Source organism: Pseudomonas sp. efr-133-TYG-103a, from assembly GCF_030209235.1.
Classification (GTDB): domain Bacteria; phylum Pseudomonadota; class Gammaproteobacteria; order Pseudomonadales; family Pseudomonadaceae; genus Aquipseudomonas.
The window spans coordinates 288,358-346,028 of the sequence record NZ_JARVSK010000001.1; the positions used below are offsets into that span (position 1 = coordinate 288,358).

The 57,671-nt window shown below is 59.6% G+C and carries 54 protein-coding genes and 1 tRNA gene (2 of these 55 only partly in view); 19 read left to right on the plus strand and 36 right to left on the minus strand.

Annotated features, from left to right (window positions below):
* The 6 genes from QRN36_RS01330 to queA form a co-directional block, all read right to left on the minus strand.
* On the minus strand, positions 1-259 hold the 5' portion of the coding sequence (locus QRN36_RS01330) for a glycine zipper 2TM domain-containing protein (protein ID WP_093462975.1). The gene continues 287 nt to the left of window position 1, outside the view; 259 of the gene's 546 nt are visible here — the first part of the coding sequence; the start codon lies at positions 257-259; its stop codon lies beyond the left edge, outside the window.
* Between the two features lie 115 nt (positions 260-374).
* The gene (gene secF, locus QRN36_RS01335) at positions 375-1,286 is read right to left on the minus strand and encodes a protein translocase subunit SecF (protein ID WP_093462973.1); all 912 of its coding nucleotides are present in this window, start codon (positions 1,284-1,286) and stop codon (positions 375-377) included.
* 9 nt (positions 1,287-1,295) lie between these two features.
* On the minus strand, positions 1,296-3,164 hold the full coding sequence (secD, locus tag QRN36_RS01340; RefSeq protein ID WP_285422484.1) for a protein translocase subunit SecD: 1,869 nt from the start codon (positions 3,162-3,164) through the stop codon (positions 1,296-1,298).
* 62 nt (positions 3,165-3,226) lie between these two features.
* Positions 3,227-3,562 (minus strand): preprotein translocase subunit YajC, encoded by a 336-nt coding sequence (yajC, locus tag QRN36_RS01345; protein WP_002552468.1) that lies wholly within the window; start codon positions 3,560-3,562, stop codon positions 3,227-3,229.
* Positions 3,563-3,617: 55 nt separating this feature from the next.
* Complete coding sequence (gene tgt / locus QRN36_RS01350; RefSeq protein WP_285422584.1) at positions 3,618-4,733, minus strand: tRNA guanosine(34) transglycosylase Tgt; 1,116 nt, start codon at positions 4,731-4,733, stop codon at positions 3,618-3,620.
* 14 nt (positions 4,734-4,747) lie between these two features.
* Positions 4,748-5,827: a tRNA preQ1(34) S-adenosylmethionine ribosyltransferase-isomerase QueA gene (queA, locus tag QRN36_RS01355; RefSeq protein WP_285422485.1), complete on the minus strand. Its 1,080-nt coding sequence runs from the start codon at positions 5,825-5,827 to the stop codon at positions 4,748-4,750.
* A 108-nt stretch (positions 5,828-5,935) separates the two neighbouring features.
* Here queA and QRN36_RS01360 point away from each other — a divergent pair.
* Positions 5,936-6,020, plus strand: a tRNA-Leu gene (locus QRN36_RS01360).
* A gap of 298 nt (positions 6,021-6,318) precedes the next feature.
* Here QRN36_RS01360 and QRN36_RS01365 read toward each other — a convergent pair.
* The 3 genes from QRN36_RS01365 to QRN36_RS01375 form a co-directional block, all read right to left on the minus strand.
* On the minus strand, positions 6,319-6,714 hold the full coding sequence (locus QRN36_RS01365; RefSeq protein WP_285422486.1) for a hypothetical protein: 396 nt from the start codon (positions 6,712-6,714) through the stop codon (positions 6,319-6,321).
* Between the two features lie 7 nt (positions 6,715-6,721).
* Positions 6,722-7,567 (minus strand): RNase A-like domain-containing protein, encoded by an 846-nt coding sequence (locus tag QRN36_RS01370; RefSeq protein WP_285422487.1) that lies wholly within the window; start codon positions 7,565-7,567, stop codon positions 6,722-6,724.
* Between the two features lie 493 nt (positions 7,568-8,060).
* Positions 8,061-8,804 (minus strand): SDR family oxidoreductase, encoded by a 744-nt coding sequence (locus QRN36_RS01375; protein ID WP_285422488.1) that lies wholly within the window; start codon positions 8,802-8,804, stop codon positions 8,061-8,063.
* A gap of 168 nt (positions 8,805-8,972) precedes the next feature.
* On the opposite strand from QRN36_RS01375, the gene QRN36_RS01380 reads away from it, so the two are divergent.
* From QRN36_RS01380 to QRN36_RS01410, 7 genes are all read left to right on the plus strand, one after another.
* Positions 8,973-9,869, plus strand: coding sequence for a LysR family transcriptional regulator (locus QRN36_RS01380; protein ID WP_285422489.1), 897 nt, complete (start codon positions 8,973-8,975; stop codon positions 9,867-9,869).
* A 221-nt stretch (positions 9,870-10,090) separates the two neighbouring features.
* The gene (locus QRN36_RS01385) at positions 10,091-11,536 is read left to right on the plus strand and encodes an OmpA family protein (RefSeq protein ID WP_285422490.1); all 1,446 of its coding nucleotides are present in this window, start codon (positions 10,091-10,093) and stop codon (positions 11,534-11,536) included.
* A gap of 39 nt (positions 11,537-11,575) precedes the next feature.
* Positions 11,576-13,180: a hypothetical protein gene (locus tag QRN36_RS01390; protein ID WP_285422491.1), complete on the plus strand. Its 1,605-nt coding sequence runs from the start codon at positions 11,576-11,578 to the stop codon at positions 13,178-13,180.
* 1 nt (position 13,181) lies between these two features.
* The gene (locus QRN36_RS01395) at positions 13,182-14,018 is read left to right on the plus strand and encodes a hypothetical protein (RefSeq protein WP_285422492.1); all 837 of its coding nucleotides are present in this window, start codon (positions 13,182-13,184) and stop codon (positions 14,016-14,018) included.
* Between the two features lie 170 nt (positions 14,019-14,188).
* Complete coding sequence (locus tag QRN36_RS01400) at positions 14,189-14,851, plus strand: hypothetical protein (protein ID WP_285422493.1); 663 nt, start codon at positions 14,189-14,191, stop codon at positions 14,849-14,851.
* Between the two features lie 138 nt (positions 14,852-14,989).
* Positions 14,990-15,580, plus strand: a complete 591-nt coding sequence (locus QRN36_RS01405; protein ID WP_285422494.1) for a DedA family protein — start codon at positions 14,990-14,992, stop codon at positions 15,578-15,580.
* An 82-nt stretch (positions 15,581-15,662) separates the two neighbouring features.
* Positions 15,663-16,652, plus strand: coding sequence for an ATPase (locus QRN36_RS01410; protein ID WP_285422495.1), 990 nt, complete (start codon positions 15,663-15,665; stop codon positions 16,650-16,652).
* Between the two features lie 132 nt (positions 16,653-16,784).
* Here the strand turns inward: QRN36_RS01410 and cyoE are convergent, their stop codons facing one another.
* The 7 genes from cyoE to hmpA form a co-directional block, all read right to left on the minus strand.
* Complete coding sequence (gene cyoE, locus QRN36_RS01415) at positions 16,785-17,675, minus strand: heme o synthase (protein ID WP_285422496.1); 891 nt, start codon at positions 17,673-17,675, stop codon at positions 16,785-16,787.
* Between the two features lie 10 nt (positions 17,676-17,685).
* A complete protein-coding gene (gene cyoD, locus QRN36_RS01420; protein ID WP_093462937.1) occupies positions 17,686-18,018 on the minus strand; it encodes a cytochrome o ubiquinol oxidase subunit IV in 333 nt (110 codons plus the stop codon).
* Complete coding sequence (locus QRN36_RS01425) at positions 18,019-18,651, minus strand: cytochrome o ubiquinol oxidase subunit III (protein WP_285422497.1); 633 nt, start codon at positions 18,649-18,651, stop codon at positions 18,019-18,021.
* 3 nt (positions 18,652-18,654) lie between these two features.
* Positions 18,655-20,673 (minus strand): cytochrome o ubiquinol oxidase subunit I, encoded by a 2,019-nt coding sequence (gene cyoB / locus QRN36_RS01430; RefSeq protein ID WP_285422498.1) that lies wholly within the window; start codon positions 20,671-20,673, stop codon positions 18,655-18,657.
* Between the two features lie 3 nt (positions 20,674-20,676).
* The gene (gene cyoA, locus QRN36_RS01435) at positions 20,677-21,612 is read right to left on the minus strand and encodes a ubiquinol oxidase subunit II (protein ID WP_093462928.1); all 936 of its coding nucleotides are present in this window, start codon (positions 21,610-21,612) and stop codon (positions 20,677-20,679) included.
* A 469-nt stretch (positions 21,613-22,081) separates the two neighbouring features.
* The gene (locus QRN36_RS01440; RefSeq protein WP_285422499.1) at positions 22,082-22,591 is read right to left on the minus strand and encodes a disulfide bond formation protein B; all 510 of its coding nucleotides are present in this window, start codon (positions 22,589-22,591) and stop codon (positions 22,082-22,084) included.
* A gap of 427 nt (positions 22,592-23,018) precedes the next feature.
* Positions 23,019-24,200 carry an NO-inducible flavohemoprotein gene (gene hmpA / locus QRN36_RS01445; protein WP_285422500.1) on the minus strand — a complete coding sequence of 394 codons (1,182 nt, stop codon included), beginning with the start codon at positions 24,198-24,200 and terminating at the stop codon, positions 23,019-23,021.
* 290 nt (positions 24,201-24,490) lie between these two features.
* Between hmpA and QRN36_RS01450 the strand changes: the two genes are divergently transcribed.
* The 5 genes from QRN36_RS01450 (at position 24,491) to QRN36_RS01470 (ending at position 28,107) form a co-directional block, all read left to right on the plus strand.
* Positions 24,491-25,387 carry a chemotaxis protein CheV gene (locus QRN36_RS01450; protein ID WP_285422501.1) on the plus strand — a complete coding sequence of 299 codons (897 nt, stop codon included), beginning with the start codon at positions 24,491-24,493 and terminating at the stop codon, positions 25,385-25,387.
* A 41-nt stretch (positions 25,388-25,428) separates the two neighbouring features.
* Complete coding sequence (locus QRN36_RS01455; RefSeq protein WP_285422502.1) at positions 25,429-25,890, plus strand: GNAT family N-acetyltransferase; 462 nt, start codon at positions 25,429-25,431, stop codon at positions 25,888-25,890.
* Positions 25,891-25,936: 46 nt separating this feature from the next.
* Positions 25,937-26,263 carry a hypothetical protein gene (locus QRN36_RS01460; RefSeq protein ID WP_285422503.1) on the plus strand — a complete coding sequence of 109 codons (327 nt, stop codon included), beginning with the start codon at positions 25,937-25,939 and terminating at the stop codon, positions 26,261-26,263.
* A 122-nt stretch (positions 26,264-26,385) separates the two neighbouring features.
* On the plus strand, positions 26,386-27,135 hold the full coding sequence (locus QRN36_RS01465) for a YkgJ family cysteine cluster protein (RefSeq protein ID WP_285422504.1): 750 nt from the start codon (positions 26,386-26,388) through the stop codon (positions 27,133-27,135).
* Between the two features lie 9 nt (positions 27,136-27,144).
* Positions 27,145-28,107 (plus strand): GlxA family transcriptional regulator, encoded by a 963-nt coding sequence (locus QRN36_RS01470; protein ID WP_373568683.1) that lies wholly within the window; start codon positions 27,145-27,147, stop codon positions 28,105-28,107.
* 15 nt (positions 28,108-28,122) lie between these two features.
* On the opposite strand, the gene QRN36_RS01475 is transcribed toward QRN36_RS01470, so the two are convergent.
* From QRN36_RS01475 to QRN36_RS01505, 7 genes are all read right to left on the minus strand, one after another.
* Positions 28,123-28,359, minus strand: a complete 237-nt coding sequence (locus QRN36_RS01475; protein WP_285422506.1) for a hypothetical protein — start codon at positions 28,357-28,359, stop codon at positions 28,123-28,125.
* 113 nt (positions 28,360-28,472) lie between these two features.
* Entirely contained in the window at positions 28,473-29,456 is a 984-nt protein-coding gene (locus QRN36_RS01480) for a fimbrial protein (RefSeq protein ID WP_285422507.1), read from the minus strand.
* 2 nt (positions 29,457-29,458) lie between these two features.
* Positions 29,459-30,214, minus strand: a complete 756-nt coding sequence (locus QRN36_RS01485) for a molecular chaperone (RefSeq protein WP_285422508.1) — start codon at positions 30,212-30,214, stop codon at positions 29,459-29,461.
* Complete coding sequence (locus QRN36_RS01490) at positions 30,211-32,676, minus strand: fimbria/pilus outer membrane usher protein (protein WP_373568684.1); 2,466 nt, start codon at positions 32,674-32,676, stop codon at positions 30,211-30,213. The genes QRN36_RS01485 and QRN36_RS01490 overlap by 4 nt, the downstream gene beginning before the upstream one ends.
* A 245-nt stretch (positions 32,677-32,921) precedes the next feature.
* A complete protein-coding gene (locus QRN36_RS01495) occupies positions 32,922-33,665 on the minus strand; it encodes a molecular chaperone (protein WP_285422509.1) in 744 nt (247 codons plus the stop codon).
* A gap of 61 nt (positions 33,666-33,726) precedes the next feature.
* Positions 33,727-34,311, minus strand: a complete 585-nt coding sequence (locus QRN36_RS01500) for a fimbrial protein (protein ID WP_285422510.1) — start codon at positions 34,309-34,311, stop codon at positions 33,727-33,729.
* Between the two features lie 334 nt (positions 34,312-34,645).
* On the minus strand, positions 34,646-34,975 hold the full coding sequence (locus QRN36_RS01505; protein WP_285422511.1) for a hypothetical protein: 330 nt from the start codon (positions 34,973-34,975) through the stop codon (positions 34,646-34,648).
* Between the two features lie 300 nt (positions 34,976-35,275).
* Between QRN36_RS01505 and QRN36_RS01510 the strand changes: the two genes are divergently transcribed.
* From QRN36_RS01510 to QRN36_RS01525, 4 genes are read left to right on the plus strand one after another with little or no spacing between them, the layout of a single operon-like run.
* On the plus strand, positions 35,276-36,436 hold the full coding sequence (locus QRN36_RS01510) for an efflux RND transporter periplasmic adaptor subunit (RefSeq protein WP_285422512.1): 1,161 nt from the start codon (positions 35,276-35,278) through the stop codon (positions 36,434-36,436).
* A complete protein-coding gene (locus QRN36_RS01515) occupies positions 36,433-39,561 on the plus strand; it encodes a multidrug efflux RND transporter permease subunit (protein WP_285422513.1) in 3,129 nt (1,042 codons plus the stop codon). The genes QRN36_RS01510 and QRN36_RS01515 overlap by 4 nt, the downstream gene beginning before the upstream one ends.
* Positions 39,562-39,586: 25 nt before the next feature.
* Positions 39,587-40,264, plus strand: coding sequence for a heavy metal response regulator transcription factor (locus tag QRN36_RS01520; RefSeq protein ID WP_093462886.1), 678 nt, complete (start codon positions 39,587-39,589; stop codon positions 40,262-40,264).
* Positions 40,254-41,618: a heavy metal sensor histidine kinase gene (locus QRN36_RS01525; protein WP_285422514.1), complete on the plus strand. Its 1,365-nt coding sequence runs from the start codon at positions 40,254-40,256 to the stop codon at positions 41,616-41,618. Before QRN36_RS01520 ends, QRN36_RS01525 begins: the two co-directional genes overlap by 11 nt.
* Before the next feature lie 150 nt (positions 41,619-41,768).
* On the opposite strand, the gene QRN36_RS01530 is transcribed toward QRN36_RS01525, so the two are convergent.
* Together QRN36_RS01530 and QRN36_RS01535 are read right to left on the minus strand one after the other, a co-directional pair.
* The gene (locus QRN36_RS01530) at positions 41,769-42,194 is read right to left on the minus strand and encodes a hypothetical protein (protein ID WP_285422515.1); all 426 of its coding nucleotides are present in this window, start codon (positions 42,192-42,194) and stop codon (positions 41,769-41,771) included.
* Between the two features lie 376 nt (positions 42,195-42,570).
* On the minus strand, positions 42,571-42,909 hold the full coding sequence (locus QRN36_RS01535) for a zinc ribbon domain-containing protein YjdM (protein ID WP_285422586.1): 339 nt from the start codon (positions 42,907-42,909) through the stop codon (positions 42,571-42,573).
* A gap of 144 nt (positions 42,910-43,053) precedes the next feature.
* Here QRN36_RS01535 and QRN36_RS01540 point away from each other — a divergent pair, with 144 nt between their 5' ends.
* On the plus strand, positions 43,054-43,482 hold the full coding sequence (locus QRN36_RS01540; RefSeq protein WP_285422516.1) for a DUF1810 domain-containing protein: 429 nt from the start codon (positions 43,054-43,056) through the stop codon (positions 43,480-43,482).
* A 57-nt stretch (positions 43,483-43,539) separates the two neighbouring features.
* On the opposite strand, the gene QRN36_RS01545 is transcribed toward QRN36_RS01540, so the two are convergent.
* From QRN36_RS01545 to pmbA, 6 genes are all read right to left on the minus strand, one after another.
* Complete coding sequence (locus QRN36_RS01545) at positions 43,540-44,427, minus strand: ZIP family metal transporter (RefSeq protein ID WP_093462876.1); 888 nt, start codon at positions 44,425-44,427, stop codon at positions 43,540-43,542.
* A gap of 26 nt (positions 44,428-44,453) precedes the next feature.
* Positions 44,454-45,065 carry a superoxide dismutase gene (locus tag QRN36_RS01550; protein ID WP_285422517.1) on the minus strand — a complete coding sequence of 204 codons (612 nt, stop codon included), beginning with the start codon at positions 45,063-45,065 and terminating at the stop codon, positions 44,454-44,456.
* 1 nt (position 45,066) lies between these two features.
* Positions 45,067-45,528 (minus strand): hypothetical protein, encoded by a 462-nt coding sequence (locus QRN36_RS01555; protein ID WP_285422518.1) that lies wholly within the window; start codon positions 45,526-45,528, stop codon positions 45,067-45,069.
* Between the two features lie 41 nt (positions 45,529-45,569).
* Positions 45,570-46,946: a lyase family protein gene (locus QRN36_RS01560; RefSeq protein WP_285422519.1), complete on the minus strand. Its 1,377-nt coding sequence runs from the start codon at positions 46,944-46,946 to the stop codon at positions 45,570-45,572.
* A complete protein-coding gene (locus tag QRN36_RS01565; RefSeq protein ID WP_285422520.1) occupies positions 46,939-47,334 on the minus strand; it encodes a FagA protein in 396 nt (131 codons plus the stop codon). The genes QRN36_RS01560 and QRN36_RS01565 overlap by 8 nt, the downstream gene beginning before the upstream one ends.
* A 234-nt stretch (positions 47,335-47,568) precedes the next feature.
* Positions 47,569-48,915 carry a metalloprotease PmbA gene (pmbA, locus tag QRN36_RS01570; protein ID WP_285422521.1) on the minus strand — a complete coding sequence of 449 codons (1,347 nt, stop codon included), beginning with the start codon at positions 48,913-48,915 and terminating at the stop codon, positions 47,569-47,571.
* A gap of 107 nt (positions 48,916-49,022) precedes the next feature.
* Here pmbA and yjgA point away from each other — a divergent pair, with 107 nt between their 5' ends.
* Positions 49,023-49,544 (plus strand): ribosome biogenesis factor YjgA, encoded by a 522-nt coding sequence (gene yjgA / locus QRN36_RS01575; protein WP_093462861.1) that lies wholly within the window; start codon positions 49,023-49,025, stop codon positions 49,542-49,544.
* Positions 49,545-49,646: 102 nt separating this feature from the next.
* On the opposite strand, the gene tldD is transcribed toward yjgA, so the two are convergent.
* The 5 genes from tldD to QRN36_RS01600 all read right to left on the minus strand — a co-directional run.
* Positions 49,647-51,086, minus strand: a complete 1,440-nt coding sequence (gene tldD / locus QRN36_RS01580; protein WP_093462859.1) for a metalloprotease TldD — start codon at positions 51,084-51,086, stop codon at positions 49,647-49,649.
* A 2-nt stretch (positions 51,087-51,088) separates the two neighbouring features.
* Positions 51,089-51,940 carry a carbon-nitrogen hydrolase family protein gene (locus QRN36_RS01585; RefSeq protein WP_285422522.1) on the minus strand — a complete coding sequence of 284 codons (852 nt, stop codon included), beginning with the start codon at positions 51,938-51,940 and terminating at the stop codon, positions 51,089-51,091.
* A 172-nt stretch (positions 51,941-52,112) separates the two neighbouring features.
* Positions 52,113-55,928 (minus strand): YhdP family protein, encoded by a 3,816-nt coding sequence (locus tag QRN36_RS01590; protein ID WP_285422523.1) that lies wholly within the window; start codon positions 55,926-55,928, stop codon positions 52,113-52,115.
* Between the two features lie 199 nt (positions 55,929-56,127).
* The gene (gene rng / locus QRN36_RS01595) at positions 56,128-57,585 is read right to left on the minus strand and encodes a ribonuclease G (protein WP_285422524.1); all 1,458 of its coding nucleotides are present in this window, start codon (positions 57,583-57,585) and stop codon (positions 56,128-56,130) included.
* Positions 57,582-57,671 carry the final stretch of a nucleoside triphosphate pyrophosphatase gene (locus tag QRN36_RS01600; protein WP_285422525.1) on the minus strand. It continues 522 nt past the right edge of the window, so 90 of the gene's 612 nt are visible here — the last part of the coding sequence; its start codon lies off the right edge, out of view; it ends in the stop codon at positions 57,582-57,584. Before QRN36_RS01600 ends, rng begins: the two co-directional genes overlap by 4 nt.

The following is a 57,671-nucleotide window of genomic DNA, read 5'->3' on the forward strand; positions in this document are numbered from 1 at the left end:
TACCGAGCAGGCCACCCGCTACGGCTCCGATAACGCTGCCCACAATCTGATGCTCATCCTTGACCGGAGCGCGATGGGTGACCGCGACGTCCTTGCACACCTGACGAGGGGTTTTGATTTGTTCTTTAACAGGCTCGACGGCGAGTACATCGGCATACTCGGGACCGCTTTGTTTTACGAGGCTATAGGTGGCCAAAGCACCACCGGCAGTCACACCGACAGCACCCAATACTGCACCAACTAGCAACGACTTGTTCACGTGAACCTCCTGACCATATTCAGCGCAATTGCTCGCGCTACTCCCAGCCTTGGAGCGCAAAAAAAAGCGCGAGTTCACACTCGCGCTTTTTTAAGGGATGACCGGTCAGCCATCGTCAGGGACGATCGTCGACCTTCTCGGTCGTCACTGGTGGCAGCAGGTCTTCAGTGCTCAGGTTGAGCCAGATCAGTACCACGTTGGCGATGTAGATCGACGAGTAGGTACCGGCCAGAACGCCAATGAACAGCGCGACCGAGAAACCGTGCAGGCTGTCGCCACCGAAGATCCACAGCGCCACGATGGCCAGCAGCGTGGAGATCGAAGTCGCCATGGTCCGCAGCAGCGTCTGGGTGGTCGAAATGTTGATGTTTTCGATCAGCGACGCTTTGCGCAGCAGGCGGAAGTTCTCGCGGACACGGTCGAATACCACGATCGTATCGTTGAGTGAGTAACCGATGATCGCCAGCACGGCGGCCAGCACGGTCAGGTCGAACGTCACCTGGAAGAACGACAGAATACCCATCGTCACCACCACGTCGTGGATCAGGGAAACGATGGCGCCGACCGCGAATTTCCACTGGAAGCGGAATGCCAGATAGATCAGCACGCCACCCAGCGCGAGCAGCATGCCGATGCCGCCCTGATCGCGCAGCTCTTCGCCCACTTGAGGGCCGACGAACTCGACGCGCTTGACCGTTACCGGGTTATCAGCGCCGGTGCGACGCAGCGCCTCGGCCACCTGAGCGCCCAGCTGCGGGTCTTCACCCGGCATACGCACGAGCAGGTCGGTGGTCGCGCCAAAACTCTGCACGATGGCTTCGTGATAACCCGAAGACACCAGCTCCTCGCGCACCTTGCCCAGATCGGCAGGACGCTCGTAGGTCAGCTCGATCAGCGTACCGCCGGTGAAGTCCAGACCGAAGTTGAGCCCTTTATGGAACCAGCTGAACAACGCCAGTACGGTGAGGAGCATGGTGATGGCGAACGCAACGTTGCGAACGCCCATGAAGTTGATGGTACGTTTCATGGCAGCCCCTTAAATCCACAACTTCTTGAAGTCACGACCGCCATAGATCAGGTTGACGATTGCACGCGTCACCATGATGGCTGTGAACATCGAGGTAAAGATCCCGAGCGACATGGTCACGGCGAAACCTTTGACCGGGCCTGTGCCCATGGCATACAGAATGCCGCCGACCAACAGCGAGGTCAGGTTGGCGTCGAGAATCGCGGTGTAGGCGCGGTCAAAACCTTCGTTGATCGCACGCTGCACGCTCATGCCGTTTGCCAGCTCCTCACGAATACGCGAGAAGATCAGCACGTTGGCATCGACCGCCATACCCATCGTCAACACGATACCGGCGATACCCGGCAGGGTCAGCGTTGCGCCCAGCAGCGACATCAGTGCCAGCAGCATGACCATGTTGAAGGCCAGCGCAACCGTCGCGATCAGACCGAAGAAACGGTAGATGGCGAGGATGAACAGCGAGACGAACAGCATGCCCCACAGGGATGCATGCACACCCTTGGTGATGTTGTCGGCACCCAGGCTCGGGCCAATGGTACGTTCTTCGGCGAAGTACATCGGTGCCGCCAGACCGCCGGCACGCAGCAGCAACGCAAGTTCTGACGACTCACCCTGACCGTTCAGGCCGGTGATGCGGAATTGCGCGCCCAGCGGCGACTGAATGGTCGCCAGGCTGATGATCTTCTTCTCTTCCTTGAACGTCTGAACCGGCACGTCCTTCTCGACGCCGTCCACAACCTGCCTGGTGTAGGTGGTGGTCGGTTTCTGCTCGATGAAGATCACGGCCATGCTGCGACCGACGTTGGCGCGCGTCGCGCGGCTCATCAGATCACCGCCATGACCGTCCAGCTTGATGTTCACCTGCGGACGACCGTGCTCGTCGAAGCCTGCCTTGGCATCGGTCACCTGGTCACCGGTGATGATCAAACCACGCTCGACCGCTGCTGCAGGGCGACCGCCCTCGCGGAACTCGAACATCTCAGTGGTGGCCTTGGTGTCATCCGGGCCTGCGCCCAGACGGAACTCAAGGTTGGCCGTCTTGCCGAGAATACGCTTGGCTTCGGCGGTGTCCTGCACACCCGGCAGCTCAACCACGATACGGTTGGCGCCCTGACGCTGAACCAGCGGCTCGGCCACACCGAGTTCGTTGACACGGTTACGGACGGTGGTCAGGTTTTGCTTGATCGAATATTCGCGGATCTCGGCGACCTTGGCCTGCGTCATGGCCAGGCGCAGGATCGGCATCTCGCCACGATCGCTCATGGTGATATCGAAATCGCTGTAATCCTTGCGGATCAGAGCACGGGCCTGCTCGCGGGAATCCGCGTCACTGAAGCCCAGCTGAATGGCGCCATTGTCCTGAGGCAGGCTGCGATAGCGCAGTTTTTCCTTGCGCAGCAGGCTCTTCACTTCGCCTTCGTAGACATTCAGACGAGCGCTGAGCGCCTTGTCCATGTCGACTTCAAGCAGGAAGTGCACGCCGCCGGACAAGTCCAGACCCAGTTTCATCGGCGTAGCGCCGATGCTGCGCAACCATTTTGGCGTGGTTTGCGCCAGGTTCAATGCAACGACGTAGTCGTCGCCCAGCGCCTTGCGCGCGACATCTTTGGCTGGCAGCTGGTCTTCCTGCTTGGTCAGACGCAACAAACCGCCCTTGCCATTCTCGGCCAGAGACGCGCCCTTGACCGCGATGCCAGCATCGGTAAGCGCCTTGCTTACGCGATCCAGATCAGCCTGATTGACCTGCAGCGCAGTGCTTGCGCCGCTGACCTGAATAGCCGGGTCATCAGGGTAGAGATTGGGTGCGGAATAAATAAAGCCGATCACCAGCACTGCCAGGATCAGGATGTATTTCCACAGAGGGTATTTGTTCAACATCACGCCGCCTGCTTAGAACGCGGGGCGCCTTGCGCGCCCCGTCGATTGGTAAAAGACTGGAATCAGATGGCTTTCAGAGTGCCCTTGGGCAGGGTGGCAGCGATGGCGCCCTTCTGGATCTTCAGCTCAACGGTGTCGGACACTTCGATAACCACGAAGTCGTCGGTCACTTTGTTGATCTTGCCGGCAATACCACCGGAAGTGACGACTTCATCGCCTTTCTGCAAGTTGCCCAGCAGGTTCTTCTGTTCTTTGGCACGCTTGGCCTGTGGACGCCAGATCATCAGATAGAAGATGACCAGAAAGCCGACCAGGAAAATCCACTCGAAGCCCGAACCTGCGGGGCCTGCAGCAGGTGCTGCTGCATCCGCGAAAGCGGGAGAGATGAAAAAGCTCATTTAACACTCCAGTTGCATAATTTTAATAATAGGAAGCGGTAAGACCGGATGTCGCTCAGTCCAACGGCGGCGTGGCAAGCCCGCGTTTGGCATAGAACGTGTCGACAAAGGCGGCCAATGTACCCTGTTGAATAGCCTCGCGCAAACCAGCCATAAGCAGCTGGTAATGCCGCAAATTGTGGATCGTATTGAGCATGCTCCCCAGCATTTCTCCGCACTTGTCCAGGTGATGCAGATAAGCGCGAGAGAAGTTCTTGCAGGTGTAGCAATCGCAGGTCGGATCCAGCGGCGAGTCATCGGGACGATGAAACGCATTACGAATCTTCAGGACACCGGTGTCGATGAACAGATGACCGTTGCGGGCATTGCGCGTAGGCATGACGCAGTCGAACATGTCGACTCCGCGACGCACACCTTCAACCAGGTCTTCAGGCTTGCCTACACCCATAAGGTAACGAGGTTTGTCAGCCGGCATGCGTCCTGGCAGGTAATCCAGAACCTTGATCATTTCGTGCTTGGGCTCGCCCACCGAGAGGCCGCCGATGGCCAGGCCGTCGAAGTTGAGTTCGTTCAGACCGTCCAGCGAGCGCATGCGCAGATTCTCGTGCATGCCGCCCTGCACGATGCCGAACAGCGCGGCAGTGTTTTCGCCATGGGCGATCTTCGAACGCTTGGCCCAGCGCAGCGACAGTTCCATGGAAGTACGCGCGACGTCTTCATCGGCCGGATACGGCGTGCATTCGTCGAAGATCATCACGATGTCGGAGCCCAGGTCGCGCTGAACCTGCATCGACTCTTCAGGGCCCATGAAGACCTTGGCACCGTCGACCGGCGAGGCGAAGGTCACGCCTTCTTCCTTGATCTTGCGCATGGCGCCGAGGCTGAACACCTGGAAGCCGCCGGAGTCCGTCAGAATCGGACCCTTCCATTGCATGAAATCGTGCAGATCACCGTGAGCCTTGATCACTTCGGTGCCGGGACGCAGCCACAGATGGAAGGTGTTGCCCAGAATGATCTGCGCGCCAGTGGCCTCGATATCCCGGGGCAACATGCCCTTGACGGTGCCATACGTGCCGACCGGCATGAAGGCCGGGGTTTCGACGACGCCACGCGGAAAGGTCAGACGACCACGACGAGCCTTGCCATCGGTGGCAAGCAGCTCGAACGACATACGACAGGTGCGACTCATGCTGGATCCTCTGGGGCCGAGTCCACCGGGTCATTACCCTGAGGCGCAGTCGGCGCGGGATTGCGGGTGATGAACATGGCATCCCCGTAACTGAAAAAGCGGTAACCGTGCTCCACTGCAGCCGCGTAGGCGGCCATGGTTTCCGGGTAACCGGCGAATGCCGAAACCAGCATCAAGAGCGTGGATTCAGGCAAATGAAAATTGGTGACCAGCGCATCGACCACATGGAACGGCCGGCCAGGGTAGATGAAGATATCGGTGTCGCCGCTGAATGCCTTGAGCACGCCATCCCGGGCCGCGCTTTCCAGCGAGCGCACGCTGGTCGTCCCCACTGCAACGACCCGCCCGCCGCGCGCACGGCACGCCGCGACGGCATCGACCACTTCCTGAGTGACTTCAAGCCACTCGTCGTGCATGTGGTGATCTTCGATCCGCTCGACACGCACCGGCTGAAACGTCCCCGCCCCCACGTGCAGCGTCACGAACGCAGTCTGGACGCCCTTCTCGGCAATCGCGTCCATCATGGTCCGGTCGAAATGCAGACCCGCCGTGGGCGCCGCCACCGCACCGGCCCGCTGTGCGTAAACAGTCTGATAACGCTCGCGGTCGGCGTCATCGTCCGGGCGATCTATATAAGGAGGCAGCGGCATGTGGCCCACGCGCTCGAGCAACGGCAGCACCGGCTCGGCAAAACGCAGCTCGAACAACGCATCGTGGCGCGCAACCATTTCGGCTTCGCCACCGCCATCGATCAAGATGGTCGAACCCGCTTTGGGCGACTTGCTGGAGCGTACATGAGCCAGCACGCGATGCTGATCCAGCACGCGCTCAACCAGAATTTCCAGCTTGCCGCCCGAAGCCTTCTGCCCGAACAGACGCGCCGGGATCACCCGGGTATTGTTGAAAACCATGAGATCGCCGGGACGCAGATGCTCCAGCAGATCAGTGAATTGGCGATGTGCCAGCGCGCCGCTCGGCCCGTCGAGGGTGAGCAAACGGCTGCTGCGTCGCTCGGCCAGAGGATGGCGAGCGATCAATGCATCGGGGAGTTCGAAGGTAAAGTCAGCGACACGCATGATGGGGTTCGTCTAGCAGGGCCGGGAAGTTTAGCGGAAAACCTGAAAATTGACCATGAAACATGATTGACCAACGGTAGGCTCGTCTCTATACTTCGCCGCCATTGAGCCCTGATGGCGGAATTGGTAGACGCGGCGGATTCAAAATCCGTTTTCGAAAGGAGTGGGAGTTCGAGTCTCCCTCGGGGCACCAAACAGCAGCACCTTCAAGCGGTTACGTAGCTTGAAGCACAAGAAACCGGCCAGATTTGAGCCGGTTTTTTTGTGGGCGGGATTTGACCCCGCCGAGCGTCACGACATGCAAAGTGACATTTAGGGTATTGGCCTAGCGTAGAAGCTGTCAGAAAATTTGGCCTCCCCTTAACTCTGGTCTAGCCCCAATGCATGTAGAGCGCGTCCACCATATCGAATGCAGTGAGCCGGACAACGCCGGCATGCATGTATTATTATGGCTACGAAGTGGACCATTTGACCGGTGGCCCACTCTGCCTCTAGGTTCGCCGATTTGGAAAACCAAGTTTTAATCTGAGCCACCCACCAAGGTCGTTGAGCAAGGACCTGTTTGTGTCTATCACTCTGGCCCTCAGCATTAGCGATACCTCGCCAAGCAGTTCGGGATCCTCACAACCGAATCTCTCAGGTATGAACAAAAGATCATAATCAAAAAAAATCTGGTCTACGGAAAAGTCGCCCACACTGACTTTTTTAATATATGACGAGATATCTTTTTCAAGCGAGCGAATCGCCACCCAGGATTTCGCATCGACCCATTCATTGACTATCTGCGCTAAAGGGAGCTGCGCCGTCCGCTGCTCCTCGGGCAAATGGTCTTGAACACCATCACCCAACGCCTTCATAAAATGGATTAATTCCACATAGCTGCGCATGAGCACCTCAAAGAACAGGGTAAGCTGTGACGATATAAGCTGGCATGTGGTTGTATTCAGAAAACTCTATCACCACAACCACCTTATGCATATAGATCGGGGTATCAGGCGCAACTCTGGCCACACCCCATCCAACAGTTGTTCCGAGATCCATGCGCATGGATAATCGCTTGTTCTTACGATACAAACTCATTTTTGAATTAATCGATATCTTGTTTTTATTCGACCTCAACACCTGACTTACAGCCCACTCCGCAACATCTAAATTAGTGAAGACGGAAATCGCGTCTGTCCCCCTTGTTTTCTTCAGACGTGTCTGTACCGCCACAAGCTCCTTCCCAATATGATCTCTAATCACATGCCCGCCTGGCCCTTTCCTCGGTGCATTAGGAAATCTCTCGCTCACGACAACCGTCATCCTCCCCGCCCGAACCGACGAAACCCTGAACGCGTTATAGAGCGAAGCTGTCGAAAGCGGGACCGCGAACTCAGCGGCGAGCCCGACGACTTGACCGCTGGCGCGCGATGCACCCATGACTTCGGCGGCCGTCATGCCCGCCTTGAACGCATACGAATCGGTTTCCCTGGCGGTCACCAGTTGGTGCGCGCCGGCCGCCATTTGGTCGGCGGCGTGCAGCCCCATGGCAACGCATCCCACTTTGGTGATCATTGTGGGTTCCGGGACTGCGCACAGCACGCCAGCGCCGCCGAGCTCTATGATTCCGCCCACTAAGCGCAGGCTGCCAACGACTCGGCTCGAGAAAATCTCATAGGGCGTGAGGGATTCGTTCTCCAGAATCGCGGCCATTTGGGCAAGGCTAAGCGTGACGCGAAACTCGTCCTGATCGGGCAAAGGTCATTTCCTTATGAAGACCGGGTTTTAAATCCGTAGGTTATGGACATTGAGAACCACGGCAGCGGCGCTACGCAGGCCTGCTCCTGGAAATCAACGTATCGAGATTAATTTTTGAGGAGGCGAAAACTAGCGTGGGCGTTTTGGATGAACAAGCCGAGCGGAGAAATTCGGAAATGCCTTACAGGCAAGGAAACTACTGGACTACAGGCTCTGCACCGAATGACGATCCGTGCCGTCGCTTCCAGGCACTTTGAGAGCAGGACTTAGCCGTCGCATTCTGCAGAAGAAATGAGCCACAGCCCGGAAGACTGTGCAGTCTCAGAAGGGTATTTATAAGAAAGCGTCTAAACGGAAGTTGTAATAACAGCGCTGCCTGCCGCGAGTATATTCGTCCACACAGAAAGCGCGAAAATTTATTAATAACGTGATCTTCCTGAATTGCGAATGTGATGCTGCAGGTTTTAAGTCTGCAGCAACACAACTCAGCGCATCAGAAGTCCTGCGCAGTAGGCCGCAGAACGATTTCGTTGATGTCGACATCACCTGGCTGTTCGATGGCGAAGGCGATGGCGCGGGCGACGGAATCAGCCGGGATGGCCTGCTTGTAGAACTCGTTCACGGCATCAGCGCTTGGCTGGTGGCCGCTGCCCAGTTTCAACTCGGAATCCACTGCGCCAGGCTCGATGGTGGTGGTGCGGATCTTTGCGCCGACTTCATGGCGCAGGCCGTCGGAGATCGCGCGCACGGCGAACTTGGTGCCGCTGTAAACCGAACCGCCCGGGCTGAAGACCTTGATGCCTGCCACCGACGAGATGTTGATGAAATGGCCGGAACCCTGGGCTTCGAACTTAGGCAACGCGGCCGCGACACCGTAAAGCACGCCTTTTACGTTGATGTCGATCATGCGGTCCCACTCGTCGACGCGCAGCTCGGCGATGGGAGAGATCGCCATGAAACCTGCGTTGTTGACGATGACGTCGATGCGGCCGAAATCTCTGATGGCGTTGTCGACCAGAGCCGATAAGTCTTCGCGACGGGTAACGTCCACGGTGTAGGCAGAAGCCTGACCACCTGTGGCTTTAATCTCCTCAACGATGACGTCCATACGCTCCTGACGACGCGCACCCAGTACGACTTTAGCGCCGAGGCTTGCCAGATGGCGCGCGGTCGCCTCTCCAAGGCCGCTGCTTGCACCGGTGATAACGACGACTTTGCCTTGAATGCCTTTGCTCATGATCAGTCTCCTGCAGATTGATTCGGGAAGTTGTTGAGAGCGAGTGTGCGATCAAACTTCGCTTCAGAAAATGGAAGAGTTAGGATTTGAGAATTCCATTTTCTGGAATACTGTCGCCATTATCCGACTCGCACCGAGGACTCCGCTGCAATGCTCAATCGCATGGAAATGCTCCGTATATTCTTGGTGGCCGTGGAGTCACCGACCTTTCGCGAAGCGGCGAACAGATTAGGCACATCGCCGCAGAAGGTGACTCGCGCGATTAAAGAGCTGGAACGCGCGTTCGCTGAGCCGCTGTTTCACCGCAGTACGCGACAGGCGCACGTTACTGCCTTCGGTTCGGAGATCGCGCAACAGGCCCGCCACACGCTGAACCAGTTTGATCAGTTGTTCATCGCGCACGCCCAGCCTCAGTCCAAGGGGATCGCAGGTCGAGTCGGCATCACAGCGCCCCACGCCATCGGCAAGCTTTACCTGGCAGGCTTCCTGAAATACTTGATGCAGCAAAACCCAGGCCTGCGGATCGAGCTGACCCTGGATGACGAACTGACCGACGCAGTGGCCTCGCGCATTGACATTGGCATACGCGTCGGCGCAGTGCGGGACAGGCGCTACATCGCCCGCTCGGTCAGTCAGGTGCCGTTGAAGATCGTCGCGGCACCTGCTCTGATCGCTTCCACAGGTACGCCAGCAACTCTGGACGACCTCAAGGACCTGCCATTGTCGACGTTGATTGATCGCAACAATGGTCGCCCATGGCCGTGGTTTTTTGCGCAGAGTCAGACTTATCTTCCGCCCTCTCCCGCCTTCAGTTGCGACGATCCGGAAACCGAACTCGAGTTCGTCCTGGCCGGACTCGCATTCGCGCAAATGCCTGACTATCTGGCCGAGCCTTGGCTTAGTGACGGTCGGCTGGTGGAGGTACTGGCTGATATTGCGCCGCCGACGATTGATCTGATGCTTTACCGCACGCAGTCAGGTCCGGTGCCACCACGTGTCAGGCTGGTCTACGACCACCTCTTCAAGTGCTTGTCGCAACCGCGGCTGTTTCCTGGCCGGTCCTGATAAAACAGATATGAGCCGTTTTATGATCAGAACATGTCGCGACTGACGACTGGCGCCATATCAGTGGCTATTTGCCATTGAAACAACCCTCCTGCTGTGATGAAATCCCCGGCCGACAAATCGGATCCATCTGGAACCGCTCTATCTCAAGGACGAACACGGGCTTTACGGCCTGGCTGTTGCGTCCGCAGCAGTCTTGCGCATCACAAGGAGTGCGTTCAGTGAAGTATTTCCACCCCGGTAAACTGACGGTGCTGGCACTGGCGGTTACGCTGAGCAGTTGCGCCACGCTGAATCAGGCCGGCCGTGACTATGGCACCGCCATTGGTTGCGCTGGCGGTGCATTGTTAGGCGCAGGTTTGACTTACGCCGCGACCCGCGACGCCGGAAAGGCAGTGGCAGGCGGTGTCGTCGGCGGCGCGGCAGGTTGTGTGATCGGTCATGTGTGGCAAAACCGCCAGCAGGAACTTGAACGTATCGCCCGTGAAGAAAACCTGAAAATGCAGGTCGACACTCTGCAGGCTCAAGCGCCGGCGCAGAGTGGCAAACCGGCGACCACCACTGACGCGGGAATCGTTGCTCAGGTCGAAGACCAGGGCATGTTCCCCACAGGCAGCGATCAGTTGACCACCGACGGTCTGCGCCAGGTGCGCAAGCTGGCTAACGCTTTCAAGCCGGCGGACAGCCAGAACGGCGCTGCGGGTCAGGCGGTGCTGGTAGTCGGCCACACGGATGCCACGGGCACCGCAGAATTCAACCAGCAGCTGTCCGAGCGCCGCGCCCGCAGCGTGGGCAAGGTGCTGGCCGAAGCCGGCATCGCACCGCAGAATCTGTACTTTCAGGGTGTAGGCGCAGCCCGACCGTTGGCCGATAACACCACCGCCGATGGCCGCGCACAGAACCGCCGCGTGGAAATCGTTCAGCTTGAATCCACCGCGCTGCTTGAACAAAGGGTCAAACAGGAGCGCAGCAACCCGCGTTACCTCGCCCACGGAACACGCAGCCAGACCGTCACCAAAGTCAAAGAGCCGGTGGCGTCCAGCAACAAACCGGCGCCGGCCCCGGTTGAGAAAACTGTCGTCACCACTCCGGCGAATTTCATCGACTTCGGTGGCAGCCCCGCCAGCAGCGATACCAGCCAACTGGCGCAACTGGTCAAGCCAATGCAGTCCAGCGGTTTCGCCCTGATCAGCAAGGCAAACGCTAGCACCCCGGTCGCCAGCTGCGACGGCGACCGACCTCGGGTCATGGGTGCTGTCAAGAATCTTGCCAGCGGCCAGGAACTGGCAGAGCACGACACCTCGGAGTACCTGCCCGGCTACAACGGGAGAGTCTGGGCCAATGACGTCAACGGCAATCTGGTGACCATCACCCCGATTGCGGTACTGCGTAACAACGCGGAAGTCGCCAAACAACCTCGCGTGCAACTGGTTAAAGGTTACGACCAGAACAAGAAAGGCAAAGCCACCACTCTTAATGCCATCGCCAACACGTTCGAGGGACAAGACACCGTGCTTTATCGGGTCTTCGTCGATGACGCTCAGGCGCCGGTGAGCTGCATGGACGTCGTGCTAGAAAAATTCGGCAGCAAAGCGGTCGACGGCAAGTTGTTTTACGACAAGACCGGCGAAAGCTATGTCGCCAAATTTGTCCCTGTGCGCACCTGACGCAAGCAAAATTCGAGGAAAATCATGGAACAGTTTTCGATGGACAGTCTGACTGCGTTTCTTGCGCTGCACCGCGTGGCGGTGGGGCTAATCCTGACCACCATGGTCCTGATGGTTGCCATCAAGATCTGGTGGGCAAAGGTCAGCTACTTCTACATGAACGTCGCCTACGCCTTCCCAGTGATAGGCCGGGTGACAAGCTGGAGCCGCAAGGCGCCAATCAACAACGCGGATGGCTGGATGGACAGCGAGACGCGTCTGTGCGCCGACTACTATTCGTATTATCAGGAGCTGAATAAAAGCCCTGACTTCTATGACAAATGCCGGGACTATTTGAATAAAGTCCACGAGACAGGCCGACGAGAAAAAGGCTTTCTCATGTGGATGCTGATCATTGGTCTGATCTTCTTCGAAGCCGTGGGTTTCGCATATGTACTTGCGCCGTTCATGGTGCAGAACATCTCGGCGAACGTTGCGGGCATGCTGGCCTGGTTCACTGCCTTCCTGTTGTCGGTCGCCGCGGTGTTCTTTACCGAGATGGCCGGTCGTGAGATGCACCACAGCAGTCTGATCACCAAGATTCGCACTTGGTACGAGCAATCACGTACCCCGCGAGACCTGGAAGCCGACACCAAAGTCGACATCGATAACACCTATCGCGATGACGACGAACCCAACTATCTCAAAGTGCTAAACCGCACCGATCACAATGCCCGCGTCACGCCCAAGTACACGTGGACTACCGTGTGCCTGATTTACGTGCTGGCCATTGCCATCGGTGCGTTCGTCATACGCAACTACAGCCTCAAGTCGATGGAAGTCGACCTTGTCAGCAATCCAGACGCCTTCAGTCAGACCCAAGGGGCGAGCGGCAAACTGCCGGATTCACCTTTTGAACTGCCTGCTGAAAGCGTGGCGGAAAACCAGACGGCCGCACAGTCGTCGGCGCAGGACAAAATGGAAGCCATCCGTGCGGCTTCCCTGACGACCTACATCATCCTTTCGGTAATCTTCCTCGGTATTCAAGGCGTCGGGATCGTACTGTCGAACCGTTTCTCCTTCGCTGGCAAGCAATCAGGGCAGGCTTGGCATTACACCCGAGGTTTCAACAACGCCGAAGAATTCGCCGCGCACTTCCAGAATTTGCGCGAGCGCGTCGCCCGGGATGCCCAGGCCAAGTTGACGTCGTTGCAGAGCCGTCTGGCGAACCGAATTACCACATCAGGGCATGAGAGAGAGCATCTGCTCAAGGGCTTTGGTCATCGTAATTTCGATGCCTACGTCAGCAAGCGTCATGCGGACTTCCGCAAAAGCGACGACAGCCGCATCGAGCAGGAGCGCCTGCGTCGCCAGCAGCTCGGCGAAGGTCAGGCCGAAGCTCGCGCCAAGGCCAAACCGCAGGTCAGCACCGTTGCCTCCGATCCGGTGATCACGACTGCGTATGTTGAACCGCAAGCCCCCGTGGCCGCACCGAAAGCCATCACTGCGCTGGACCCTGACAATTTCGACGATCTGACCGAATTCGATGATGACGAACTGACGTTTTTGGCCGGTAAGTTTCAGGTCACGCTCGAACAGTTGAGAAAGGTTCAGAAGCTGCAACGCATGGCGGCCAAGGCCAGCCGGGCCACTCAGGAGCTTTGACATGAAATGGCGCGCCTTGCTGGCTTGCACAACCTTGCTGTTAAGCGCGCCGCTGCTGCAGGCCGCCGAGCGCAATGACCTGCCCAGTTGCTATGAGTTTGCCAAGCTGAGCCAGTATCGTCCGCAGCCATCGGGGCGAGAGCTGATCATCATCATTGATCAAACGGTGCAACTGCCCAAGGATCTGAAAGACTCCACCTACAGCCACGCGCTGCGCTACGTGAAACCCGGCGACAGCGTGCGGCTGTACCAGTTTTCTGCATACCTGCCCGGCAACTATATGAAACTGATGTATACCGGGCAGCTTGAGGGAAGACTAGGCGACAAGGTACGGGACGATATCGGTATGAACAGCCTGCGCCAACTCGACGCTTGTCTGAGCAAACAGGTGGACTTCTTCCAGAAGAGTCTGGGCCAGAAAATGGTGGAAAGTTTCGCCAAGCCGGGAGAAGACATCGCCAAGAGCGAAATCTTCTTCAGCCTCAAGCAAATCGGCGACGACATCGCCACACGGCCTGCACCGGAAAAAGTGCTGTTGCTGGTCTCCGACATGCTCGAAAACAGTGACTTCGGCAGTTTCTACGCCAATAACCAGATTCGTTCGATCGACCCCTCCTCAGAGCTGAAGAAAGTCGAACAGAAAAAGCTGTTCGCCGATCTTGGGGGCGCGAAAGTCTATGTGCTTGGCGCGGGCCTGGTTCCCGGATCGATCAAGAACGGCTACCGATCCGGCAGTACCGTGCAAAAACTCGAATCTTTCTGGGGGGATTACTTGAGCCAGTCCAATGCTCATCTGGTCAGCTTCGGCGCCCCCTCGCTGACTGTCGACCTGCAGTAACTCCCGCCTTCTTCGCGCCGGTCTCGGATCGGCGCGAAGCTTGCGCCGACATTTCGGCGTTCGTTCGTCCCCCGCACTGCACATCCCTGAGTTCTCAACTAGCCTGAAAAGTGACTGATCCAAAGCGACCCGGCTGTACGCTCAACCTCGCTGATCGGATAAAAACAACAATGAAAGATCCCTATGCGTTCGGTTTCTATTGCGCCCTTTTCGCTCTCGCGGCGATGACCGGCGCGGTCTTCTACGAGTCCTACTCCGGCGCCGGCGACTCAGGCTCCGCCGCGGCATTCAGCGTCATCAATTCATGTTCCTCTTTGGTCCAGGCGCTGGCGGCCATCGGCCTGGTCGGGCTGGCGTTCAAGGCGTATCGAGCGTGGAAAAACGAGATCATCCACAACAAGGCGCTGAGCATTATCTGGGAAGCCAACGTGGCATTTCGCGAGATTGAGCTGAGTTTCAACGAATGGTTTTTTGGCCCCAACGCCGTGGAAAAAGCCAACAGCGAGGGCGCCCGGATCACCTCGCTGCTGGCCGCCAGTCCGTTCGGGGCGAGTCTGCGCAGCTTCAAGAAGCAGTGCATTCTGATCGACAAGGTCGTGATCAAGGACGACTGGCAATGGGTCAACCACGCCACTGAGCTGGACATGCTGGCCCGGGTGCTGAGCATGGACGCCTTCCGGCCCACCACCAAAGCGAAAGAAACTGCCAACATCATCGACTTCCTCTACTCCCGGGAAGGCGAAGCATTGAAACGCACTCAGAGTGAGTGGGAAATGCTCATGAAAGTCATCGAGAAAGAGCTCGCGGCGCTGGAGGCGCAATACAGCGCGTAACGTCGGAAGGTTCGCAACACGCGGACAGAACTGACAACCGGCGGCTCCGGTCGAAAGGCGTGCGACACTGCCGCGACAGGCAAACACGCCGCCGGATGCTCCTGCGGTTTTTATCCTTCCGAAGGCCACCGCCACTCCATGTTCGAACACATCGACATCAATTACCTGCTCGCCAATTACGGCTACTGGGCAGTTTTCATCGGTTGCCTGCTCGAAGGCGAGACGATTCTGATCCTCGGCGGACTTGCCGCTCATCAACATGTCTTGCAGTGGCAGCAGGTCATGGTCTGGGCCACGTTGGGCGGGATGCTCGGCGATCAGATCCTGTTCTGGACGGGACGCTACTTCGGCCCGCGCCTGATGCCGCGCCTGCACCGTCAGCAAGCCACCATCGACCAGGTCTCCGGGCTCATCGAGCGCTATCCGACGGCGTCGATCTTCTCTGTGCGATTTCTTTACGGCATGCGCCTGATCGGTCCTCTGGTAATCGGCGCCAGCCGCCTCTCACCGGTGCGCTTTTCGATCATCAATCTGCTGGGCGCGGCGGTTTGGGCCGTGCTGTTCGTCACAGCCGGGTACTGGGCAGGCGAATTTCTCGAGGACTTGCTCGGCAATCTCAAGCCTTATCGCCTTCCCATCTTCATCGGCGTTGTGGTGCTTGCGGCGGCCATTGCGACTTACCGACATTTCAGAGCCAAGGCCAAACGCGCGAAACGTCATCAGCCCTGACGGCACCCGCCGAAACAATTGCCCACACACTGGCTATTGCGCATCATGAGCGGCATGACTTCGGCAAGGATTCGGCCGCTCAATGAAAACCAGCAAGACGATCACCCGCGCATTCTGTGTAGAGCTGCAGCAAGAGCTCTCGATCGTTGCAGCGCGACGGGAATTCTTCTCCCAGGAGCCGCCTCGGGCGCATTTCAGCTTTCTGTGCTCAAGCGAAGCGTGTCGCGCGCTGGGCGTGAAGATCACCGGCGTTCGCTACGACGTAAAGCCACAGGAGCATCCGACGTTCGTCGCCGCGCATTTTCGCGCCAACCCGAACTACGAGCACCATGCCGATTGCGAATGGGTCGATGACCCTCAGTCGCCTGATGAGCAGCCGGATCCAGCCGAGACCGAAGCGCAGAGCGCGTTGCGCAAGGTCAAGCGCAAGCTCGACGATTACATTGATGTGTTCGACCCAGCCCTCAAGGAAAGCGCCAAAGCGGCGCCGGTTCCGACAAAGTCTGACACACCTGTGTCAGAACAACCGACGCTGTCAGCGGCTGCGTCTGACGCGCCAAGAACCGCAAAGACCACTCTAACCCGCACCAACAACCTCGAGCGACTGGTGGACAGCTTCCGTCAGGCACAGGCGCAACTGAGCAAGGAAGAGTTTGCGCTGCTGACGTTGCGCATTCCGGGTCAGGGCGAGGTGTCGCTGAGGTCGTATTTTCGTCATATCAAATTCGCCCAGCCCGGCGACGAGCGCCGTGTTCTGTATGGCGGCGGCCTGGTGGAGCGTTACGGCACCGGGTTCAGGTTCAAGTTCTTCGATCGGCTACAAGGCAAGTTGGTGACACTCTACGTTTCGCCCGCGCAGATGCAGGCGTATCGATCGAGTCGCTACATCAGCGAGCTGTTGAGTCATGCCGATGAGGTCCGGTTTTTCACAGTGTTCGCGCTGGGGACCCTTGCGCTCAGCCCATCCGGGAAGAGCGTCAGCGTGCAAATCGAAGACTTGCGTCATCTGGCGATCGTACTGGGGCCGGCGAAGGAGCCGGCCGATCCGCAAACCGCTGCCGTCGCGGGGTGACGCGCGAATCGGGTGGTGCAGGCACGGCAGAATCAACGGCCTGGGTCGCCCGGTTCAAGGGTGAGCGCTGACCCATAAAAAAACCCCGCTGCTCTTGCGAGCAACGGGGTTTCGGTTGTTTCAGTCAGGCCATCAAGGTGCTGCGTATGTGACCAGCAGCTCTTTGGTTACCTGAAAGTCCAGCGACATCGCCACGCTCAAGGCGGTGATGGTGAAGATGGAGAACACGAACAGCTTACGTGCCCAAACGGAGTCATCTTTGGCTTTGTAGCCTGTCCACGCCATGTACAGCCAGTACATGCCCATGGCTGCTGCAACTGCCAGATAGTTGAGCCCGGCGTAACCGCCGAAGGTCAGCATCAAGGTAGCCAGCAGGAAAGCCAGGATGTAGATCAGGATGTGGCGCTTGGCGACCCGGATGCCACGCTTGACCGGCAGAACCGGAATCGAAGCAGCCAGGTAGTCGTTGAAGCGGAAGATCGCGATGGCGTACGAGTGAGGCATCTGCCACAGGCTGAACATCACCAGCAACGTCAGTGCCGCCAGGTCGAAGCTGTTGCTGACCGCAACATAGCCGATCACCGGTGGCATCGCGCCCGACAGGCTGCCCACCAGTGTGCCGTGAACGGATTTGCGTTTAAGGTACAGGCTGTAGAAGCCGACATAAATCACAAAACCGATCACTGCGCACCACGCGGCCAGCGGGTTGGCCTTGGTGTACAGCAAAGCGACACCGGCAACGCCCAACACCGTGGCGAACGCCAGGGCCAGTTTCAACGAAATCAGGCCCTGAACCAGTACGCGGTTCTTGGTGCGCTCCATCTTCACATCGATATCGCGATCGATGCAGTTGTTGAAGACGCAACCAGATGCCACGACCAGCGAAGTCCCGATCATCGCAACCAGGAACAGACCGAAATCGATGTGTCCCTTGGAAGCCAGAAAAAAGCCACCTGCCACCGAAAGCACGTTACCGGAAATGATCCCCGGTTTGGTGATTTGGATAAAGTGCTTCAGTGACATCAGGTTTTCCTCAGTGCGCCATCATAGCGGTGTGGATGCTGAACATGATCCATACCGTCAAGCCAACCAGAAGAACGATAACCAGCGTGGCGAACGCGAATGCAACCACGTTGTTGCGCTGTGCCACCGAACGGTCCAGGTGCAGGAAGTACACCAGGTGAACCAGAACCTGCACGACCGCGAAGATCAGCACGATCCACAGTGTGGCAACTTTCGATACCGTCGGGAACATAACCAGACCGAAGGGAATCGCGGTCAGGATGATCGACAGTACGAAGCCGACCATGTACGACTTGAAGCTGCCGTGGCTGGAATCGTCATGGGAGTGATGTGAATTCGCCATTTAAATGGTCCCCATCAGATAGACAACGGTGAACACGCAGATCCAGACCACGTCCAGGAAGTGCCAGAACAGGCTGAGCATGCTCAGGCGGGTCTGGTTGGTGGCAGTCAGACCATTCTTGTTGACCTGGTACATCATGATCGCCATCCAGATCAGGCCGCTGGTCACGTGCAGACCGTGGGTACCGACCAGCGTGAAGAACGCCGACAGGAAGCCGCTGCGGTTAGGGCCGTAGCCCTCGGAGATCAGCATGTGGAACTCGTTGATCTCCATGCCGATGAAGCCCAGACCGAACAGGAAGGTCACGAACAGCCAGCCCAGCACACCGGACTTGTTACCTTTGTGCATCGCCAGCATGGCGAAGCCGTAGGTGATCGAGCTGAGCAACAGGCAGGCGGTTTCGCCGAGCACGTATGGCAGTTCGAAGATGTCGTGGCCTGCTGGACCACCGGCAACGTTGTTAACCAGCACTGCGTAAGCGGCGAAGATCGACGCGAACAGAATGCAGTCGGTCATCAGGTAGATCCAGAAGCCGAAGATTTTCATCTCGCCGGCGTCATGGTGACCGTGGTCATGCTCATGGTCATGACCGTGGTCGTGACCTTTAGCACCTTCAAATACTAAGTTCGACATTGTTTATGCCTGCTCCAGCTTGTTGACAGGAGTGTTTGCCTGGGCATTGCGGACCGAGGCCAGGATCTTGTGTTGCTCGCCTTCGATGCGTGCCACTTCCGAAGCAGGAACCATGTAGCCCTGATCGTCACGTGCAGCGTGGATGACGAAGTAAACGATGGTGCCAACCAGGCTGGCGATCGACAGCCACCAGATGTGCCAGATCATCGCGAAACCGAAGACGGTCAGCAGAGCACCCATTACCAGGCCGGTAGCGGTGTTGTTCGGCATGTGGATGTCGGAGTACTTGGCCGGAACCGGGTACGCTTCACCATCACGCTTGGCTGCATAGAACGCGTCGATCTCGTTCGCCTTTGGCAGTTCTGCGAAGTTGTAGAACGGCGGAGGCGACGAAGTGGACCACTCCAGGGTGTGGCCATTCCATGGGTCACCGGTCACGTCACGGTTCTGCTCGCGGTCACGGATACTCACGTAGATCTGGATCAACTGGCAGGCGATACCGACCATGATCAGCGCTGCACCCCAGAACGCGACGTGCAGGTACGGCGTCCAGTCTGGGTTGTCAGTGGTGTTCAGACGACGGGTCATGCCCATGAAGCCCAGTGCGTACAGCGGCATGAATGCTACGTAGAAGCCCGAGATCCAGAACCAGAACGCTGCCTTGCCCCACTTCTCGTTCAGCTTGAAGCCGAACGCTTTCGGGAACCAGAACGCGAAGCCTGCGATGTAACCGAAGACAGCACCACCGATGATCACGTTATGGAAGTGCGCGATCACGAACAGGCTGTTGTGCAGAACGAAGTCAGCACCCGGGATAGCCAGCAGAACGCCGGTCATACCGCCGATGGAGAAAGTAACCATGAAGCCCAGGGTCCACATGACTGGCGCGGTGAAGCGCAGACGGCCCTGGTAGATCGTGAACAGCCAGTTGAACAGCTTCACACCCGTCGGGATGGAGATCAGCATCGTCGCCAGACCGAAGAAGGCGTTGACGCTTGCACCCGAACCCATGGTGAAGAAGTGGTGCAGCCAGACCATGAAGCCCAGTACCGAGATCGCGCCGGAGGCGTAGATCATCGAGTGGTGGCCGAACAGGCGCTTGCCGGTGAACGTCGAGATGACTTCGGAGAAGACACCGAACGCCGGCAGAATCAGGATGTACACCTCAGGGTGACCCCACGCCCAGAACAGGTTCACGTACATCATCGGGTTACCACCCAACTCGTTCGTGAAAATGTGAAAGTCCAGGTAGCGGTCAAGGGTCAGCAGTGCCAGGGTGGCGGTCAGGATCGGGAACGACGCCACGATCAGAACGTTTGCCCAGGTGCAGGTCCAGGTGAAGATCGGCATGTCCATCAGCTTCATGCCAGGCGTACGCATCTTCAGGACGGTAACCAGGAAGTTAACGCCCGTCAGTGTCGTACCCAGACCCGATAACTGCAGTGCCCAGATGTAGTAGTCGACACCCACGCCCGGGCTGTAGCCCAGTTCAGACAGCGGCGGATAGGCAACCCAACCGGTACGTGCGAATTCACCGACGCCCAGGGAAACGTTGACCAGCACCACACCGGAGATCAGCAGGTACAGACTCAGGGAGTTCAGGAACGGGAAGGCGACGTCGCGAGCGCCGATCTGCAGAGGCAGAACGATGTTCATCAGACCGGTGAAGAACGGCATCGCCATGAAGATGATCATGATCACACCGTGAGCGGTGAAGATCTGGTCATAGTGTTCAGGCGGCAGATAGCCGGGCGAACCCTCGGTGGCCAGAGCCAGCTGGGAACGCATCATGATGGCGTCAGCGAAACCACGCAGCAGCATGACCATGGCGATGATGATGTACATCACGCCGATCTTCTTGTGGTCGACCGAAGTCAGCCACTCGGTCCACAGGTAGGTCCACTTCTTGAAATACGTGATCAGACCGAGTACCGCTGCACCGCCAATAGCGATCATGGCAATCGTGATCATGACTATCGGTTCGTGGAACGGTATCGCGTCCAGACTTAATTTACCAAACATCGTTTACTCCTCTGCCTCAGCAGCTGAATGCTTACCCATGTCCATCCCTTCCATACCGGCCACTTCTTTCTTCTCGTGCTCAATCTTGCCCGGCTTCATACCTTCATACTTGTCGATGATGATCTGGAACAGGTTCGGAGTGACCGTGGAGTAGAGTTCAACGGGGTTACGTTCGCTAGGTTTGGCCAGAGCGGTGTATTCAGCCGTTGCCAGCTGTTTAGGTGAATTCTTGACTTCAGCAACCCAGGCGTCGAAGTCAGCCTGCGAGGTCGCGGTCGCCTTGAATTTCATGCCGGTGAAACCTGCGCCGCTGTAGTTGGCGGAGATACCATCGAACTCGCCGTTTTCATTGGCGATCAAGTGCAACTTGGTCTGCATGCCGGCCATCGCGTAGATCTGGCCACCCAGTGCAGGGATGAAGAACGAGTTCATGACCGAATCAGAGGTGATGCGGAAATTGATCGGCGTGTTAGCCGGGAAAACGATCTTGTTGACGGTCGCGATGCCCTGTTCCGGATAGATGAACAGCCATTTCCAGTCCAATGCAACCACTTCGATGGTCACAGGCTTGACGTCGGATTCAAGCGGACGGTATGGGTCCAGCGCGTGGGTCGACTTGTAGGTGACGTAGCCAAGCACGATGATGATGGCCAGAGGAACCAGCCAGACAACCAGTTCAATCTTGGTCGAATGCGCCCAGTCAGGGGTGTAGGTTGCGCTCTTGTTGGAGGCGCGATACTTCCAGGCGAAGATGATGGTCATGAAAATGACCGGCACCACCACCAGCAGCATGAGCAGGGTAGCGGTGATGATCAGATCACGCTCTTGCACGCCGACATGGCCCTTGGAATCCAGCAGGGTGTAATCGCACCCGCTGAGCAGGAGCATGCTGAAAAGGGCCAAGAAGCCAAAAAACCTGGGGTACCTTTTTTTACTCATCTCACGACCTCTAAAAGCAGCTTTCGCATCGCAGTTGGGTTTCGACCGCCAACACTTCACCCTGCCAGGTGCTGGCAAATTTTTGGATTGAACAGGGGCCTGTCAGGAAGCTTATGGCCTCGTAACAAATCCGGGTTTAGCTGTGGTTTCTTATTCGAATGGTGGCACCCGCCTATGCGGACCAGATCCCTTGGCGCTGACATTCTGAATTTGACGCAGGAGGCCATTCGAACGGCGTCTACAAAGGCGTAAAAACGCTTTCCGACCTCGATTTCCGCCGTCCTTCAAGTGATGGGGGCGTTAAGTGGGGGCGATTGTAGATACGTAAAGTTTTATTGACTATGAGTTTCTGCGCAACAGTTAATTTCCGAATCTGTAAAAATGCGGTCTTATGTCGCACCTTGAAACAGGTCAAAAGCCCCGAAATTCTTAAGGATTTTGGGGCGATTTTTTATGCAACACTTTGTTATCAGCGCGCTTTCATCCGGTTACGAATGATACCCACCGGTACCAGAACCACCGTGAGAACGAAAGCCGCCAGCGCCCATTGTGCTAGCGAAAGTCCGAAAACTGGCGGATATGGCGTCTCACAGAAGCCTGCGACCTGAAATCCGAGGGGAAACAGCGATGCGAGCGGCAATCCATCGACGATGGGTTGCAGCACATCGATGCCGCAGCTCTCGGTCGGATGCGTCTGGATGTAAACATGACGCCCCGCCGCAACAATGCCGCCCACTGCACTCAGGGTCACCAGAACCTCGCAGATCGTCAGACTCAGTCGCCCCGGCATGGCAGCGCCGATGAACGCGAAGACGGCGATGAACAGCAACGCATACCGCTGAAGGATGCACAGCGGACAAGGCGCCTCGCCCAGCACCACCTGCATGTACAGCGCTCCACCGATCAGCGCCAGGCAGATGATGCCGAGCAGAACCAGAAACTGCTTCTCACGCCGCAGGTAAAACATCTCGTCAGTCATTCACATACCCTTTGAATTGGAGTCCATCCGGATCGACGGATGCGTATTGTTGCGGGCCGGGACAGTCCGGAAAGCCCACAATTCTACCATCGTCGCATCGCCCCGCTCACTGCCGGATAAGCCGGTCGCATGATGCTCATGCCACCACCGGTCAGCGAGCCGAGCCATTTTTTCAGGCGCGATGTTGACCACGCCTGCATTACCCGAACATTAACGCTCCAGGCCGAGGGCCTGACGAGAAACCGCTTGCTGCAAAACCTTATTCCCTAGCCTGCGCACACCGAAGCCTGCGACCGTTTGCCACAGCGACATCCGGACGCAGACTTTCTTCTTATATATAGAAGCGTGCGGCTTTTTGTCGCAGACATGCCTGCGCCGCCGAACCTCCTTCTATATATAGAAGCGTGCGTCCATTTGTCGCAGCCAGTCACTCCAGTGCCGATGCCGGGCCGAAGAACTCGTAGCGCGCCTGCCCATCCGGTACGCCGGCAGCCTTCAATTGACGTTTCATTGCCGCCATGAAGCCTTTCGGCCCGAGGAAGTAGGCGTCGACGTCGCGATTCTCTGGCAGCCACTGCTCCAGTCGCGCCTGATCCAGCATGCCGATGGCGTGGGCTGCCGGACTCTTGCCGTCATCCTCCGAATAGCAGTAGAAGCGTTTGAGCTGAGGATGCTTGCTGGCCATGTCTTCGATCCAGCCACGGAATGCGTGCACCGATCCATTACGCGCGCAGTGAATGAAGTGAATCGGACGCTCAGTGGCCACCGCCGCTTCGAGCATCGCTAAAGTCGGGGTGATTCCAACGCCGCCGCTGATCAACACCAGCGGTTTGTCGCTGTGCGCCAGGGTGAACTCGCCCGACGGGGTAAACAGGTTGATGCTGTCGCCTACCTTCACGTTGTCGTGCAGGTAGTTGGACGCCCGTCCGCCCGGTTCGCGCTTGACGCTGATGCGGTACTGATTGTTGCCCGCCAGTGCCGACAACGAGTAATTGCGGCGAATTTCCTCACCGTCCAGGAACAGTTGCATGCCGATGTACTGACCGGCCGTAAACGCAAGGATCGGCTGACCATCCGCAGGTGCGAAGTAGAATGAGGTGATCTCGGCGCTTTCCGCCACTTTGGCCACCACCTTGAATTCCCGCGCACCGCGCCAGCCGCCGGGCGCCAGCGCCTTCTCGTCGTAGATGGTTTTCTCGGCGCCGATCAGGATCTCGGCCAATTGTCCGTAGGCTTTGCCCCAGGCTGCGATGACCTCATCCGTGGCGATTTCAGCGCCGAGCACTTCACGGATGGCCTCCAGCAGGCACTCGCCCACCAATGGGTAATGTTCCGGGAGGATCTGCAAGGCCACATGCTTGTTGATGATCTTTGCAACCAGATCGCCCAGTTGCTCAAGCTGATCGATGTGGCGTGCGTACATCAGCACGCCGTTTGCCAAGGCCCGAGGCTGGTCGCCGCTGGCCTGATGCGCCTGGTTGAACAATGGGCGCACCTGCGGGTATCGGGTGAGCAGTTTTTTGTAGAAGTAAGTCGTCAGCGCTTCGCCGCCGCTTTCCAGCAGCGGGACGGTGGATTTGACGATGGCACGATCCGAAGCAGTCAACATGATGAACTCCTGAGACTCGATTGATAACGAATACCTGTTACTTATCAGGAAGCGTGCCAAAATATTTTTTCACTAATATCAGTTAGTTACATAATTTTAGTCATATTGACCACTCAAGTATTGTTGTCATTAAGACTGGCTGCAGGTCATTTCGACCACTCTCCGAAACCCGCCCTCATGAGCAAGCGCGTCAAAAGAGGTTAAAGCCTGACTTGAGCGGGTCGATAAACCGTCATCGAACGCTGTTTGCACCTCTACCGGCAAACAGACATGCATGACAGAAGGTTCATATGTCCAAAAACGTCCGCGCAGATTCACTCTCGCTTCTGCTGTTCACGTTACGCAGCGGAAAGCTGATGGCGATCAACCTGCTCAAGGTCAGCGAGATCATCCCCTGCCCTCCCCTCACGCGTTTGCCCGAATCACACCCCCACGTGAAAGGCGTCGCCACGCTGCGCGGCAACTCGTTGTCGGTGATCGATCTGAGCCGCGCAATCGGCGAGCGACCGCTGCTGGACCCGGACGGCGGCTGCCTGATCGTAACCGACGTCAGCCGCTCCAAGCAGGGTCTGCATGTCCAGGCCGTGAGCAAGATCGTTCATTGCCTGACCACCGATATCCGCCCGCCGCCATTTGGCTCCGGCAACAAGTCGTTCATCACCGGCGTGACTCAGGTTGATGGCACGCTGGTGCAGGTACTGGATATCGAGAAAGTCATTCATGGCATCTCGCCTGCGCAGATCGTCGCCGAACCCGCCGAGCTGAGCGCTGAAGAGGTCGAGGTGCTGGCCAAGGCGCGGATTCTGGTGGTCGACGACAGTCAGGTTGCGCTGCAACAGTCGGTCATTACCCTGCGCAATCTGGGCATCGAGTGCCACACCGCGCGCAGTGCCCGAGAGGCCATCGACCACCTGCTCGACCTGCAGGGCACGGCTCAGCAAATCAACGTCGTGGTGTCCGATATCGAAATGTCGGAAATGGACGGTTATGCTTTCACTCGCACACTGCGGGAAACGCCTGACTTTCAGGAACTCTACGTACTGCTGCATACGTCGCTGGACAGCGCGATGAACGCCGAAAAGGCCAAGGCCGCAGGCGCCAACGCCGTTCTGACCAAGTTCTCCTCGCCTGAGCTGACACGATGCTTGATCGAAGCCGCGCGCACGGTCCAAGCGCAAGGGATCTGAAACCTGCGCCTGACGATGCGTCCACTGCGCATTACTGGTTGATGCGACGCCCACTTGGCCAGCCACTCGACGTGCCTGAACTGCCTGGGACGTTACGACGATCAGACCTCACCGCCGCGAATGCCCAGGCCGTTCACCAACTGCTGGTGCTGGGCCAGGCACAGGGCGGCGGTCGGGTGCTGGATTTCAGTCGATGGCTCGACGCCTTCGACCATGATCCTGAGTGCGATCGACAGCTGTGTTTCGTGCTCGAAGATGCGCTGGGGATTGTTGCCGTCGCCCACTGTTGGACCAGCGCATTCATTCGCAATCTGGTGGTGCATCCCCGCGCCCGGCAGCGCGGAATCGGGCATTCGCTGCTCGGCGTGGTGTTCGCGGCCTTCGCCCAGCGGCACGAGGGTCATGTGGACCTGAAGGTGATGGAAAGCAACCTCGCCGCTCGCCGATTGTACGAGCGCGCCGGCATGCAATATGTGCAGCGCCGCGAACTCGAACCGCGCTAAGCCACTCCAAGTCGCAGTCACACCGATAACGACAATGGAGAATGCTGTGAAGAAAATCACTGCCGCCCTGCTGCTCACCCTCACCGCTGCCGCAGGTCAGGCCAGCGCATCCAGCCCTGACGCCTGGAAAGACTTCAACAAAACCCTGGTCGACAGCTGCGTTGCGGCCAGTTCATTGAAGAACGCCAAGCCTGCGGGCGCCGATGCCGCGTTCGATGACAGCGTGGGCTACAACGCGCTGCTGATCAAAGGCCAGTACAAACAGGCGTTCATGAAGAATAAAACCGGCACTGAGCTCTGCCTGTACGACCGAAAGAACAAGAAAGCGCTGATCACTGAGTGGGATAACGTCACCACACTGCCCAAGAAATAATCCGACCGATGGCGCATAACTTGCTGCCATTTCCGCCAATTTGAAAAAGACCTGCCGGTGGTGACGGTTTTCCCGCGCAGGTTTTGCTTCATTCTTTTTGGATTGGCGGACTGTTTCTTCCCATGGATACACAGTTTTCCTGCGTCGGCTGCGGCAAATGCTGCACCGATCATCACGTGCCCCTGACACTGGCCGAAGCCGCGCAGTGGGCGGCTGACGGCGGCTCGGTGATCATTCTGACCGAGGCATTCCTGGCCGATGGCTACGGCGTTGCGCCGGAGCAGATCACCCACGCCACCCGGCGCTCGCACCCCGTCAGCAGCGGCAAAGCGCAGGCGCTGGTGGCCATCACCTTCGCGGCCTACAACGCTGGTCGTTGCCGAAATCTTGACGCTGATAATCTCTGCCGCATTTATGAGCGTCGCCCGCTGGTGTGCCGCATTTATCCCATGGAGATCAATCCGCACATTCCGCTTCGCCCACAGGCCAAAGATTGTCCTGACGAGGCCTGGACACAGGGGCCGGATTTGATCGTCGGCGGCCAGTTGGTTGACCGATATCTACTGGCGTTGATCGAACAATCGCGCCAGGCGGATCGCGACGATATCGCCCGCAAGCAAGCGATCTGCGTAGCGTTGGGACTCCAGACCACGGCGCTCAAGGGGAACGGTTTCGTTGCCTGCCTGCCCGACATGGACGCTTTTGCGACAGCCGTTTCAAGCCTGCAGACTGGCGCACTGCCCGCAAGCGAAGCCACGTGGCGTTTCCGCGTGACAGGCGAGGCCGCAACCCTGCACTTGCAACAAGCAGGCGCGCTACTGGAGACAGAAGAGGCGATGAGCTATATGTTCATCCCTTTGCAAAGCGCCTGAGATTCATTGATGAGAAGCGTCGCGATCGTGCTGTTCCCTGATGTCCAGTCGCTGGACGTGGCCGGTCCCCTGGATGTGTTCGCCGAGGCCAATCGCTACGTCGCACAAGGCGATGGCTACCGGATGACCACCATCGGCGCAACGCCCTACCCCATCGTAGCCTCCAACGGCATGCCACTGGGCGCGCAGTATTCCCTGACCGACGCGCCAAAAACCTTCGACATTCTGCTGGTTCCCGGCGGCCCGCTGCTTCCCGAAGGTGCCGAGATGCCTGAGCTGACCGCCTGGTTGCGCGAAGTCACGCCGCTGGCAGGACGTTTCGGCTCGATCTGCACGGGAGCGTTCGTGCTCGGGCATGCCGGTCTGCTGAATGGAAAGCAGGTCACCACGCACTGGAGCCATGCGCAACAACTGGCCGATCTGTTTCCCGAAGCGCGGGTCGAACCCGACCGCATCTACGTGCGCGACGGCGCGATGATGACGTCCGCGGGCGTCACGGCAGGCATCGATATGGCGCTTGCGCTGGTCGCGCAGGATCATGGATCGGCGATTGCGCTGGCTGTGGCGAAACGTCTGTTGGTGGTCGCCCAGCGTCAGGGCGGACAGTCGCAGTTCAGTCCTTACCTGAGCGCCTCGGCAGACGATGACTCGCCCGTTGCAACCATCCAGCGTTACGTGATGGAGCACATCTGCGAACCGTTTTCGGTGGAACGACTCGCGCAAGTGGTGTCCATGAGCCCGCGCACGTTTGCGCGAGTGTTCGCTCGAGACGCCAAAGTCACCCCGGCCGAATTCGTCCAGCGAGCCAGAATCGACGCCGCCCGACACTTGCTGGAGGGCAGTGAAATGGTGATCAAAGCCGTGGCGTATCACTGTGGCTTCGGCAGCGCCGCGCGCATGCGCCTGATTTTCACCCAACGTCTGGGCGTCACACCCACACAATACCGCGACAGTTTTCGCAAACAGGGTTGACCGGACGCCCGCGAATCAGCGCTTGCCCATCGAACGACGGGTGCCCGCCGGGGCTGCGCCTGGCCGCTTTTCGTGGCTGGATTTGTTGGACTTCTGGTAGTACGGCTGATCCTTTCTGGCCTGGGCAAGCTGCCCCGGTTTGAATGGAAAACTGAACGCCGGAATCGCTGGCCGGGCCTGCTCGGAAACGTCGTTGCCCTCGACCGGTTCGACGTCAAAGTCAGGCGCTGAGGTAGGTTCGGGGGTCGTCATGAAGGCTCCGGAAGCTTGAAGCGGTCGAGGAAAAAGTCGGGCGGCGCCCGAAGCCGCGCAGCATACCCGAATCATTCTGCGCCTGCCTCAGGCAGAAGACCGAATGCGCGCGCCTATTTGTAGAACAGATCGACCATCACTTCCGCAGAAAAGGGACCTGGCTGTGGCGTTTGCGTCTGCCAGATCAATTCGGCCTTGAAATCAGCGGTGGCGGAGTAATTCCCACCCAGCAGGTCATTCAAGTGAAACGGCTCGTTGTAGCGCACCGGCGTGTTGTCGTACGCGTTCGTGATGCGGATGCCGACGCTGTCGTTGTTGACGGGCACCAGCACGTCACCCGACAGCATGCCTGAAACCGGGGTGAGCCGCGCATTGAGGCTGAACGGCGAATCACACGTACGACTGGTGGCCAGGGCAAACCGCTGAAACGTCGCGACTTCGCCCACCCTCACGTTGGCGATCGCCACGTCACCGAAGTCGATCGTCTCCGGCATGACCCGCAGCTCAGCGTCACAGGCCACGAAGCGCAGCCCCGACAGGTTATTGATGAGGTAATTGAGGTTGCGGTCGGGCACTGGATTGGGGCCAGCTGTGCCGTCGACCTGAAACATCCTGTAGTCGCGCACGTCGCTGGCGATGCCGGATGGCGGGGTCGGCCCGTATTTCTCGATGAACACCGTAAAAGGCAAATTGAACGAGACAGCTGGGCAGCGGGTGCTTGCATCCTTGCAGGCGGGCGCCGTTTGATGCGTGGGAATGCGCCCGGAGGTCTGGAGGAAGTCGACCCCGCCAAGTGTCAGCCCTGCGCGAATGCCCTGACCGATCTGTATGTTCTCCGGGTTCAGATAAAGGAAGACGTCCTCTGGCCCGCCGACTTCTTCCTTAGCGCATTCGACCGCGACGCTCAGACGCTCGGAGCGCCAGACCGCCGTGCCATCCAGCAACGTGGCGGGAATCGCGACAGTGCTGCTCAAATCAGCGCGCAGGATGAATTCGCCAGCACCTTGGGTTGCGCAAGTCATGGCTGCGGCAGAGACAGGCAGCAACGCTGTCATCAGCAATATCGGACACCATCGGGTAACGAATCTGTACGTCATGGTCAGCACTTCCCTTTGAGTGAGTGAGAATCGGGCCTGCTCAGTGGTACGTTCAACGCGCCTTGCGCCGGCAACACGCCGCAGTAATCGCGCTGGCCGCCGTAGTCTGTCAGCGCCTTGAAAGACAGGTTTCGCTGCATGCCCGCGCCTGCGATGCGCACCGGAAGCGGCAGCGAAATCTCCGAAAACGGTGGCAGGAGCTGGTAGTCGCTGATCTCAACGTCGTCGACACGCACGTTTTGCAGCGAGACGTGATACGGCGTCGGATTGCGCGCAGACAGTTCGCCGCCCGGTTGCCGCTGCCACGCCAGCATCTGCGCGGCGTCGGCGGGATCGCCAGGCAAACCGGCAGGCCGGTAAAACACGTTGATGCGCTGGCGCACGGCGATGCTCAATTGCTGCGCGGCCTGGCTGCGGCGAGGGATTTCCAGCACGAACAAATGCAGCAGCGATTCACGATCTGCCGGCATCCCGACGCCTTCATACAGCACGCGCAACGTCTGCTTACCCTGCGCGGGCAGCTGCGCAAGATGCGGCGTGACGACAAAAGGCAGGTCTGCCCGGTGCGACTCGGCTGCACGCCCATCGGCCAGCCAGGCCTGGATCAACACCTGAGCATCGCTGCGATTGCTGACGTCCACAGAGGCTTCCCCGAACCTGCCGTCGAACACCAGACGCGTGCCAGACAGCGAAACCGTCGCCTGCGCAACGGCGCTGGTGAACATCAAAACGGCGGTCATCAGACAGGCGGACTTCATTGGCACATCGCCTTGACGCGATCGTAACTGCGCTGCGGGTCCTTGGCGGGAAGCGTGAAAGACGCGCGACAGTGCTGATCGGCCCATTTGACGACCAGCTCGCCGCTGTCGCGCTCACTCAGAATCAACGCGCGACCATTGGGGTCGACCGTCGCCAACGGCTTGCCCTGTTCATCTTCGACGGTCGTGCCCAACGGCAGGCGACTGCCATCGGGGCGCACCAGCTCGAACTGGACCCTGCGGCCCACGGACGTCTGAAAGCTGACCAACGCTGCCGCTCCCCTTCTGGGCACGACCTGCGTGACGGCGTTCGCCAACTCCACATCAGCGCCCAGTTGTCGCGTATCAAGGCTGACCCAGTTGGTCCGGTAAGGCTGCGCATACGGCAGAATCGCAAAGCCGTTGTCGGAAGTTTCGACGTTGCTCGCGTTGCTCAACCGGGCGCCGCTCACGCCCTTGACCTGCACCAGCGCGAACGTCTCGCCCAGCGGCTGGCCGAGATTCACGCCGCCGGGATGGGCGACCACAGAACCCGCGGCGCCCATGCTGAACGCTTGGTAATCGCTGCCTTGCCCGTATCCCGCGTCGAAACGGCCGTAGGATGTCGTGGTGCTGAGCTTGCCGAAACCGGACGATCCGGAATTTCGGTCGTGACCCGCTTGCACCGAGTAGAACGTGCTGCGGTCGAACACCTGGCCGTTCAGACCCGACTGCAGGTTGTAGTTGCCCGAGCTGTCGTGCACGGCATTGAGAAACGCGCGAGATGATCCGGGACTTGTGCCAAGCGGCACGCTCAGGGTCAACGCGACGCGATTATCGGTCTGATCCTGCCCGTTGCGCTGAAACGTCTGATTGCGCTCAAGCGACAAGCTGTAGCTCACACTGCGCCAAGAGGCGTTCCAACCGATGTAAAGCTGCCGCGTCTTGTCGCCCCGGTCCCAATAGCGCTGTTCGGATCCGGTAATGCTCAGCGATGCCGAGTGCTCCGGCAACGCCTGGGTCAGGTTGAGCTCGACGCGATCGCGTGCACGACCCGCATAGAAGTTCTCGTGCGCCTGCAGTGCTTCGACATGCTCATCGAGGGTGCGATATTGCTCGGTCGAGTAACGGTAACCGGCTACCGCCAGCGTTGTGTGAGTCAGGTCCAGCGTATTGGCATAACGCACGCGAAGGCTTTGCCCGCTGTAATTCTGCTGCCGCTGCTTGCTGAGCGACTGGGTGACATCGAGCGAAAAAGCGCCCAGTGCGGTGTTCATGCCCGCGCCAATGTTTCCGGCCTGAAAGTCCTCGGCCATCTGCACGCCACCGGCCGCCGTCACCCGCTCGGTCAAACCGTAAACGAGCGTGCCGCTGGCGAAATCCGGTGATGCCCCGTCCTCGGTGTTGCTGTCGTACTGACCGGCCGCAAGGCTGTAGCGGACAGCGCCCTTGGGCACCATGATCGGCAGTGACGCGTAGGCTTGAATAAAGCTGCGCTTGCGTCCGTCGGCTTCGATGATCGTCACTTCCAGATCGCCGTTCGAGCCGCTGGGATAGATATCGGAGATTTCAAACGGCCCGGGTGACACGTTGCCGCTGTACAGCATGAAGCCGTTCTGGCGCACTTCAACCGTGGCATTGGTTTCGGCGATGCCTCGTATGACAGGCGCATAGACGCGCTCGCTGTCGGGCAGCATGCCATCGTCGGACATCAACGCTGCGCCAACGAAACGCACGCTGTCGAACACTTGCGAGTCGGTGAACGTTTCACCCAGTGTCAGTTGGCTTTTCAGCGCACTGACGTCGCGCTGAACGAAGGTCCTGTTGCTGCGAAAACGGTACGGTTGAGCATCTCCGTACGTAACCGAAGACTCATTGCGCAGCCGCCAGGCACCGAGATTCACGCCATTGCGCAGGCCCAGATAATACTGATCCTGCGTCTGCTCATTACGCGTGCGGCGCGCGCCGCTGAAGTTGTAGTTGACGAAGCCGACGGTCTCGCCCTGATCCCACAATTCCGGAGACACGTATCCGCGCGCGCTGCGGGCCATGATCGCCTGCGGGACCGTGATGTTCAGGCGCAGGCTCGAAGGCTGATAATCGACCTGCGCAAACGCCACGTGTGACATCAGATCGAAACAGCCGCTGCCTGGCGTATCGGCTGTGTTCAGCGCGCTGACATCCACCCCGAACTGGCTGAGCATTTCCAGCGTCAGGCATGCCTCGACCGTGTCCCTGGCAGGGTTGTGGATGAAGTTGATATCGCGTCGACCGCTCAATGTGCGATTGACGTAGACATCGACCCGATAGGTGCCGGGCACGATGCTGTTGCCTTGCAGAAAGGTCTCAAGGTCCGCCGGTTGATCGGTGCCCTGAATGAAAGCCGTATTGAACTTCACGCCGCTGGCAGCCCGGCCGTCGGCGACCTGATCGGTCATCGCCATCACGGGCGAAGCTGTCGCAAGCCCGCCGGTCAGCGCCATGCACAGCGCCAAACGGCTGCAGTTGAATACCCTCGATGGCCCGCCTCTACAGAGGGTTGTACGGGGCCGTGCCGCGCTGCACACACATCCCTTGTTGTTCTGGTCTCGCCGTTCCATTAGCTGGTTTCACTCGTGTTCTGAGTTCCGATGCGCTGCCGAATCCTTTCTCGCAGGCGCACGACGCAGTAGCCGCAACGTACGTGCGGCGAAAATGAGGTACGAAAATCCGACCGTGGTGTCAGTCGTCAGTCGGTACGAACGTCGGTCCTTTCGGCCTGAACAGTCCGGTCGGCCACGACTTGCGCGAGGTAAGGTTCCTGGGCGCCGAAGTCATTGATGCTGATGAACCTGAGCTCGACCGGTTTGCCGGAAGCGGCCGGGCGCATGGGCAGTTTCAGGCTCTGCAGCGGCGCCAGCATCTGGCTGTCGGCCGACAACAACGGCTTGCCCTGCTGACGCGCCTCAAGCTTGATCAGCGACACGTGATATGGGCTGCGATTGCTGACTTCCAGCTGGCCGCCCTGTACACGCCATTGCAGCTCTTGCGCTGCTTTGAGTGGGTCGCCACGCATTCCCTGAGGGCGAAAGAAAAGTTTGATCCGCTGACGAATCGCGATCTGCAATTCGTTCTCCCGGGCAGTCTGCGGAATCTCCTGAACATTGAGCCAGAACACCGATTCCCGGTCGGCGGGCAGTCCCTCCCCGGCGTAAATGATCCGGATCATCTGTCGCGCATTGCCGGTCATTCGCGCCAGCGCCGGGGTAATCGCGAACGGCAGATCGGCGGGAGCGACCTTCTCGCTTTCCGCTTGCAGCCAGGACTGAGCGAGGATCTCGCCCGAGCCACTGTTGTGTACGACGAGGCTGACCTCCTTGTCTTGGGCCTGATAAATGACACGCGTGGTGTTGAGCACTATGCCCGCCTGCACCGGGACAGCCAGAAGCAGCCCCAGCCAGAGCGCCGAGCAACGGATGAAGATGGAAAACATGGTCAGACCGCCTGGAAATCCGGGGGAAGGCGGAGCGAGCAATGCTCGCCCGCCTGTTGCATCACTGATAGTCCATCACGAACGGCAGAAAGCCATCGGCGTTGCCGGGATTGGTCGCCGCACCGTTGAGGACATAGACAGCCCCGAAATTGATCTCGGCGGTAGCGCCGTCAGCGCCGTCCTTGATCAGCGGCGTATCGATGGTTTCGTTGCCGCTCAAGTCCATCAGCTGGTTGGAAGCGTTGAGCAGACCGATACCGACACCGTCGGCAGCACCGGTGGTGCGCAGCAGTTTCTGATCGAGGTTATCCAGGCCGCTGCCTTGGCGCGCCACGAAGCGCATATTGACGGTGTTGTATTGCGAAGCGCCGCCGGTGCAGTTGACCAGCAGCTGGATCGGCGAGGCGGTTTCCAGTTTATTGTCCGCGAACAGACCGATGTCGGAGAAGGACACGTTGCCCATGTCGACGTTGATTTCACCCGGGTTGGTGCCAGGGCTTGCACCCGTCCCGGCGCCGATGTCACAAGTGATGTTGGTGAGCGTGCCAGTGAAGACAAGTTTGCCGTTGTTGGCGGCGCTCGCGGTACTCGAAATGCCGAGTCCCAATGCGGTCACGATGGCCAGTGAAAGAGAGATATTTTTCATGCTAACGACGTTCCTTGTGTCAATTCGTGTGTGCCCAAGAGGACGGCGAGAACTATAAGCGCCGCTCTGGCTCGCGGCTGTCAGGCTATTTACCTTGCGCTTGCGGAAATGACAGTGGCGCACGAAAGAACTTTCCGTAGGACTTGGCAGCGCAGGGCTACAACTCACGCGTTACATGGCTTTGCACGACACCGCGTTAAAAAACAGTGGCTGACCTTTCACCTCAACGCTGTAGCCGTCCGGACACGCTCGACAGAGCGCGCGCACAAAAAAAGCCCCGATTCCATCGAATCGGGGCTTGTCAGGCGTTGCTCAAATAGTCGGGGCAGACCGCTTACTGGTAAGTCAGCGTGACGATACCCGCTTGGGCAGTGCGCAATGCGAAGGTGGTTTCTTTATAACTGGCATAGGCGGGGACGGCAGGTTTGCCGCACGCATTATCGCCAGCCATCAGGCCGATGGTCAGGGAGCCGCCTGCCGACAGGGTTTTCCATCCCGCGGCTGCATCTGTGCCCGCCATCACTCGGGCCTCGCATGCGGCATTGACAAGGCTGCCATGAAACATGAGATCGTTTTGCGCGGCCCATGCGCTGGGGCCGGATACGGCACAAGTCCCGATAAACGCGATCGAAAAAAACATCGAAACTGTCTTTTTACTTTTCATCGCCACACTCCGGAATGAAGGCTCGTCCCTTATGAAGTTGAGTCGAGCCAGAGAACAACGTTCAGAATTCACGAAGCTTTATGTAGGAATTGTCCCCGTCACAGTAGAACTCGTTCATCGAAACTCGTGCCTTCTATCTGGGTATCGCCCTGCGGCATTCTTTCTTTACCCGACTTCATCCTCCGCCCTAATCCAGCTGACAATATTGACAGGTAGCAGTCATTTTGCTGACCGGGTGGAAGGGTTATAAAGGAGGCTCACACCCATCTGCCCTCACCCATTCGCTGGCGTCGTTTCTGTATGCACAAAAAGAAAACAATCGTGATAGCCGTGACCGCACTCGTTGCGCTGATTGCGATCGGCACCTGGACCTTCAATCGTCCCGTCGCGAAGAAAGCCAGCGCCCCGGTGGCGGTGCCGGTTCGTGTGATCACGGTGAAGCAGGAGGACGTGCCGCGATACGTCACCGGCATCGGTTCGGTGTTGTCGTTGCAAAGCGTGGTGATTCGCCCCCAGGTGGACGGCATCCTCACCCGGCTGCTGGTCAAGGAAGGGCAACAGGTCAAGGCGGGGGATCTGCTGGCGACCATCGACGATCGTTCCATTCGCGCGGCGCTGGAGCAGGCCAGGGCGCAACTGAGTCAGAGCCAGGCCCAGTTGAACGTCGCTCAAGTGGACCTCAAGCGCTACAAGCTGCTGACGGTCGACAACAGTATTTCCAGACAGCAATACGATCAGCAAGAGGCGCTGGTCGAGCAGCTGAAAGCAACCGCACTGGGCAATCAAGCCTCGATCAACGCTTCTCAAGTACAGCTTTCCTACACTCAGATACGCTCTCCGGTGACAGGCCGGGTGGGGATTCGAAACGTCGACGAGGGTAATTTCCTGCGGGTGAGCGATGCGACGGGGTTGTTTTCCGTCACGCAGATCGATCCTGTTTCCGTAGAGTTCTCGCTGCCACAACAGATGCTGCCGACGTTGCACGACCTGCTTGCCGCCAGCACGCCCGCCAAGGTCGATGCGTACTTGGGTGAAGGCGCCAGCGGCACATTGCTCGGCCAGGGCAAACTGACGCTGATCGACAATCAGGTGGCGATGAACACGGGCACCATTCGCGCCAAAGCGGTGTTCGACAATGCGTCCGAGAAGCTGTGGCCCGGCCAGCTGGTGACCGTTCGCATCCAGACCGCCGTCGACCGCGATGCGCTGAAAGTCCCGCCACAAGTGGTCCAGCGCGGCATCGATCAGCATTACGTTTATCGGGTCAAGGGCGACAGCGTCGAAGTCGTGCCGGTCAAAGTGCTCTATCAGAACAGCGACCTGATGCTGATCAGCGGGGTCGACGTCAACGACGTGCTGGTCAGCGACGGCCAGTCGCGGCTCAAGAATGGTGCTCACATCGAAGTGGTCAAGGATGAACCGGTCGATGCGCTGGTCGACGTGGCCGGGGCGTCGAAATGAAAGGCCGCGGCTCCCTTTCCGCCTGGTGCGTGAATCATCCTATTGCCACGGTCCTGCTGACGTTCGCGCTGGTGCTGCTGGGCTGTATCGCGTTTCCGCGCTTGCCGGTGGCGCCGCTGCCGGAAGCCGAATTTCCCACCATCCAGGTTAACGCGCAGTTGCCCGGCGCCAGTCCGGAAACCATGGCTTCCTCGGTGGCGACGCCCCTGGAAGTGCAGTTCAGCGCGATTCCTGGCATGACGCAGATGACCTCGAGCAGCGCGCTGGGCTCCACCAACCTGATCCTGCAATTCAGCCTGAACAAGAGCATCGACACCGCCGCGCAGGAAGTGCAGGCAGCGATCAACACGGCGGCCGGGCGCTTGCCCGCTGACCTGCCGACACTGCCGACCTGGCGCAAGGTCAACCCTGCCGACAGCCCGGTTTTGATTCTCAGCGTCAGCTCCAACTTGATGCCCGGCACCGAGCTGAGCGATGTCACCGAATCGCTGCTGGCTCGTCAGTTGAGTCAGATCGACGGCGTCGGACAGGTCAACATCACCGGTCAGCAGCGGCCTGCCATCCGCGTGCAGGCCGCGCCGGAGAAACTCGCGTCGATCGGTCTGACACTGGCCGACCTGCGCGAGACCTTGCAGCAGACCAGCCTCAATCTCGCCAAAGGTGCGCTCTATGGCAAGGACAGCATTTCCACGCTGGCCTCGAACGATCAACTGTTCCAGGCCAAGGATTACGAGCAACTGATCGTTTCCTACAAAGACGGCGCCCCTGTTCACCTGCGCGATGTCGCCCGGGTGATCAATGGTTCGGAAAACGCCTACGTGCGTGCCTGGTCGGGCGAGCAACAGGGCGTGAACATCGTCGTGTTCCGTCAACCCGGCGCCAACATTGTCGAGACGGTCGACCGCGTGCTCGGCGAGCTGCCGCGCCTGCAGGAAATGCTGCCTGCATCGGTCGACGTATCCGTGCTCAGCGACCGCACCAAGACCATTCGCGCCTCGTTGCATGAGGTGGAAATGACCTTGCTGATCGCGATCGCGCTGGTGATCGCCGTCATGGCGTTGTTCCTGCGTCAGCTGTCGGCGACGTTGATCGTGACGGCGGTACTGGGCGTGTCGCTGGTGGCCAGCTTCGCGCTGATGTATGTGCTGGGTTTCAGCCTGAACAACCTGACGCTGGTCGCGATCGTGGTGGCCGTCGGCTTCGTGGTGGATGACGCCATCGTGGTGGTGGAAAACATCCATCGGCACCTGGAAGCCGGTGACAGCATGCGTGACGCGGCGATCAAAGGCTCGGGCGAGATCGGTTTCACCGTGGTGTCGATCAGTTTCTCGCTGATCGCAGCATTCATTCCGCTGCTGTTCATGGGCGGCGTGGTGGGCCGGTTGTTCAAGGAGTTCGCCCTCACTGCGACGTCGACCATTCTTATTTCCGTGATGGTGTCGCTGACGCTGGCGCCCACCCTGGCTGCGCTGTTCATGCGGGCCCCCAAACACAATCCGCATGCGACGCCCGGGTTTGGCGAACGCTTGCTCGCCCGCTATGCGCGAGGCGTGCGTTTCGCCCTCGCCCATCAGCGCCTGATGCTGGGTATCTTCGGGCTGACGCTGGTGCTGGCCGTCGCGGGTTATGTGCTCATTCCCAAGGGGTTTTTCCCGGTGCAGGACACTGGCATGGTGTTGGGCACCAGCGAGGCGGCTGCGGATATCTCCTACCCCGACATGGTGGAAAAACATAAACAACTGGCGAAAATCATCGCGGCGGACCCTGCAGTCAAAGCGTTTTCGCATTCGGTGGGTGTCAGCGGCAACAACCAGACCATCGCCAACGGGCGCGTCTGGATTGCGCTCAAGGATCGCGAAGACCGAGACGTGTCGGCCAGCCAGTTCATTGATCGCATCCGGCCCAAGCTTGCGAAGATACCGGGCATCGTGCTGTATCTGCGCGCCGGTCAGGACATCAACCTGAGCTCCGGCCCGAGCCGGGCGCAGTATCAATACGTGCTCAAGAGCAACGATGGCGCGCTGCTCAATGTCTGGACCCAAAAGCTCACGGAGAAACTCAAGACCCTTCCGGCGTTTCGCGACCTGTCCAACGACCTGCAACTGGGCGGCAGCGTGACGCATCTGGACATCGACCGCAGCGCCGCGGCGCGTTTCGGTCTGAGCGCCGCCGATGTCGATCAGGCGCTGTACGACGCGTTCGGTCAGCGTCAGATCAACGAATACCAGACGGACATCAACCAGTACAAAGTCATTCTGGAGCTTGAGCCCCAGCAGCGTGGCAAGGCCGAAAGCCTGAATTACTTTTACCTGCGATCGCCGCTGACCAACGAGATGGTGCCGTTGTCGGCGCTGGCCAAAGTGGGCGCACCGAAGATGGGCGCGCTGTCGATCAGTCACGATGGCATGTTCCCGGCCGCCAACCTCTCGTTCAACCTGTCGGCCGGCGTTGCGCTGGGCGACGCCGTCGTGTTGCTCGATCAGGCCAAGAACGAGATCGGCTTGCCGGCTTCAATCATCGGCAATTTCCAGGGCGCGGCCCAGGCGTTTCAGAGCTCGCTGGCCAACCAGCCGTGGCTGATTCTTGCTGCGCTGGTGGCGGTGTACATCATTCTGGGCGTGCTGTATGAGAGCTTCGTTCATCCGCTGACGATCATTTCCACCCTGCCCTCCGCCGGGATCGGCGCGCTGCTGTTGTTGTGGCTGATGGGCCAGGATTTTTCGATCATGGGCCTGATCGGCATCGTGCTGCTGATCGGCATCGTCAAGAAGAACGGCATTCTGCTGGTGGACTTTGCCCTCGAAGCCCAGCGTCACCAAGGGTTATCGCCGCAGGAAGCGATCTATGAGGCGTGTCTGACGCGGTTCAGGCCGATCATCATGACAACGCTGGCGGCGCTGCTCGGTGCTCTGCCGCTGATGCTCGGCTATGGTGTGGGTGCTGAATTGCGTCAGCCACTGGGCATCGCCGTTGTGGGCGGATTGCTGGTCAGCCAGGCGCTGACGCTGTTCACGACGCCGGTGATTTACCTGCAGCTTGAGCGAATCTTCCACCGCCCACGTCCGACCCCGACACCCAGCGCAACGAGCAAGCAACCTGCGGCCCTGATGACTGCTGAAAAGTAAGCAGCGAATAAGTGAGAGTGGACCCATGCGCGTCCTGATTATCGAAGACGAAGAGAAAACCGCGGACTACCTGCATCGCGGCCTGACCGAACAGGGATACACCACCGATGTCGCGCGCGAAGGCATCGAAGGCCTGCACATGGCGCTGGAAAGCGAGTACGCGGTCATCATTCTCGACGTCATGCTTCCCGGCCTGGATGGCTACGGCGTGCTGCGTGCCTTGCGCGCCCGCAAGCAAACCCCGGTGATCATGCTGACGGCGCGGGAGAACGTCGATGACCGGGTTCGCGGACTGCGCGAAGGCGCCGACGATTACCTCGGCAAACCGTTTTCCTTTCTGGAGCTGGTTGCCCGGCTGCAGGCGCTCACCCGCCGCAGCGGGGGGCACGAGCCGGTGCAGATCAGCATTGCCGATCTGTGGATCGATCTGATCAGCCGCAAGGCGACCCGCGCCGGCGCGCGCCTGGACCTGACGGCCAAGGAGTTCTCGCTGCTCAGCGTACTGGCTCGCCGCCAAGGCGAAATCCTATCGAAAACCTCGATTGCCGAGATGGTCTGGGACATCAATTTCGACAGCGATGCCAACGTCGTCGAGGTCGCGATAAAACGTCTGCGGGCCAAGCTGGACGGGCCGTTCGAGCAGAAACTGCTGCACACGATCCGGGGCATGGGGTACGTGCTGGAGAGTCGTCGTGTCGAGTAATTCCATCGCCCTGCGCCTGAGCGGCATGTTTGCGCTGGTGGCGCTGCTGGTGTTTCTGTTGATTGGCTGGGCTCTGTATCTTCAGGTGGACAAAAGCCTGGGCTTGCTGCCGGAAGCCGAAGTCGATGCGCGCTATAGCGTGCTGGAGTCAGCGGTTCAGCGTTATGGCAATCCCGAGCACTGGGCCAAGATCAACGCCAAGCTGAAACTGCTGAGCGAGGAAGATAAACGCCTGCGGTTCTGGGTGGTCAGCGACAACCCGACCTATGAATTCGGCAACCCTGACGCCGACATCCGCACCTTCGCCAAGGGTCCGCTGGGCATGCGCGACCTGAACCTGAAGGATCACGATTACCCGTTCAAGGTGCTGGTCAGTCAGTTTCCGGCGAAGGATCAGCGTCCGCCGTTGCGTTTTCTGACGGCGATCGACACCGAAACCTTCTGGCAGACGCAGCATTCCCTGCTGATCGCGCTGATCAGTCTGGCCGCCATCGGCATCGTGCTGGCGTCGGCGTTGGGGTATTGGGTGGCGCGGATCGGTCTGAAGCCGTTGCATGACCTGTCGCTGGAGGCGCGCAAGCTGGCGCCACCCCGCCTGAGCGGGCGCTTGCAGCTGTCGCCGTTGCCGCCTGAGCTCGATCAGTTCGTGACCTCGTTCAACTCGACGCTGGAACGGGTCGAGCAGGCGTATTCGCGGCTGGAGTCGTTCAACGCGGACGTGGCTCATGAGCTGCGCTCGCCGCTGACCAATCTCATCGGCCAGACGCAAGTGGCGCTGACCCGTGGGCGCTCCGCCGAACATTACTTCGAGGTGCTGCAATCCAACCTTGAAGAGCTTGAGCGGCTGCGTTCGATCATCAATGACATGCTGTTTCTCGCCAGCGCCGATCAGGGCAGCAAGGCGACGGAACTGAGCCAGGCGTCACTCGCCGCAGAGGTGGCGAAGACCCTGGACTATCTGGATTTCATCCTCGAAGACGCACAGGTGCAGGTTCAGGTGCGGGGTGATGCCAGCGCGCGCATCGAGAAAGCACATCTGCGCCGGGCCTTGATCAACCTGCTGCACAACGCCGTGCAGCACACGTCACCCGGGCATTTGATTGTCGTGGAGATCGCCGATGAAGGGGACCACGTCAGCATCGGCGTCACTAACCCCGGCGTTGAAATATCCGGCGAGCACCTGCCCCGGCTGTTCGAACGTTTCTATCGCGTCGACGCTTCGCGCAGCAACAGCGGCGCCAACCACGGCCTTGGCCTGGCCATCGTCAAGGCCATCGCCTTGATGCACGGCGGCACCGTCTTTGTGCGCAGCGCACACGGCGAAAATACGTTCGGGATCAATTTGCCAAGCTGATGCGGCGTCGCAAGCGCACGTTGTCCACTGCCAGCGCTACAACCGCAACGGTGCTGAGTAGCTGAAATCCATCCAAGGCAAGGTAGTGCCAGAACACCCATGCAGCAGATGCGACGAGGGTAGCAACCGTCAGCAGCAAGATTGAGTCCCTCACACTACATGTCCCAAGAATCGATAGCTGGCCCTGTTTGAGGTGGCGGTTTGGTACATGCCTGGATACCGGTGCAGACAGTGGGCGAGCCAATCAGCCATGAGGTCGAGTTTTTGCGCAGTAAGGAGCACGTCCCCCAGCGTTGTGCCATTGCCAAGCGCTCTTCCGGTGGCAACGGCAATACTGCCAATCACCGCACCGACGTAGAACGCTGCCGAGCACGCTCCGATCATCGCCAATTGCTCCAGCTTCGTGCCAGCGCGTAAAAGTTCACTGATCGTCACCCGCTGACCGAATTTATCAATCTGGCCAAGCAGCGTGCTCGCTGTTGCAACTGCGCTCGTGACCGAGCCGAAAAGCGACTCAGGCGCAGGCAACCCCATGCCTTCCATGTTCTCTTTGAAATATTCATAAAAACTCGACATCCAAGCTATCCATCACCCAGCCCATTACAAGGCTGCAAGGCTATGAAAATTCGCGGGGACACAGCGATAGAAGAGCCACTGTGCCCGTAGGAAAAATCCGAAGTGTTGGAAGGATAAGACATGCAAACCTGGGAAGTTTGCCCGGCCTAAAGAATGCGCCTTGGCATCCGACGCTTTCCCGGCTGAAGCCGGTCCTACGAAAAGCTTGTAGCGTCTGTAGGACCGGCTTCAGCCGGGAAGAGGTCAGTGCATACTGTGGAGATGCAGTGTCTGGAAGTCAGCCTTCGCGAGCAAGCTCGCTCCCACCGGTTTTGGGGTTTGGCCTGGAATCCTGGGGATCCCGCGGACAGCTTTGGGGAGTCAGCAAACTGCCGCTTCAGCCCTTTTTGACGAATTCTGACTTCAGTTTCATCGCGCCGATGCCGTCGATCTTGCAGTCGATGTCGTGGTCGCCGTCGACCAGGCGAATGTTTTTCACCTTCGTGCCCACTTTCACGACCAGCGAGGAGCCTTTGACTTTCAGGTCTTTGATCACGGTGACCGTGTCGCCGTCCTGCAGCGTGTTGCCGACCGCGTCCTTGATCACCTTCACGTCGTCGTTCACGTCGGCAGCGCCGTCGGCGGACCACTCGTGGGCGCATTCCGGGCAGACGAGTTGCGAGCCGTCTTCATAGGTGTACTCGGAATTGCATTTTGGGCACGGCGGTAAGCTCACGGCGGATCTCGCATCAGGAAGAAATAGGCGCAGGATTATAAGGGTTTTTATCGGAGCGCGGGCAAGGCGCTTGAATCGGTCGGGAACAATGCGCGCGAAGGAAGTCATACCTTCATGAGCATCACCAGACCGCAGGAGGCTGAAATGAAAGACGATCATGATCTGCAACGTTTTCTGGATGCGCAGGAACCGGTCTTCGAGCGCGCGCTCGCCGAGTTGCAGAACGGCCGTAAGCGCAGCCACTGGATGTGGTTCGTTTTCCCGCAGCTGAAAGGCTTGGGCCATAGCGAGATGGCGCAGCGCTACGGGATTTCCGGTCGTGAAGAAGCGCTGGCCTATATTCAGCATGCTTGTCTGGGACCGCGCCTGGAAAGTTGCGGGCGAGCACTGTTGAAATGGCGACATCGCAGCGCGACCGAGATCATGGGCTCACCAGACGACATGAAACTGCGCTCGAGCATGACGCTGTTTGCCAGCGTCGCACCACAAAACCCTCTGTTCAATGAAGTGCTCGATGCGTTTTTCGAGGGCAAGCCGGACAGCACGACACTCGCAAAGCTCGGCCAATGCTGAACGCGACCGTCCGCTGGCGCATGTTCGAACTGCAACGCCAGCCAGCCGCCGCCCGGCTTACGCCAACGCGGTGTCCATCACCATCATGAGGCAGAAACCGACCAGCAGCCCGAAGCTTGCGATCTTGTCATGACCGTTGCGGCGCGACTCCGGGATGATTTCATGGGTGACGACCAGCAGCATCGCTCCCGCTGCCAGCGCAAGGCCGACGGGTAACAACAGCGCGGCGATTTCCACCAGCCAGGCACACAGCACGGCGAAGACCGGCTCCACCAGACCGGAAGCGGCGCCGATCAGAAATGCGTTCAGACGCGACATGCCAGCGGCCGCCAGTACCAGCGCAATCACCAGCCCTTCTGGCACATCTTGCAACGCGATGCCCATGGCCAAGCTGTCGGCATGGGCCAGGCCTGCGCCCGCCGAGACGCCCACGGCCATGCCTTCCGGAATGTTGTGGGCGACGATGGCGATGACGAACAGCCAGATATTGGAAGGAATGGCCGGTTTTTCCGCGACCTCGGACAGCTGCGGGCCCTGCGAAACCAGCGAATCCACGATGAAAAGCCCGACAGCGCCAGCCAGAATGCCAGCACTGATCAGGGCGCCCGCACCCCAAGGCGAGAAACCCAGATCCTGAGCGGCGCTCAAGCCTGGCACGATCAGGGAAAACGCCGTCGCCGCGAGCATGATGCCCGCGCCGAACCCCAGCAAGCCGTCGGACACCGCCACCGGCATCCCGCGAATCACCAGCACCGGTACCGCGCCAAGGGCAGTGCCCAAGGCGCACAGCGCTCCGCCTTCCAGCGCCCTCAACATTCTGGGTTCAAGGCTCAGCCAGGACAGGCCCTGAGCGATGAGCAGCCCGGTGCCAGCCAGCAAAAGAATCGAACCAATGGCCAGACGCAACAAGCGTCCGCTGCTGATGGTGAGGAAATCCGAAGGCATAGATCGTCTACTTCTCGTGATGGGATTCAGGCCTGAGCGGCTGCGTATCGCTTGGCCACTTCGTCCCAGTTCACGACGTTGTAGAAGGCCGCGATGTATTCAGGTCGACGATTCTGATAGCGCAGGTAATAGGCGTGTTCCCAGACATCCAGCCCCAGAATCGGCGTGTTGCCGTTCATCAGCGGGCTGTCCTGATTACCGCTGCTTTCGACGATCAGTTGTTTCTGCGGCGTGACGCTCAGCCAAGCCCAGCCACTGCCAAAACGAGTCAGCGCGGCTTTGGTGAAGGCATCTTTGAATGCTTCGAAGCCGCCGAGCTGCGACTCGATGGCCTTCGCCAGTTCGCCCGACGGCAGACCGCCACCTGAAGGACTCATGACCTCCCAGAACAGCGAATGGTTGGCGTGACCACCGCCCTGATTGATCACCGCAGGACGCAGTTTTTCCGGCAATTGCGCCACGCTGGCGACCAGTTTTTCGATCGGCCAGTCGGCGTACTCAGTGCCGTCCACGGCTGCGTTGAGGTTGTTGATGTAGGTCTGGTGGTGTTTGGTGTAGTGGATTTCCATGGTTTGCGCATCAATGTGCGGCTCAAGGGCATCGTAGGCGTATGGCAAGGCAGGCAAGGTATACGGCATATCAATGGACTCCAAAGGACAAAGTGCCGGCGGCAGCGGCGTTGCGCTGAAGCGCCGAACGTGAGTGTTCGCCCGTGCTGTTGAGCAGGCGATGGGTACGTGGGTATTCACCGTGTTCGCTGATGAAGCCCAACAGTTCGCTGTAGGTCTTGTTGCTGTGGCGGAAGGCGGCCTGACGCAACGCAGGCGCAAGGTTGGGGTTCTGGATCACGTGCAGGAGGCGTTGATGCGCGGAGCACAGGTACTCGGCACTCTCCTCCGGCTGTTTCAGGCTCAGGTGCAGGTCCGCGAGGTTGTGGTGAGAAATCACGAATGCCGCCACCGCCTCATCGGGGTCGCCCCAGCGCTCGAGCAGGACTTGAGCAAGCGCCAGCGCTTGCAGATAGAGCTCGCGGGCGTCGACCAGATCGCCACGGTTGAAACAGCTGTTGCCTTTCAGAATGGTGCTTTTCCAATGCTCCATGGCGTGCCTCCTCGATCGGTAGCGTGGGCGGTAGCAGACGGTCAGATCCCGCCGGCAGTGAGTTTTTCCGGGTTCAACAGGGTTTCCAGCCGAGCGCGGTCCAGATCGGTGTGCTCCAGCGCGACGTCGATGATCGGGCGACCTTCCTTGTAAGCGGTCTTGGCGATCTCGGCGGCTTTCTGATAGCCAATGATCGGGTTCAACGCCGTCACCAGAATCGGATTACGCGACAGCGCTTCCCTGAGCTTGGCCTCGTTGACCTTGAAGGTTGCGATGGCCTTGTCGGCCAGCAGGCGGCTGGAGGTGGCCAGCAGCTCGATGCTTTGCAACAGGTTGTGAGCGATGACCGGCAGCATCACGTTCAACTCGAAATTGCCCGACTGGCCAGCGACAGTGATCGTCGCGTCGTTGCCGATGACCTGTGCGGCGACCATCGCGGTGGCTTCCGGAATCACCGGATTGACCTTGCCCGGCATGATCGAAGAGCCCGGCTGCAGGCCTTCGAGCTCGATCTCACCCAGGCCGGCCAGCGGGCCGGAGTTCATCCAGCGCAGGTCGTTGGCGATTTTCATCAGCGACACGGCGGTTGCCTTGAGCTGGCCGGAAACGGCCACTGCCGTGTCTTGGGAACCGATCAGGGCGAACAGGTCCTTGCCCGGCACGAAGCCGACGTCGCTCAAGCGGCTCAGGTGCGTGGCGAAACGCGAGGCGAACTCCGGGTGCGCATTGATGCCCGTGCCTACCGCCGTACCCCCTTGGGCCAACGCCTGCAGACTTGGCAGCAGGTTTTCAAGGTGCTCGACGTTGGCTTTGATTTGCTGCGCCCAGCCATTGAGCACCTGGCTCATGCGCACTGGCATGGCATCCATCAGGTGAGTACGGCCGGTCTTGACGAACGGATGAACCTGCACGGCTTTCTGATCGATCACCTGAATGAGGTGCGCCAGCGCCGGGAGCAGTTGCTCGTGAATCGCCAAGGCGGCGCTGACGTGAATCGTCGTCGGGATAATGTCATTGCTGCTCTGACCACAGTTGACGTGATCGTTGGCGTTGACCGGTTCACCCAGTACCCGGCTGGCGAGCGTGGCGATCACCTCGTTGGCGTTCATGTTGGTGCTGGTACCCGAGCCGGTCTGGAAAACATCGACGGGAAAATGTGTCATGTAATCGCTGGCCAGCAGGTCTTTGCAGGCGGTGAAGATGGCCTTGCTCTGCCCTTCGGAAATCTGCCCGAGTTCAAGGTTGGCCTGGGCGGCAGCGGCCTTTGCCAGCAGCAGCGCTCGGATGAACTGGCCAGGCATGCGCAACTTGCTGACGGGGAAGTTGTTCACCGCACGCTGGGTCTGCGCGCCGTACAGGGCCTCGGCCGGGACCTCAAGTTGGCCCATGCTGTCGCGTTCGATACGGGTATTACTCATCGGTGGATCCTTGCATCAGTTCAGCGAGAGAAATCGAGGGCAGCAACACGCAGGTCGCCAGTTGATGGGCGAAGGCCTGCCAGCGTTGGCGCTGATTAGAGGAATGCGAGAGGGCCTGCATGTCGTGGAGCGGACGCCAGGCCTGATCCAGACACAGGCAGCGCCAGTGCCATGGCAGCGCAGTGTCGCGGGCGGTATCGATCAGCAGACGGAACGTGCTTTCGACGATCAGCGCCTGGGGCGTTGCCGTAAAACGTGCCAGATAACGGCCTTCGGCCAGGTAATGCTGAATGACACGAGGCTCGTCGGGATCAAGGGCACAGCGAATCCGCAGACTCAACGCACGCCAGTTTTCCAGGTGAGGCGACTCGTGCAGAACAGTACCCATGACCGAGGCTCATTTAGCGAATGATATTCATTATTAAATGAGTTCGAGAATCAAAACAACCCCGACGTTTCGCAGTGTGGATGCGCAGGTGGACGGGCAGCAGCGTGGCTTGTCACGCAAACGGCGGGAAAACCGGTGCTGCCTACAGCGAGCGCGATGGGGGCGAATACACAAAAAAAGGCCTGCACCGAAATCGGAGCAGGCCTTTGGATGACGCTGGCAACGCAGGAAATATCAGCTCCCCGCGACGGTCATTTTCTCGATCAGTACGGACCCTGTGCGAATGTTGCTGCGCAGTTCGAGGTCGCTGCCCACAGCGACGATCTGCTTGAACATGTCCTTCATGTTGCCGGCGATGGTCACTTCCTGGACCGGGAACTGGATCTCGCCGTTTTCGACCCAGAAACCCGCGGCGCCGCGTGAATAGTCGCCGGTGACCATGTTCAGGCCGCTGCCCATCAGCTCGGTGACCAGCAGGCCGCGTCCCATGCGGCGGATCAGAGCCGCCTGATCTTCAGTGCCGTGGGAGACGAACAGGTTGTGCACGCCACCCGCGTTGGCGGTGCTCGGCAGGCCCAGTTTGCGGCCCGAATACGTGCTGAGGATGTACGACACCAGATCGCCGTTCTCGACGAACGGTTTGGCGTAGGTCGCAAGGCCGTCACCGTCAAACGCCGAACTGCCCATGGCACGCATCAGATGCGGACGCTCGTCGATGGTCATCCACTCCGGGAACAGCCGCTGACCGATCGCGCCTTCGAGGAAAGACGACTTGCGATACAGATTGCCGCCCGAGATCGCGCCGAGGAAGCTGCCAAAAAGCCCGCCTGCCAGCTCCGCCGAAAACAGCACCGGCACCTCGCAGGTGGGGACGGGACGCGCGCCCAGCCGACTGGCCGCGCGCTCGGCGGCCTTCTTGCCGATGAGGGCTGCGTCCATCAGCAGTTCGCCCTGACGATTGACGTCGTACCAGTAATCGCGCTGCATCTGGCCTTCGCCTTCGGCGATCATCACGCAGCTGAGACTGTGACGGGTCGAGGCATAGCCGCCGATGAAACCGTGGCTGTTGCCGTACACGCGGCAGCCCTGATGCACGTTGAGCGTCGTGCCGTCGGCGTTCTTGATCCGGCTGTCGGCGTCGAATGCCGCCGCTTCACAGATCAGTGCGCGCTCGATGGCCTGTTCGGGGCTGATGTCCCAAGGGTGGAACAAATCGAAATCCGGTTGCTCCTTGGCCATCAGCGCGGCATCGGCCAGACCCGAGCTTTCGTCTTCCGAGGTGTGCTTGGCGATGGCCAACGCAGCGGCAACGGTTTCACGAATGGCATCCGGGCCGCTGGCGGAAGTGCTGGCCGAGCCTTTGCGATGGCCGACGTACAAGGTGATGCCAAAGCCCTGGTCCCGGTTGAACTCGACCGTCTCGACTTCGCGCTGGCGGACCGAAGTAGACAAGCCCTGCTCCAGCGAAACGGCAACCTCACACGCCGTCGCGCCCTGGCGCCGGGCTTCAGCGACGATCTGCTCGACCTGTTGTTGCAGTGCCGGCAAGGCCTGTGGGCCGACGCTTTCTGATGCACTCATGACTTTCTCCATCAAATTCTGATTTCGGCAGATACCGAATACCGACTGGGCCGGACAACAGGCCCCTGACTGGTTATCATGGCGGCGTTTATTTGCGGACGTCCCCCATGGTTGATTCTTACGACGACTCCTTCGACGGAGAGAAAAGCAAAACCCAGATCAAAAAAGAGCTTCACGCTCTGGTGGATCTGGGCGAACGCTTGACGACATTCAAGCCCGATGTGCTGGCCAAGCTGCCTCTTACCGACGAGTTGCGTCGGGCGCTGGCCGATGCTCCCAAGCACACCGCGCACATCGCGCGCAAACGCCATATTTCATTCATTGGCCGGCTGATGCGCGATCAGAACCTAGATGAAATCCTGGTGCTGCTCGATCAGCTCGACGCCTCCACGCGCCAGTACAACGAGCGCTTTCATAATCTGGAACGCTGGCGCGATCGCCTGGTGTCCGGTACTGACGAGGTGCTCGAGCAGTTCGTCAATGAATACCCCGAAGCCGACCGTCAGCAATTGCGTTCGCTGATCCGCCAGGCTCAGCATGAGGCCAAGCAAAACAAGGCCCCGACCGCGACCCGCAAAATCTTCAAATACATCCGCGAACTGGACGAAACCAAGCGCGGCCTTCGCTAAGCCCGTAGGAGCGCGCTTGCCCGCGAATGCGATCTGTCTGTGACAGATGGGGTGGCTGACACGCCACAATCGCGGGCAAGCGCGCTCCTACAGTTCCAAACCTTATCCGCCCGTGCCACCCACGGTGATCGCATCGATCTTCAGCGTCGGTTGACCCACGCCGACCGGCACCGACTGGCCGTCCTTGCCGCACGTGCCCACGCCGCTGTCCAGCGACAGATCGTTGCCGACCATCGACACCCGGCTCATGCACTCCGGGCCGTTACCGATCAGGGTCGCGCCTTTGACGGGCGCCGTGATCTTGCCGTCTTCGATCAGGTAGGCCTCGCTGGTGGAGAACACGAATTTGCCGCTGGTAATGTCGACCTGACCGCCGCCCAGATTGGCGCAGTAGATACCCTTCTTCACTGACTTGATGATTTCTTCCGGATCGCTCTGGCCACCGAGCATGTAAGTGTTGGTCATGCGCGGCATCGGCAGGTGCGCATAGGACTCGCGGCGACCGTTGCCGGTACGCGCGACACCCATCAGACGAGCGTTGAGCTTGTCCTGCATATAGCCTTTGAGCACACCGTTCTCGATCAGCGTGGTGCATTCGGTCGGCGTGCCTTCGTCGTCCACGCTCAGAGAGCCGCGACGCCCGGCCAGCGTACCGTCATCGACGATGGTGCAGAGCTTGGAAGCGACCATTTCGCCCATTCGGCCGCTGTACGCGGAGCTGCCCTTGCGGTTGAAGTCACCTTCCAGACCATGACCGACCGCTTCATGCAGCAGCACGCCGGACCAGCCCGAACCCAAGACCACCGGCAGCGTGCCAGCTGGCGCCGGGATGGCTTCCAGATTGACCAGCGCCTGACGCAACGCTTCGCGGGCATAGCCCATCGCACGGTCTTCGCTGAGGAAATAGCGGTAATCGGTACGCCCGCCGCCGCCGTGGCCACCACGTTCGCGTCGGCCGTTCTGCTCGACGATCACGCTGACGTTGAAACGCACCAGCGGGCGGACGTCCGCGGCCAGGCTGCCATCGGTCGAGGCCACGAGGATGCGTTCCCAGACACCGGCCATGCTGACCGACACCTGCTGGATGCGCGGGTCGAGCGCCCGGGTCGCGATGTCCACACGCTTGAGCAACTCGACCTTTTCGGCCCGCGTCATCACTTCCAGCGGGTTATCCGGTGCGTACAGCTGGGCAACATCTTGAGAGGTGAACGCCTGAACCCGGCCATTCTGCCCGGCGCGGGATATCGAGCGGGCAGCGCGGGCCGCCTGGCTCAGCGCGTCCGGCGTGATGGCGTTGCTGTAGGCGAAACCGGTTTTTTCACCCGACTGCGCACGCACGCCGACACCCTGGTCGAGGTTGAAGCTGCCTTCCTTGACGATGCCATCTTCCAGAGCCCACGACTCGGAAATCTGGCCCTGGAAATACAGGTCGGCCGCGTCGATCCCTGGACCGGCAAGCTCTCCCAGCACTGATTGCAGGCTGTCGATGCTCAGGCCGCCTGGCGCCAGAAGGTGTTCGCTGACTGAGGACAAGTCGCTCATATTCACTCCGGGGTGTTGGCAGGCCGCAAGGCGTCCTGCGAAAAAAATCGCCGGTGATTCGCTACCGGCATTCGCGCCCTGATGGACGCTTGCTCTTGACTGTCTCGTTCGGCCAGCAGCACGGCTTCACCCTGTGCCTGCTCGGCCAGCACGCGGCCCCATGGATCTATGATCGCCGCGTGTCCAAATGTTTCCCTGGGTCCTGGATGAACCCCGCCTTGCGCCGCCGCCAGCAGGTAGCACTGAGTCTCGATGGCTCGCGCGCGCAACAGGATCTCCCAATGCGCCGCGCCAGTGACGGCCGTGAAGGCCGATGGCGCGGTAATCAATTCAGCCCCGGCTTCGCGCAGCGCGGTGTACAGCTCCGGGAAACGCAGGTCGTAACAGACCGTCAGGCCCAATTTGCCAACCGGTGTATCGGCCACCACCACATGGCTGCCGTGGGCGTAATCGTCGGATTCGCGATAACGCCCGCGAGCATCGGCCACGTCCACGTCGAACAAGTGCAGCTTGTCGTAGCGCGCCACCTGTTCACCCCGGTCATCGACCAACAGCGAACACGCCGTCACCTTGCCGTCAGGCTGACCTTCGGGCGGCAGCGGCAGTGTCCCGGCGACAATCCATAACTTGAGGTCGCGAGCGGCCCGTTTCAACCATGGCAGGATCGGACCTTCGCCCAAAGCCTCGGCACGGCCAATGGCTGCAATATCGCGCCGGCCCATGGCGGCGAAGTTTTCCGGCAGCACCGCCAGCTTTGCGCCGGACGCCGCCGCGCGCTCCAGCAGCCCGCGAGCCTGAGCCAGATTGCCCTCGACATCGCTCTGGCTGACCATCTGAATCACCGCGAAGGACATAGGCGCTCCTTGATCGATAGAACTGCACTGTACTCCAAGCAAAGTCGATGAGCTCGCCCGGACGCTCGGTTTCATCGTAACTGCCCTACCCCTTCCCGGCTGAAGCCGGTCCTACTGCCAAGAGCGGCTTTGTATCCGAGAAAGCGTCGGGCGCTCTACCACTGCACTGTGATTACTGCGGTTTCTCGAACGGCTTATCGAACGTGATTTTAGGCTCTTTCCACGGCCCTTCGACCTTGTATTGCACGCTGGCGAAGCGCGCGACGCGATCGCCCAGCAGCTTGTCGACCAGAAACAGCGCGCCACCAATGGCCGGCGCACCGACAATCAATGCGGCAATCGGCAGGTTGTTGGTCACCGGCAGCGTCACCAGCAGCTTGGCATCGACCCGGTCCCGAACCATGTCCAGCGTACCGTTGAGCTCCAGATTGCTCGATGGCCCGATCAACGTGATCGGGTCACGCGTGACATACACCCCGTCGCTGGCCACCAGCAAACCTTTCACCCGGTCGTAACCCAGGCCCTTGCCGAGCAGATCGGAGAAATCGAGACGCAAGCGGCGACCGATGGAATTGAAATTGAGCAGGCCGAACACCCGCAACGCCTGGGCGCCGCCCTCCACCTCGACGAACTGACCGTTCTTGAGCGTGGCGTCGAGGCTGCCGGAATAGCGTTTCAGGCCAACCCAGGCAGGCGAACCCGGCCAGCGGCCATCGGCATTCATCTCGAATTCCTGGCTGGTGACAGTGGGCGCGAAACCCCACGCCTTGAGCACGTCGGCCAGATTCTTGCCGGTCACCTGGCCCTTGAACCAGCTGCCGGTGCTGCCGGGCGCGCCTTCCCAGCCGCCGTTGCCCGACAAGGCCATGCCTTTGAGGCCCAGATTCATATCATTGAGTTGAATGCCCGTTGGCGTAGAACGCACTTTGAGCGACCAGGCGCCGACCAGTTGGTCGCCCTGAAACAACTGCGTGACCTTGATGTTCATCGCCGGGATCTTGCGCGGGTCGACATCGGCCAGCGGATCCGGCGCGTTCTCGACCACCGCCGCGTTGGGATCCGGCGCTGGCAGGCGCACGTAGAGCAGATTGATATCGATCGGCGTGGCTTTGCTGTCGGGCAAGGTCGCGGTGCCTTTGATCTTCGTGCTGTCCAGCGACAGCCCCCAACTGGTGTCGCTGCGCTTGAGCTGCACATTGGCCTGATCGAGGGTCGTGCCCATCGCCGTCAGCTTGCCGATCTGCAGATCGAGGCCACTGAGCAATTGCTTGGCGCTGCCGCCGGGATCGTTGCCTGCGTAGCGCTCGGCCATGGCCTGCCACGGGGCGATGTCCAGTTCCGACAGTGAGCCACGGACTCTCAGCCCTTTGCTGTCCGGAACGATGGCGCCGCCTTCACCGAGGAACAATTCGCCACGGCCATCGGCCAGCTTGCCCGCAGGCGCAGCGTAGGCCAGATTCGCCAGATTGCCGTAGCCCACGCTGATTCGCCGTTCAGGACCCTGCAGGTTCATGCGCAGGTCCGTGTCGCGGGTGTCATCGGCGGTTTTTCCGAAGGGCGCCGGCAGGTCGACCGTGAGGCCTTTCAGATTGGAATTGATCAGCAACTGGCTGTCAGCGCCGTTGAGCAGGACTTGCAGTTGATACGGCAGCTCGCCCGAGACCGGCAACGGCTGAGTGACGCCCAGCCAGTCGGTCAGACGTTTGGTTGCGATCTGGCTGCTGGCGGTGATCCGCGTCACCGGCGCACCCGGTTTACCTTCGGCGAAAATCTCGGCGTTCACCGGTTTGTCGAACGCCACCGCCTTGATGCTCTTGCCGCTGAGCCCCTTGGCGTAGTCGAAACGGAAATTGCCTCTGAGCTGCGTCAGCTCCAGCACCGGATCAGCCAGCTTCAGACGAGCGCCGTCAGTGGTGAAGTCCACGGCCACCTTGGGCTCCTGCCCCTTGACCAGCGGGACATCCAGATTGATGTGGCCTTGCAGCGGCCCTTCGGCCTGCCATCCCGCGAAGGTCTGCCCGGTGCCGATCGGCGCCTCCTGCAGAATCTTCATGCCATCCTGCAAGCTGCCGTCGAAATCACCGTTGACCAACAGATGGCTGGTCTGTCCGGCGGGTACATGCGGGACATCCACGGCCACGTTGCGCACCTGCGTGCCAAGCAATTGCCCTTTGCTGGCACGGATGCGCACGCCGCTGTTTTCCACGAAGACATTGCCGTCCACGCCCGTCAGCTGCGGCCAGCCAGGCTGGAACGCCAGGTTGGCATTCTGCACCTTGAAGAACAGCGTGATCACACGCGCGACATCGGCCGCGTCATGATTGATCGAGCCTTGATACTGGAAAAAACCTTCTTTGACGTCGCCGCTCAGGACCGCCGTGCGCAGCCATTGATCGACGCCCGGATTGAGCATCGCGGGCAGGTATTTGGAGGTGTATTTGCCATCGCCGTCGACCATGCCCACGCGCAGGTCCATGTAGTCTTCCTGATCGTGGTTGAAGTGCAGCCGAATCAGAAAATCGCTCGCGATCTTTCCTTCATCGCCAAGCACTTTGATGTACGGCGCGATCAAGGTGAAACCCTGATCGTCGAGCGCGTAGGTCAGGCGCGCCTCGGCGTGGCGGTACTTCCATTCGTTCTTGAAGATCGGGTCCAGGTGCAGCATGAAGTCATCGGTGTTCAGCCTCAGTTCGCCCTGACCGAGATCACCGCTGATCGCGCCGCTGACATTTCCTGCCGCTGGCGCCCCGTGATAGGCGTCAAAACCCAGCTTGTCCAGGTTCGCGGCGAAGCTTACCCGCTTCGGCCCTTCCGCCTGCGGGCGATAGTCGAGCAGCAGGTTACGCACGCCGCCGGTGAAGTGAAGATGGTCGAGCGCCACCATCAGTTTGTCGGGCAGCGGCGCCAGCGAATCGAGCAGTGGCGTGATCGGTGTCAGGTCGACGCGGTCCGCCTGCACGTGCCACAGCTCCTGACTGTCGGCGGTGGCGGCGGTCTGCTGTAGCTGAAGGCGGCTTTCCCAGCGCTTGCTGTCCAGGTCCATCGCCAGCGAATTAACCGCGACATTGAAACCCTTGTCGTCACGCTGAAACCAGGCATTGAGCGCCAGATTGTCGATGGTCGAAGGCTTGCGATCCGCGAAAGCGCCCTTGAACCGGGGTGCGTTCAACCGCGCGACGGCGGTCTGCAGCGTGCCCTTGCCCCACGTCATCCAGAACTCGCCGCCGGCCTTGAGCGTGTTGATCTTCCAGTCGCGGGTCAGGCTTTTCGGCAGCCAGTGCGACCAGTCACTCTGAGGCAGGCTCAGATACGCCTCGGCTTCGCCATCGCGCCATTCATGTGCGCGCACTTTTGACCGCACGTTCATGGACAGCGGCTGGCCGTCAGGCAAGGTCATGCGCGCGTCCAGCCGCTGATGCAGACTGCCGGTCTTGAGGCTCAGGCTGACATAAGTGAGGGTCAACGGGGATTGGTCGTAGGGTTGCAGCGTGATCTGGCTGTCGAACAACGACAGCTGAGCGATCATCTGCATCTGGGTCAGCACCTGTTCCGGATCGAACGGCTTGTCATCCTGCACCGGCAGGCCCTGCAACGCCCAGTGTCCGTCCTTGTCTTCCTTGAGGCCCAGCTGCAGCCCGTCGAGTTCGAGGCGCGCCAGGCGCACTTCCCGCGCGGTGATGCTGGCCCACAGATCAGGCACTGCCCGCACATGATCCAGACGCACCGCGCTGGCGCCCTGCCCGATCATCACGTCGCGCGCGACGAACACCGGCGCAAACCCGCTCCAGCTGCCTTCCAGGCGTCCGACGCTGATCGGCATGCCCAACGCGGCCTGCGCCTTGGTTTCGACGTCGGCGCGGTACTCGGCCACCATCGGCACCAGCTCGCGGCCGACGCTGACGTACAACGCAATAAGCACGACCACCAGGGCGCACAGGCTCAGTCCCCAGCGGGTCAGCACCGCGAAAAACCGGGTCAGACGCTCCATGCCGCCGAGCCTCCGCACAGCGAGCTTACACGTGGCGTCTGGCTCAACGGTGCAGATGTTGTGATGTCCGGGAGGTGCTCATTTGCCACGCAAGATTCTCTTTGAAGGGCATCCATGCCGTCGGCCTCTCTGGCCAGGTTCTCATTTTGACTGCCGCGCACGCGTCTGCGCGGGGCTTCACACCATGTTTAGCGCAGAATCAGAGCAGTACAACGTCGTATTGTTCCTGGGAATACATGGTCTCGACCTGAAAACGAATGGTCCTGCCGATGAACACCTCCAGTTCGGCCACATTGCCTGACTCTTCGTCGAGCAGACGATCGACCACTTTCTGGTTGGCCAGCACTCGATAACCCAGCGCCTGATAGGCCCGCGCTTCACGCAGAATCTCACGGAATATCTCGTAGCAGATGGTTTCCGGGGTTTTCAGCTTGCCCCGTCCCTGGCAACTGACGCACGGCTCGCAGAGCACCTGTTCAAGACTTTCGCGGGTGCGCTTGCGGGTCATCTGCACCAGTCCAAGCTCGGTGATGCCGATGATGTTGGTCTTGGCATGATCGCGCTCGAGTTGTTTCTCCAGCGTGCGCAGGACCTGCCGTTGATGCTCGCCATCCTCCATGTCGATGAAATCGATGATGATGATGCCGCCCAGATTACGCAGGCGCAGTTGGCGGGCAATGGCGGTGGCCGCTTCCAGATTGGTCTTGAAGATGGTTTCTTCGAGGTTGCGATGCCCCACGAAGGCGCCGGTGTTGACGTCGATGGTGGTCATGGCCTCGGCCGGATCGATCACCAGATAACCGCCGGACTTGAGCGGCACTTTGCGCTCCAGGGCTTTCTGGATTTCGTCTTCGACACCGTACAGATCGAAGATCGGCCGCTCGCCCGGATAGTGCTCCAGGCGATCGGCGATTTCGGGCATCAGCTCATCGACGAACTGGGTGGTCTTCTGGAAGGTTTCGCGGGAATCGATGCGGATCTTTTCGATCTTGGGGCTGACCAGGTCACGCAGCGTGCGCAGCGCGAGGCCCAGGTCTTCATAGATCACGCTGGCGGGGCTGATGGTCTTGATCTGTTCGCCGATCTGGTCCCACAAGCGACGCAGATAGCGGATGTCCATCATGATTTCGTCCGCGCCGGCGCCTTCTGCTGCCGTGCGCAGGATGAACCCGCCCTTCTCTTTGATGCCTTCTTTGGCCACGCAGTCGCTGACGACCTGCTTAAGACGTTCGCGCTCGGCTTCGTCTTCGATCTTCAGGGAAATGCCGACGTGGGCTGTGCGAGGCATGTACACCAGATAGCGGGACGGGATCGACAACTGGGTCGTCAGCCGTGCGCCCTTGCTGCCGATCGGGTCTTTGGTGACCTGCACCACCAGACTCTGACCTTCATGGACAAGCGAACTGATGGTTTCGACGGCCGGCCCTTCACGCATGGAGATTTCCGATGCATGAATGAACGCAGCGCGGTCCAGACCGATGTCGATGAACGCCGCCTGCATGCCAGGCAGCACGCGCACGACCTTGCCTTTGTAGATGTTGCCGACGATACCGCGACGCTGGGTCCGTTCGACGTGAACCTCTTGCAAAACCCCGTTCTCAACGACGGCCACGCGCGACTCCATCGGCGTGATGTTGATCAGAATCTCTTCACTCATGGCGTGTCACCTTCCAGACATTGCCAACAGGGTATGCCGAAACGCTGAAGCATTTCTGCGGTTTCGCACAACGGAAGACCCACCAC

Coding starts and splice junctions, on each gene's coding strand:
- QRN36_RS01465 (WP_285422504.1), top strand. CDS start 26,386: ATGGATACACAGTTTTCCTGCGTCGGCTGCGGCAAATGCTGCACCGAT.
- secD (WP_285422484.1), bottom strand. CDS start 3,164: ATGTTGAACAAATACCCTCTGTGGAAATACATCCTGATCCTGGCAGTG.
- QRN36_RS01410 (WP_285422495.1), top strand. CDS start 15,663: ATGAAAACCAGCAAGACGATCACCCGCGCATTCTGTGTAGAGCTGCAG.
- QRN36_RS01395 (WP_285422492.1), top strand. CDS start 13,182: ATGAAATGGCGCGCCTTGCTGGCTTGCACAACCTTGCTGTTAAGCGCG.
- QRN36_RS01555 (WP_285422518.1), bottom strand. CDS start 45,528: ATGGAGCATTGGAAAAGCACCATTCTGAAAGGCAACAGCTGTTTCAAC.
- QRN36_RS01585 (WP_285422522.1), bottom strand. CDS start 51,940: ATGTCCTTCGCGGTGATTCAGATGGTCAGCCAGAGCGATGTCGAGGGC.
- QRN36_RS01450 (WP_285422501.1), top strand. CDS start 24,491: ATGTCCAAAAACGTCCGCGCAGATTCACTCTCGCTTCTGCTGTTCACG.
- QRN36_RS01475 (WP_285422506.1), bottom strand. CDS start 28,359: ATGACGACCCCCGAACCTACCTCAGCGCCTGACTTTGACGTCGAACCG.
- QRN36_RS01470 (WP_373568683.1), top strand. CDS start 27,145: ATGAGAAGCGTCGCGATCGTGCTGTTCCCTGATGTCCAGTCGCTGGAC.
- cyoE (WP_285422496.1), bottom strand. CDS start 17,675: ATGTCACTGAAGCACTTTATCCAAATCACCAAACCGGGGATCATTTCC.
- QRN36_RS01425 (WP_285422497.1), bottom strand. CDS start 18,651: ATGTCGAACTTAGTATTTGAAGGTGCTAAAGGTCACGACCACGGTCAT.
- QRN36_RS01365 (WP_285422486.1), bottom strand. CDS start 6,714: ATGCGCAGCTATGTGGAATTAATCCATTTTATGAAGGCGTTGGGTGAT.
- QRN36_RS01520 (WP_093462886.1), top strand. CDS start 39,587: ATGCGCGTCCTGATTATCGAAGACGAAGAGAAAACCGCGGACTACCTG.
- cyoD (WP_093462937.1), bottom strand. CDS start 18,018: ATGGCGAATTCACATCACTCCCATGACGATTCCAGCCACGGCAGCTTC.
- hmpA (WP_285422500.1), bottom strand. CDS start 24,200: ATGTTGACTGCTTCGGATCGTGCCATCGTCAAATCCACCGTCCCGCTG.
- QRN36_RS01440 (WP_285422499.1), bottom strand. CDS start 22,591: ATGACTGACGAGATGTTTTACCTGCGGCGTGAGAAGCAGTTTCTGGTT.
- QRN36_RS01455 (WP_285422502.1), top strand. CDS start 25,429: ATGCGACGCCCACTTGGCCAGCCACTCGACGTGCCTGAACTGCCTGGG.
- QRN36_RS01380 (WP_285422489.1), top strand. CDS start 8,973: ATGCTCCGTATATTCTTGGTGGCCGTGGAGTCACCGACCTTTCGCGAA.
- QRN36_RS01540 (WP_285422516.1), top strand. CDS start 43,054: ATGAAAGACGATCATGATCTGCAACGTTTTCTGGATGCGCAGGAACCG.
- QRN36_RS01495 (WP_285422509.1), bottom strand. CDS start 33,665: ATGTTTTCCATCTTCATCCGTTGCTCGGCGCTCTGGCTGGGGCTGCTT.
- QRN36_RS01545 (WP_093462876.1), bottom strand. CDS start 44,427: ATGCCTTCGGATTTCCTCACCATCAGCAGCGGACGCTTGTTGCGTCTG.
- rng (WP_285422524.1), bottom strand. CDS start 57,585: ATGAGTGAAGAGATTCTGATCAACATCACGCCGATGGAGTCGCGCGTG.
- QRN36_RS01530 (WP_285422515.1), bottom strand. CDS start 42,194: ATGTCGAGTTTTTATGAATATTTCAAAGAGAACATGGAAGGCATGGGG.
- QRN36_RS01405 (WP_285422494.1), top strand. CDS start 14,990: ATGTTCGAACACATCGACATCAATTACCTGCTCGCCAATTACGGCTAC.
- QRN36_RS01485 (WP_285422508.1), bottom strand. CDS start 30,214: ATGAAGTCCGCCTGTCTGATGACCGCCGTTTTGATGTTCACCAGCGCC.
- tgt (WP_285422584.1), bottom strand. CDS start 4,733: ATGTCGTTCGAGCTGCTTGCCACCGATGGCAAGGCTCGTCGTGGTCGT.
- QRN36_RS01375 (WP_285422488.1), bottom strand. CDS start 8,804: ATGAGCAAAGGCATTCAAGGCAAAGTCGTCGTTATCACCGGTGCAAGC.
- QRN36_RS01400 (WP_285422493.1), top strand. CDS start 14,189: ATGAAAGATCCCTATGCGTTCGGTTTCTATTGCGCCCTTTTCGCTCTC.
- QRN36_RS01515 (WP_285422513.1), top strand. CDS start 36,433: ATGAAAGGCCGCGGCTCCCTTTCCGCCTGGTGCGTGAATCATCCTATT.
- yjgA (WP_093462861.1), top strand. CDS start 49,023: ATGGTTGATTCTTACGACGACTCCTTCGACGGAGAGAAAAGCAAAACC.
- QRN36_RS01560 (WP_285422519.1), bottom strand. CDS start 46,946: ATGAGTAATACCCGTATCGAACGCGACAGCATGGGCCAACTTGAGGTC.
- queA (WP_285422485.1), bottom strand. CDS start 5,827: ATGCGTGTCGCTGACTTTACCTTCGAACTCCCCGATGCATTGATCGCT.
- QRN36_RS01550 (WP_285422517.1), bottom strand. CDS start 45,065: ATGCCGTATACCTTGCCTGCCTTGCCATACGCCTACGATGCCCTTGAG.
- cyoB (WP_285422498.1), bottom strand. CDS start 20,673: ATGTTTGGTAAATTAAGTCTGGACGCGATACCGTTCCACGAACCGATA.
- QRN36_RS01390 (WP_285422491.1), top strand. CDS start 11,576: ATGGACAGTCTGACTGCGTTTCTTGCGCTGCACCGCGTGGCGGTGGGG.
- secF (WP_093462973.1), bottom strand. CDS start 1,286: ATGAAACGTACCATCAACTTCATGGGCGTTCGCAACGTTGCGTTCGCC.
- QRN36_RS01490 (WP_373568684.1), bottom strand. CDS start 32,676: ATGGCGCTGACCGGCGGGCTTGCGACAGCTTCGCCCGTGATGGCGATG.
- QRN36_RS01505 (WP_285422511.1), bottom strand. CDS start 34,975: ATGAAAAGTAAAAAGACAGTTTCGATGTTTTTTTCGATCGCGTTTATC.
- pmbA (WP_285422521.1), bottom strand. CDS start 48,915: ATGAGTGCATCAGAAAGCGTCGGCCCACAGGCCTTGCCGGCACTGCAA.
- QRN36_RS01565 (WP_285422520.1), bottom strand. CDS start 47,334: ATGGGTACTGTTCTGCACGAGTCGCCTCACCTGGAAAACTGGCGTGCG.
- QRN36_RS01590 (WP_285422523.1), bottom strand. CDS start 55,928: ATGGAGCGTCTGACCCGGTTTTTCGCGGTGCTGACCCGCTGGGGACTG.
- yajC (WP_002552468.1), bottom strand. CDS start 3,562: ATGAGCTTTTTCATCTCTCCCGCTTTCGCGGATGCAGCAGCACCTGCT.
- tldD (WP_093462859.1), bottom strand. CDS start 51,086: ATGAGCGACTTGTCCTCAGTCAGCGAACACCTTCTGGCGCCAGGCGGC.
- QRN36_RS01510 (WP_285422512.1), top strand. CDS start 35,276: ATGCACAAAAAGAAAACAATCGTGATAGCCGTGACCGCACTCGTTGCG.
- cyoA (WP_093462928.1), bottom strand. CDS start 21,612: ATGAGTAAAAAAAGGTACCCCAGGTTTTTTGGCTTCTTGGCCCTTTTC.
- QRN36_RS01480 (WP_285422507.1), bottom strand. CDS start 29,456: ATGACGTACAGATTCGTTACCCGATGGTGTCCGATATTGCTGATGACA.
- QRN36_RS01500 (WP_285422510.1), bottom strand. CDS start 34,311: ATGAAAAATATCTCTCTTTCACTGGCCATCGTGACCGCATTGGGACTC.